The organism is Aliivibrio kagoshimensis (genome assembly GCF_050337105.1).
Lineage (GTDB): Bacteria > Pseudomonadota > Gammaproteobacteria > Enterobacterales > Vibrionaceae > Aliivibrio_A > Aliivibrio_A kagoshimensis.
In genome coordinates this window covers 1-54,809 of the sequence record NZ_JAKJSQ010000023.1, presented here as the reverse complement: position 1 = coordinate 54,809, position 54,809 = coordinate 1, and the positions used below count along the sequence as shown (strand labels likewise).

Annotated in this window: 57 protein-coding genes and 1 tRNA gene; 32 read left to right on the top strand and 26 right to left on the bottom strand. The window is 43.1% G+C overall.

Annotation, left to right across the window (positions count from 1 at the left end):
• Positions 1 to 142 precede the first annotated feature (142 nt).
• The 5 genes from L4C32_RS09835 (at position 143) to L4C32_RS09815 (ending at position 6,514) form a co-directional block, all read left to right on the top strand.
• Positions 143 to 724, top strand: coding sequence for an MptD family putative ECF transporter S component (locus L4C32_RS09835; protein ID WP_428196700.1), 582 nt, complete (start codon positions 143 to 145; stop codon positions 722 to 724).
• 8 nt (positions 725 to 732) lie between these two features.
• Positions 733 to 1,458: an energy-coupling factor transporter transmembrane component T gene (locus tag L4C32_RS09830; RefSeq protein ID WP_428196699.1), complete on the top strand. Its 726-nt coding sequence runs from the start codon at positions 733 to 735 to the stop codon at positions 1,456 to 1,458.
• Positions 1,458 to 2,945, top strand: coding sequence for an ABC transporter ATP-binding protein (locus L4C32_RS09825; RefSeq protein ID WP_428196698.1), 1,488 nt, complete (start codon positions 1,458 to 1,460; stop codon positions 2,943 to 2,945). Before L4C32_RS09830 ends, L4C32_RS09825 begins: the two co-directional genes overlap by 1 nt.
• Before the next feature lies 1 nt (position 2,946).
• Positions 2,947 to 4,785 (top strand): ABC transporter ATP-binding protein, encoded by a 1,839-nt coding sequence (locus L4C32_RS09820; RefSeq protein WP_428196697.1) that lies wholly within the window; start codon positions 2,947 to 2,949, stop codon positions 4,783 to 4,785.
• A 112-nt stretch (positions 4,786 to 4,897) separates the two neighbouring features.
• Positions 4,898 to 6,514 carry an ABC transporter ATP-binding protein gene (locus L4C32_RS09815; RefSeq protein ID WP_428196696.1) on the top strand — a complete coding sequence of 539 codons (1,617 nt, stop codon included), beginning with the start codon at positions 4,898 to 4,900 and terminating at the stop codon, positions 6,512 to 6,514.
• Between the two features lie 38 nt (positions 6,515 to 6,552).
• Here the strand turns inward: L4C32_RS09815 and L4C32_RS09810 are convergent, their stop codons facing one another.
• The 3 genes from L4C32_RS09810 to bepA are packed head-to-tail and all read right to left on the bottom strand — an operon-like array spanning position 6,553 to position 8,841.
• The gene (locus tag L4C32_RS09810; RefSeq protein ID WP_428196695.1) at positions 6,553 to 6,993 is read right to left on the bottom strand and encodes a DUF2069 domain-containing protein; all 441 of its coding nucleotides are present in this window, start codon (positions 6,991 to 6,993) and stop codon (positions 6,553 to 6,555) included.
• An 11-nt stretch (positions 6,994 to 7,004) separates the two neighbouring features.
• Positions 7,005 to 7,355, bottom strand: a complete 351-nt coding sequence (gene arsC / locus L4C32_RS09805; protein WP_428196694.1) for an arsenate reductase (glutaredoxin) — start codon at positions 7,353 to 7,355, stop codon at positions 7,005 to 7,007.
• Positions 7,356 to 7,392: 37 nt separating this feature from the next.
• Positions 7,393 to 8,841: a beta-barrel assembly-enhancing protease gene (gene bepA, locus L4C32_RS09800; RefSeq protein ID WP_428196693.1), complete on the bottom strand. Its 1,449-nt coding sequence runs from the start codon at positions 8,839 to 8,841 to the stop codon at positions 7,393 to 7,395.
• Between the two features lie 162 nt (positions 8,842 to 9,003).
• Here bepA and L4C32_RS09795 point away from each other — a divergent pair, with 162 nt between their 5' ends.
• Entirely contained in the window at positions 9,004 to 9,228 is a 225-nt protein-coding gene (locus L4C32_RS09795) for a sulfurtransferase TusA family protein (RefSeq protein ID WP_428196692.1), read from the top strand.
• 11 nt (positions 9,229 to 9,239) lie between these two features.
• Positions 9,240 to 10,304 carry an AI-2E family transporter gene (locus L4C32_RS09790; protein ID WP_428196691.1) on the top strand — a complete coding sequence of 355 codons (1,065 nt, stop codon included), beginning with the start codon at positions 9,240 to 9,242 and terminating at the stop codon, positions 10,302 to 10,304.
• Between the two features lie 71 nt (positions 10,305 to 10,375).
• Here L4C32_RS09790 and bcp read toward each other — a convergent pair whose 3' ends face one another.
• Both bcp and L4C32_RS09780 read right to left on the bottom strand, forming a co-directional pair.
• Positions 10,376 to 10,846 (bottom strand): thioredoxin-dependent thiol peroxidase, encoded by a 471-nt coding sequence (gene bcp / locus L4C32_RS09785; RefSeq protein WP_428196690.1) that lies wholly within the window; start codon positions 10,844 to 10,846, stop codon positions 10,376 to 10,378.
• Positions 10,847 to 10,867: 21 nt separating this feature from the next.
• A complete protein-coding gene (locus L4C32_RS09780; protein ID WP_428196689.1) occupies positions 10,868 to 11,398 on the bottom strand; it encodes a glycine cleavage system transcriptional repressor in 531 nt (176 codons plus the stop codon).
• Between the two features lie 183 nt (positions 11,399 to 11,581).
• Between L4C32_RS09780 and dapA the strand changes: the two genes are divergently transcribed.
• Positions 11,582 to 12,460 (top strand): 4-hydroxy-tetrahydrodipicolinate synthase, encoded by an 879-nt coding sequence (gene dapA / locus L4C32_RS09775; RefSeq protein WP_428196688.1) that lies wholly within the window; start codon positions 11,582 to 11,584, stop codon positions 12,458 to 12,460.
• Positions 12,461 to 12,473: 13 nt separating this feature from the next.
• On the top strand, positions 12,474 to 13,517 hold the full coding sequence (gene bamC, locus L4C32_RS09770; RefSeq protein ID WP_428196687.1) for an outer membrane protein assembly factor BamC: 1,044 nt from the start codon (positions 12,474 to 12,476) through the stop codon (positions 13,515 to 13,517).
• Positions 13,518 to 13,559: 42 nt separating this feature from the next.
• Here bamC and L4C32_RS09765 read toward each other — a convergent pair whose 3' ends face one another.
• The 7 genes from L4C32_RS09765 to narQ all read right to left on the bottom strand — a co-directional run bounded on the left by L4C32_RS09765 (position 13,560) and on the right by narQ (position 18,755).
• Positions 13,560 to 13,754 carry a DUF2897 family protein gene (locus L4C32_RS09765; protein ID WP_428196686.1) on the bottom strand — a complete coding sequence of 65 codons (195 nt, stop codon included), beginning with the start codon at positions 13,752 to 13,754 and terminating at the stop codon, positions 13,560 to 13,562.
• Positions 13,755 to 13,763: 9 nt separating this feature from the next.
• The gene (locus L4C32_RS09760) at positions 13,764 to 14,453 is read right to left on the bottom strand and encodes a M15 family metallopeptidase (protein ID WP_428196685.1); all 690 of its coding nucleotides are present in this window, start codon (positions 14,451 to 14,453) and stop codon (positions 13,764 to 13,766) included.
• A complete protein-coding gene (gene dapE, locus L4C32_RS09755; RefSeq protein WP_428196684.1) occupies positions 14,450 to 15,583 on the bottom strand; it encodes a succinyl-diaminopimelate desuccinylase in 1,134 nt (377 codons plus the stop codon). Before dapE ends, L4C32_RS09760 begins: the two co-directional genes overlap by 4 nt.
• A gap of 35 nt (positions 15,584 to 15,618) precedes the next feature.
• Positions 15,619 to 15,966: an ArsC family reductase gene (locus tag L4C32_RS09750; RefSeq protein ID WP_428196683.1), complete on the bottom strand. Its 348-nt coding sequence runs from the start codon at positions 15,964 to 15,966 to the stop codon at positions 15,619 to 15,621.
• Positions 15,967 to 16,068: 102 nt separating this feature from the next.
• Positions 16,069 to 16,422 (bottom strand): DUF4156 domain-containing protein, encoded by a 354-nt coding sequence (locus L4C32_RS09745; RefSeq protein ID WP_428196682.1) that lies wholly within the window; start codon positions 16,420 to 16,422, stop codon positions 16,069 to 16,071.
• Positions 16,422 to 17,039 (bottom strand): response regulator, encoded by a 618-nt coding sequence (locus L4C32_RS09740; protein WP_428196681.1) that lies wholly within the window; start codon positions 17,037 to 17,039, stop codon positions 16,422 to 16,424. Before L4C32_RS09740 ends, L4C32_RS09745 begins: the two co-directional genes overlap by 1 nt.
• Before the next feature lie 15 nt (positions 17,040 to 17,054).
• The gene (narQ, locus tag L4C32_RS09735) at positions 17,055 to 18,755 is read right to left on the bottom strand and encodes a nitrate/nitrite two-component system sensor histidine kinase NarQ (protein WP_428196680.1); all 1,701 of its coding nucleotides are present in this window, start codon (positions 18,753 to 18,755) and stop codon (positions 17,055 to 17,057) included.
• Positions 18,756 to 19,001: 246 nt separating this feature from the next.
• On the opposite strand from narQ, the gene napF reads away from it, so the two are divergent.
• From napF to L4C32_RS09705, 6 genes are read left to right on the top strand one after another with little or no spacing between them, the layout of a single operon-like run.
• A complete protein-coding gene (napF, locus tag L4C32_RS09730; RefSeq protein WP_428196679.1) occupies positions 19,002 to 19,484 on the top strand; it encodes a ferredoxin-type protein NapF in 483 nt (160 codons plus the stop codon).
• A gap of 51 nt (positions 19,485 to 19,535) precedes the next feature.
• Entirely contained in the window at positions 19,536 to 19,820 is a 285-nt protein-coding gene (locus L4C32_RS09725) for a chaperone NapD (RefSeq protein ID WP_428196703.1), read from the top strand.
• Positions 19,817 to 22,303 (top strand): periplasmic nitrate reductase subunit alpha, encoded by a 2,487-nt coding sequence (gene napA / locus L4C32_RS09720; RefSeq protein WP_428196678.1) that lies wholly within the window; start codon positions 19,817 to 19,819, stop codon positions 22,301 to 22,303. Before L4C32_RS09725 ends, napA begins: the two co-directional genes overlap by 4 nt.
• Before the next feature lie 38 nt (positions 22,304 to 22,341).
• The gene (locus L4C32_RS09715; protein ID WP_428196677.1) at positions 22,342 to 22,815 is read left to right on the top strand and encodes a nitrate reductase cytochrome c-type subunit; all 474 of its coding nucleotides are present in this window, start codon (positions 22,342 to 22,344) and stop codon (positions 22,813 to 22,815) included.
• A gap of 30 nt (positions 22,816 to 22,845) precedes the next feature.
• Entirely contained in the window at positions 22,846 to 23,430 is a 585-nt protein-coding gene (locus L4C32_RS09710) for a NapC/NirT family cytochrome c (RefSeq protein WP_428196676.1), read from the top strand.
• Between the two features lie 29 nt (positions 23,431 to 23,459).
• Positions 23,460 to 23,594 (top strand): TIGR02808 family protein, encoded by a 135-nt coding sequence (locus L4C32_RS09705; RefSeq protein ID WP_428196675.1) that lies wholly within the window; start codon positions 23,460 to 23,462, stop codon positions 23,592 to 23,594.
• A 74-nt stretch (positions 23,595 to 23,668) separates the two neighbouring features.
• Here the strand turns inward: L4C32_RS09705 and L4C32_RS09700 are convergent, their stop codons facing one another.
• A complete protein-coding gene (locus L4C32_RS09700) occupies positions 23,669 to 24,019 on the bottom strand; it encodes a DUF2956 domain-containing protein (protein ID WP_428196674.1) in 351 nt (116 codons plus the stop codon).
• Positions 24,020 to 24,105: 86 nt separating this feature from the next.
• Here L4C32_RS09700 and L4C32_RS09695 point away from each other — a divergent pair, with 86 nt between their 5' ends.
• Positions 24,106 to 24,567 carry a DUF2919 domain-containing protein gene (locus tag L4C32_RS09695; RefSeq protein WP_428196673.1) on the top strand — a complete coding sequence of 154 codons (462 nt, stop codon included), beginning with the start codon at positions 24,106 to 24,108 and terminating at the stop codon, positions 24,565 to 24,567.
• Positions 24,568 to 24,662: 95 nt separating this feature from the next.
• Entirely contained in the window at positions 24,663 to 25,571 is a 909-nt protein-coding gene (locus tag L4C32_RS09690) for a Dyp-type peroxidase (protein WP_428196672.1), read from the top strand.
• Positions 25,572 to 25,637: 66 nt separating this feature from the next.
• Here L4C32_RS09690 and crr read toward each other — a convergent pair whose 3' ends face one another.
• The 5 genes from crr to cysZ all read right to left on the bottom strand — a co-directional run bounded on the left by crr (position 25,638) and on the right by cysZ (position 30,542).
• Positions 25,638 to 26,147 (bottom strand): PTS glucose transporter subunit IIA, encoded by a 510-nt coding sequence (crr, locus tag L4C32_RS09685; protein WP_428196671.1) that lies wholly within the window; start codon positions 26,145 to 26,147, stop codon positions 25,638 to 25,640.
• Between the two features lie 177 nt (positions 26,148 to 26,324).
• The gene (gene ptsI / locus L4C32_RS09680) at positions 26,325 to 28,049 is read right to left on the bottom strand and encodes a phosphoenolpyruvate-protein phosphotransferase PtsI (protein WP_428196670.1); all 1,725 of its coding nucleotides are present in this window, start codon (positions 28,047 to 28,049) and stop codon (positions 26,325 to 26,327) included.
• 51 nt (positions 28,050 to 28,100) lie between these two features.
• Positions 28,101 to 28,358 (bottom strand): HPr family phosphocarrier protein, encoded by a 258-nt coding sequence (locus L4C32_RS09675; RefSeq protein WP_428196669.1) that lies wholly within the window; start codon positions 28,356 to 28,358, stop codon positions 28,101 to 28,103.
• 312 nt (positions 28,359 to 28,670) lie between these two features.
• Positions 28,671 to 29,639, bottom strand: coding sequence for a cysteine synthase A (gene cysK, locus L4C32_RS09670; RefSeq protein WP_428196668.1), 969 nt, complete (start codon positions 29,637 to 29,639; stop codon positions 28,671 to 28,673).
• Between the two features lie 132 nt (positions 29,640 to 29,771).
• Positions 29,772 to 30,542, bottom strand: coding sequence for a sulfate transporter CysZ (gene cysZ / locus L4C32_RS09665; RefSeq protein ID WP_428196667.1), 771 nt, complete (start codon positions 30,540 to 30,542; stop codon positions 29,772 to 29,774).
• Positions 30,543 to 30,786: 244 nt separating this feature from the next.
• Here cysZ and zipA point away from each other — a divergent pair, with 244 nt between their 5' ends.
• The 3 genes from zipA (at position 30,787) to L4C32_RS09650 (ending at position 35,391) form a co-directional block, all read left to right on the top strand.
• The gene (zipA, locus tag L4C32_RS09660; RefSeq protein ID WP_428196666.1) at positions 30,787 to 31,731 is read left to right on the top strand and encodes a cell division protein ZipA; all 945 of its coding nucleotides are present in this window, start codon (positions 30,787 to 30,789) and stop codon (positions 31,729 to 31,731) included.
• A 68-nt stretch (positions 31,732 to 31,799) separates the two neighbouring features.
• On the top strand, positions 31,800 to 33,818 hold the full coding sequence (ligA, locus tag L4C32_RS09655) for an NAD-dependent DNA ligase LigA (RefSeq protein WP_428196665.1): 2,019 nt from the start codon (positions 31,800 to 31,802) through the stop codon (positions 33,816 to 33,818).
• Positions 33,819 to 34,281: 463 nt separating this feature from the next.
• Positions 34,282 to 35,391, top strand: coding sequence for a porin (locus tag L4C32_RS09650; RefSeq protein ID WP_428196664.1), 1,110 nt, complete (start codon positions 34,282 to 34,284; stop codon positions 35,389 to 35,391).
• 109 nt (positions 35,392 to 35,500) lie between these two features.
• On the opposite strand, the gene L4C32_RS09645 is transcribed toward L4C32_RS09650, so the two are convergent.
• The gene (locus tag L4C32_RS09645; protein ID WP_428196663.1) at positions 35,501 to 36,166 is read right to left on the bottom strand and encodes a YccT family protein; all 666 of its coding nucleotides are present in this window, start codon (positions 36,164 to 36,166) and stop codon (positions 35,501 to 35,503) included.
• Positions 36,167 to 36,459: 293 nt separating this feature from the next.
• Here L4C32_RS09645 and gltX point away from each other — a divergent pair, with 293 nt between their 5' ends.
• From gltX to L4C32_RS09630, 3 genes are all read left to right on the top strand, one after another.
• Positions 36,460 to 37,887 carry a glutamate--tRNA ligase gene (gene gltX / locus L4C32_RS09640; RefSeq protein ID WP_428196662.1) on the top strand — a complete coding sequence of 476 codons (1,428 nt, stop codon included), beginning with the start codon at positions 36,460 to 36,462 and terminating at the stop codon, positions 37,885 to 37,887.
• An 88-nt stretch (positions 37,888 to 37,975) separates the two neighbouring features.
• Positions 37,976 to 38,335, top strand: a complete 360-nt coding sequence (locus L4C32_RS09635; protein ID WP_428196661.1) for a diacylglycerol kinase — start codon at positions 37,976 to 37,978, stop codon at positions 38,333 to 38,335.
• A 314-nt stretch (positions 38,336 to 38,649) separates the two neighbouring features.
• The gene (locus tag L4C32_RS09630) at positions 38,650 to 40,185 is read left to right on the top strand and encodes a YfcC family protein (protein WP_428196660.1); all 1,536 of its coding nucleotides are present in this window, start codon (positions 38,650 to 38,652) and stop codon (positions 40,183 to 40,185) included.
• 72 nt (positions 40,186 to 40,257) lie between these two features.
• On the opposite strand, the gene L4C32_RS09625 is transcribed toward L4C32_RS09630, so the two are convergent.
• Positions 40,258 to 41,463 carry an acetyl-CoA C-acetyltransferase gene (locus L4C32_RS09625; protein WP_428196659.1) on the bottom strand — a complete coding sequence of 402 codons (1,206 nt, stop codon included), beginning with the start codon at positions 41,461 to 41,463 and terminating at the stop codon, positions 40,258 to 40,260.
• Positions 41,464 to 41,473: 10 nt separating this feature from the next.
• Positions 41,474 to 42,208, bottom strand: a complete 735-nt coding sequence (gene fabG, locus L4C32_RS09620) for a 3-oxoacyl-ACP reductase FabG (protein WP_428196658.1) — start codon at positions 42,206 to 42,208, stop codon at positions 41,474 to 41,476.
• Between the two features lie 227 nt (positions 42,209 to 42,435).
• Here fabG and L4C32_RS09615 point away from each other — a divergent pair, with 227 nt between their 5' ends.
• The 3 genes from L4C32_RS09615 (at position 42,436) to fabV (ending at position 46,343) form a co-directional block, all read left to right on the top strand.
• Positions 42,436 to 43,347, top strand: a complete 912-nt coding sequence (locus L4C32_RS09615; protein ID WP_428196657.1) for a LysR family transcriptional regulator — start codon at positions 42,436 to 42,438, stop codon at positions 43,345 to 43,347.
• A gap of 192 nt (positions 43,348 to 43,539) precedes the next feature.
• Positions 43,540 to 45,096, top strand: coding sequence for an acyl CoA:acetate/3-ketoacid CoA transferase (locus L4C32_RS09610; RefSeq protein ID WP_428196702.1), 1,557 nt, complete (start codon positions 43,540 to 43,542; stop codon positions 45,094 to 45,096).
• A gap of 44 nt (positions 45,097 to 45,140) precedes the next feature.
• Positions 45,141 to 46,343 carry an enoyl-ACP reductase FabV gene (gene fabV / locus L4C32_RS09605; RefSeq protein WP_428196656.1) on the top strand — a complete coding sequence of 401 codons (1,203 nt, stop codon included), beginning with the start codon at positions 45,141 to 45,143 and terminating at the stop codon, positions 46,341 to 46,343.
• A 145-nt stretch (positions 46,344 to 46,488) separates the two neighbouring features.
• Here fabV and L4C32_RS09600 read toward each other — a convergent pair.
• Positions 46,489 to 46,565 (bottom strand) — tRNA-Arg (locus L4C32_RS09600).
• A 747-nt stretch (positions 46,566 to 47,312) separates the two neighbouring features.
• On the opposite strand from L4C32_RS09600, the gene L4C32_RS09595 reads away from it, so the two are divergent.
• The 4 genes from L4C32_RS09595 to L4C32_RS09580 all read left to right on the top strand — a co-directional run bounded on the left by L4C32_RS09595 (position 47,313) and on the right by L4C32_RS09580 (position 50,602).
• On the top strand, positions 47,313 to 47,837 hold the full coding sequence (locus tag L4C32_RS09595) for a P-loop NTPase family protein (protein ID WP_428196655.1): 525 nt from the start codon (positions 47,313 to 47,315) through the stop codon (positions 47,835 to 47,837).
• Between the two features lie 43 nt (positions 47,838 to 47,880).
• A complete protein-coding gene (locus tag L4C32_RS09590; protein ID WP_428196654.1) occupies positions 47,881 to 48,723 on the top strand; it encodes an alpha/beta fold hydrolase in 843 nt (280 codons plus the stop codon).
• Positions 48,724 to 48,879: 156 nt separating this feature from the next.
• Positions 48,880 to 49,671 (top strand): type IV toxin-antitoxin system AbiEi family antitoxin, encoded by a 792-nt coding sequence (locus tag L4C32_RS09585; protein WP_428196653.1) that lies wholly within the window; start codon positions 48,880 to 48,882, stop codon positions 49,669 to 49,671.
• The gene (locus L4C32_RS09580; protein WP_428196652.1) at positions 49,664 to 50,602 is read left to right on the top strand and encodes a nucleotidyl transferase AbiEii/AbiGii toxin family protein; all 939 of its coding nucleotides are present in this window, start codon (positions 49,664 to 49,666) and stop codon (positions 50,600 to 50,602) included. Before L4C32_RS09585 ends, L4C32_RS09580 begins: the two co-directional genes overlap by 8 nt.
• 146 nt (positions 50,603 to 50,748) lie before the next feature.
• Here the strand turns inward: L4C32_RS09580 and L4C32_RS09575 are convergent, their stop codons facing one another.
• On the bottom strand, positions 50,749 to 51,882 hold the full coding sequence (locus tag L4C32_RS09575) for a flagellar assembly protein FlgT (RefSeq protein ID WP_428196651.1): 1,134 nt from the start codon (positions 51,880 to 51,882) through the stop codon (positions 50,749 to 50,751).
• A gap of 185 nt (positions 51,883 to 52,067) precedes the next feature.
• Between L4C32_RS09575 and L4C32_RS09570 the strand changes: the two genes are divergently transcribed.
• Both L4C32_RS09570 and L4C32_RS09565 read left to right on the top strand, forming a co-directional pair.
• Complete coding sequence (locus L4C32_RS09570; protein WP_428196650.1) at positions 52,068 to 52,703, top strand: FlgO family outer membrane protein; 636 nt, start codon at positions 52,068 to 52,070, stop codon at positions 52,701 to 52,703.
• A gap of 9 nt (positions 52,704 to 52,712) precedes the next feature.
• Positions 52,713 to 53,144 (top strand): LPP20 family lipoprotein, encoded by a 432-nt coding sequence (locus L4C32_RS09565; protein WP_428196649.1) that lies wholly within the window; start codon positions 52,713 to 52,715, stop codon positions 53,142 to 53,144.
• Positions 53,145 to 53,241: 97 nt separating this feature from the next.
• Here L4C32_RS09565 and L4C32_RS09560 read toward each other — a convergent pair whose 3' ends face one another.
• The 3 genes from L4C32_RS09560 to flgA form a co-directional block, all read right to left on the bottom strand.
• Positions 53,242 to 53,670 (bottom strand): flagella synthesis protein FlgN, encoded by a 429-nt coding sequence (locus tag L4C32_RS09560; RefSeq protein ID WP_428196648.1) that lies wholly within the window; start codon positions 53,668 to 53,670, stop codon positions 53,242 to 53,244.
• A 1-nt stretch (position 53,671) separates the two neighbouring features.
• A complete protein-coding gene (gene flgM / locus L4C32_RS09555) occupies positions 53,672 to 53,986 on the bottom strand; it encodes a flagellar biosynthesis anti-sigma factor FlgM (RefSeq protein ID WP_428196647.1) in 315 nt (104 codons plus the stop codon).
• 95 nt (positions 53,987 to 54,081) lie between these two features.
• The gene (flgA, locus tag L4C32_RS09550) at positions 54,082 to 54,744 is read right to left on the bottom strand and encodes a flagellar basal body P-ring formation chaperone FlgA (RefSeq protein ID WP_428196701.1); all 663 of its coding nucleotides are present in this window, start codon (positions 54,742 to 54,744) and stop codon (positions 54,082 to 54,084) included.
• Positions 54,745 to 54,809 lie beyond the last annotated feature (65 nt).

The following is a 54,809-nucleotide window of genomic DNA, read 5'->3' as shown; positions in this document are numbered from 1 at the left end:
CCATTACCCGTTTCGGATTTAATAATTASTTTGTCAACAAATAGGGTTTTTTTTAATTGGGAAAATGAATAAGCTCATAGGATTGGAAATATAAGAGTGCAAGATGAGTGATTTGTCATCTTGAATTAAATAAGGACACGGCATGATAAACAATTTAAACACGAAAGATCTCAGTACAGTCGCGATTTATTCAGTGCTATTTTTTGTGCTAATGCTAGCTATTGGATGGCTAGGATTTATTCCGATATTTATTCCACTTTTAGCTGCATTAGCTCCTTTATTTGGAGGGCTGATTTTTATGCTATTTCTCACTCGGGTTGATAAGTTCGGTATGGTGTCACTTTTAGGCCTTGTTAATGGCTTATTGATGTTAGTGACGGGCATGGGGTATTGGGTTGTATTGACGGGGGCGATTTTTGGCCTGCTGGCTGATCTGCTATTGAAGAGTGTTCATTATCAGCAAATTAAGCGTGGTATTGCCGCTTACAGTGTTTTTAGCCTTTGGGTTATTGGAAACTTCCTACCTTTTTATCTATCAAGAGAAAGTTATTTTTCAATGATATCTGAAGGTTACGGCGAGGAGTATGCACAAAGCCTTAATGCTTTATTGCCTTATTGGTTATTGCCCGTCTTAGCTGTATTGGCTGTTGTTTCCGGATTTATTGGAGCAAAAATAGCTGCTCAGCTGCTTAGCAAGCAGTTAACGCGCGCTGGGGTTGTGTAGGTCTATCAATGACTGAGATAGCGATAACAAAGGTGGAAAGGTCTCGCGTTGACCCTCGCAGTAAAATTCTACTTCTACTCTGTGTGAGCATTATTTTAGTGGGTGGCGCTGGTGGAGATAGAGTGGCTCAAAGTGCTTACTTTGTGTTAGCCGCATTGCCAATAGTGGTATTAATCGCTGAAGGCTATTGGAAAAGAGGTTTGTTACTGGCATCGCTATTTGTATTTTTTGTCTGGGTAGCAATCAGTGTTGTTCCTACCCTTGAGAAAGAGAGCCAAATAGCAGCAATGGGGATGGTGGCGTTTTGTACCCGTATTCTGCCAGCAGCAGCGAGTTGTTGTTTATTAATGACAATCCCTATATCGGAACTGATTTCTGCTTTATATAGATTAAAGTTGCCATCAGCTCTTGTGACTGTGTTAGTGATTATATTGCGGTTTTTCCCTTGTGTTTTGAGTGAGTTCTCGGCAATTGAGCGCAATGTGCGTATGCGAGGGTTGGCATTTGGTAATGGAAGCTTAAAGACGACTTTGCTTTGTCGTTTGTTGCCATTTCTTAGTAATACTTTACGCATCGGTGATGAGCTATCGGCTGCGGCCATTAGCCGTGGCTTAGGAGCGGAAAGGCGTCGAACCAACTATTACGTGACGTGTTTTTCTTGGCTCGATGTGCCGATACTGGTAGTGATTGCGCTCAATATCGTGCTAGCAGTAGTTTCAGTGTGGGGGAGGTAATGAGCAAGATATGTTTTGAAGGGTTTGGTTTTTGTTATGCAGGTAGTTCAGAGAAAAGAGCCACATTGCAAGATATAAACTTAACCATAGATTCAGGCCAGTGTGTGCTGTTAACTGGTTGTTCTGGCTCAGGTAAAAGCACATTAATTAAGGCGATGAATGGCCTTGTTCCGAATTTTTATGATGGCGAAATTGAAGGCCATTTGTATCTCGACGGTGAAGACATCTCGACCATTCCAGACAAATATCTATATCGACAAATCGCGACGGTTTATCAAAATCCACGCAGCCAGTTTTTTACCAATAAAATCGGCAGTGAGTTGGTATTTAGTGCGGAGAATTTTGCCTTAGATGTCAAAACAATCGACCATTTACTCAGTCAAAACTTAATCCACTTTCAGCTCATAGGGCGTGAAAACGAAAGGCTAGATCACTTATCAAGTGGTGAGAAACAGCGAGTTGCGTGTGCATCAGCCAGTTTGATGCAACCTGCTATTATTTTGCTGGATGAACCGTGCGCCAATTTAGACACTAACGCTACCAATATGCTTGCTAAAGCAATCGCTCACTGGAAACAACAAGGTATGACGGTGATAGTGGCCGAGCATCGTAGCGCTTATCTTAAAGACTTGGTGGATAGACAGTTGCACCTAGAGAATGGCCGCATTGTGGAGATTGAACCTACGCCATTTTGCTCCGGTCAAGTTGTTTCAAATCATGTTGTGAAAGCTATTAAGCCAAACATGGCCTCTCATGGGGTTTCACCAACAGAGCATTGGTTATTTACACCTCGCACTCGCCTATTTTCAACATTCGCTAAAGACGTTGCTACTCACTCTATTGCTAAGTCTTCAATTGTTGCTGTGATTGGTGAGAACGGTACAGGTAAAAGTAGTCTATTTCGCCAATTATGTGGCTTGGATAAAGGACCTCTTCAGTTAGCAGACAAGCAAGAGCTGCTAAAAGGTAGAGATCTTCGTCGTCGCTGTTTTTTTGTTGATCAAGAAGTAAATCGACAGCTGCTATGTGATTCGGTGTTAGAGGAAGTTCTACTCAATATGCCTTGTTCAGATGAACCGTTAGCCATGTCTATTCTTAAAGAGCTAGATCTCGGACATCTGAAAGACTCTCATCCACTTTCAATCTCTGGCGGACAAAAACAGCGTGTAATCCTTGCGGCAGCGGTGGCAGCAAACCGCGAATTTACAGTGTTAGATGAGCCAACCAGTGGCTTGGATAGTTCAAATGTAGCCCGGGTAATTAAGCAGATAGGTAAATTACGTGATGGCGGCAGTACCGTGATCGTGATTAGCCATGACCCTGAGTTTTTGTTGGCGTGTAGTGATGTAGCTATACACATACATAACCGACGCATCGATCAGATTTACAATCTCAATGATATTGGCAAAGAGCGTTTACTACGATTCATGCAGTTCGGTGTAGTTCGAGAGGCGAGTTTTAGACGGATAGGAGAGGTGGATTACTGATATGGGTAGTTGGTTGATAGGAGGAAACTGCTCGAAAGAAAATTCGAACTGGTTTGCCTTGTGGAAAATGGTTCGAAATCAGCGAGTACTCCTTTTGTGTTCTCTGTTTTTGACACTGTGTGCTGCGTTGATGGAACTGCTTCCGTTCTGGTTGATTTTTCATGCGATGGAAGCCGTCTTGAATTATTATCGTGGCCTTGTTGCCTCCTCAGATCTTGCAGAAGTGCTGTATCAGGCCGCGTTGTTGATGGCCGGTACGCTGGTCGTCAAAACTTTGGTCTATGGCGGTGCCTATGCGCTGAGCCACCAAGCTGCATTTAGCATTCTTACTCAAACTCGCCGCTTGCTTGTAACTCGGTTGGCGTGGGCACCGATGCATTGGCTGCAGGGCTATCATTCGGGTCAGTTGAAGCTGGCTGTTCTTCAGGATGTCGAGCGAGTGGAAAATTTTGTGGCTCATCATACGGTGGAGGTATCGGTATCGGTGATAGGCCCTTTGGTCGTGACGGGTTACCTGATGTGGGTTGATTGGCGGTTGGCACTGGCCGCACTGCTCGTTGTCCCTCTGGCGGTACTTAGCTCTATGTTGGTTATGCGAGGCATGGAGCAACTCTATGACGATTATCATCAGGCATCAGTTAACCTCAACAACACGACGGTTGAATACCTGCGAAATATACCAGTCATGAAGTTGTTCCAACAAGACAGTCGCCGTTTCAAAGCGATGGTGCAATCTCTTGAACAGTACTACCGGATGGTGGAAACGTTAACGAAGATCACCATCCCTAAGTGGGCACTGTTTACCAGCCTACTCGGTGCAAATTTGCTGGTGATACTACCTGTTGGTATCACTCTGCATGATATGGGTGAGGTACGCCTGATTGATATTTTGATGGCGGTATTGTTGGGATCAGGGATGCTAAGGCCGCTACTGAAAGTCACTCACTTTTTTACCGAGATCAAAGAGGTGATGGCTGGGATTAGGCGCTTACAGCCAATTATGGAAGTCGAAAATACTTCAGAGCACTCTTCTTTCTGCGATCTCTCCTCTCCATTGACGGTAGCGTTTGATGATGTGTTTTTCCAGTACGGTGAGGTGACAGTGCTTCATGGCGTTTCTTTGAATCTAACTCAAGGGAGCACCACGGTTTTGCTCGGAGCATCTGGCAGCGGGAAATCTACTTTAGCGCAATTATTGGCTGGTTTGCTGCTTCCCGCTAAAGGGCAAGTGTGTATTAACGGGGTTTCTGTTAATACTCTTAATAATCAGCAGCGTGCATCACTGATTGCGGTGGCATCACAAGATGTTTTCTTATTCAAGGGGACGATCCTCGAGAATCTGATGATGGCTAGGAAAGGAATTACTGATCAAGAACTGAAATTGGCGATCCGAGTGGCTCAGGCAGAGACATTGATTACCCAACTTCCCGAGGGCTATGACACCAAGGTGCAGGAACAGGGTGTCCGCCTGTCGGGAGGCGAGAAACAGCGTATAGCATTAGCCCGGGCACTGTTGACGGAAACACCGATTCTTGTGCTTGATGAGGCAACATCATTTGCCGATAGCCTGACCCAGAAAGCCTTTTATCGAGATCTAAAACGCTTTTACCCGCATAAAACGGTATTGGTGATTGCCCATCGGACTTATGGACTTGAAGACGCTGAACAAGTGGCAATTCTTGAGGATGGCAAGATTGAAGCTGTAGGCTCCCACGATAGGCTTCTTGCAGAGAACAGCAACTATCGTCAGATTTGGGAACTTCAAAATGATAGTGATCTCTGGTCTATCGGGAGATACAAAAAACAGCAAGATGTGATGGGGGGGGAGTATGAAAGATGATGGTATCGCTAAGGTTATTTTTCGTGTAATTCGGCAAAGTGGCCGCTCTTCATCGCAGTTTGTATTTGGCCTTGTGTGGCGGTTACTTGAGCGCCTGCTGGATGTTGTGCCTATGATACTGTGTTTTGTATGGGTAGAGTCTGTTCTGTCTGTCGAGGTGGGAGACGAGGTCGAACGTTTTTCGGCGGAGATGATGGCACTTATACTGGGTGGGGTATTTGCGTTGCAGCTGGGTTGTGCCTTGCTGGGTCAGCGAAACAGCTTCTTGGGCAGTTATTATATTATGGGGGGATATCGCAAGAAACTCCTTGATCGAGTTCATCAATTACCGCTGAGGGCTCTGTCCAGTTATCGAACCGGACAGCTGACCGATATGGTGACGGATGATGTTTTGCAGATTGAGAATATTTTCACTCATCTGGTGATAGAGTTGGTTACATCGCTGATTGTTCCCTTGATGTTGGTGGCTGGTTTGATGTGGTTTAACTGGGAGCTAGCAACCAGCTTGATTGTCGGGTTGCCGTTTGCGCTGGTTGTACTGCATGTGTGCCGGAAGTTGTTTGTTCAAATAAGTCAGCGTAAGCAGGAGATCTATAGGGATACCTCTGGTTTGATCATTGAGTTTGTTACCGGAATTCGTACTTTACGTCTGTTCAATCGTGCTGAATTATGGCTTACACGTTTGTACCAACACTTTGATCAAATGATAAGGATGTCGATTGGGGTTGAGACGTGGGGTGCAGGCCCAGTGGTGCTCTATCGCTTATTACTGGAGCTAGGGTTAGTGGCCTTTCTAGTTGCTGCCGCTTGGTCGGTAGAGCAGGGAGAGGCGGAGCCTTTGGTCTTGATTATATTTTTGTTGCTGGCCTACCGAGTTCTGTCACCTCTGTTAGAAATGGGGCTACATTTGACGGTACTGCGGTTTGCCGTTCAAAGTGAACAGAAACTGCAGGGGTTGTATCACGAGCCATTGTTGCCGGAGCCGACGTTACCAGATCATCCTGACGCGTATTCCGTCAGTTTCAGCGACGTCAGCTTCGCCTATGAAACCTCCCCAGTGCTTGATGGACTCAGTTTTCATGTCCCTACCAAAAGTATCACAGCCATTGTTGGCCCATCGGGGTCGGGGAAGAGTACCGTGATGAACTTGTTGGCGCGCTTTTATGATCCTGGTAAGGGGTCTGTCAGTATTGGCGGTAAAGATATTCGGACGTTGGGAACCGACGTGTTGTACCAAAATATCAGTATGGTGTTTCAGCAAGTTCAGCTTTTCGATGGAACGATCGTTGATAACATCAGGATTGGCCGGCCCGAGGCAACAGAAACCGAGATTATAGAAGCTTGCAAAATGGCCAATTGCGATACATTTATCCGCAAATTACCGGATGGGTATCATTCCAGAATTGGGGAAGGTGGTGCATGCTTGTCCGGAGGGGAAAGGCAGCGAGTTTCTATTGCTCGTGCGCTATTGAAAAATGCACCTATTATTTTGTTGGATGAGGCGACAGCCTCGGTTGATTCGGTGACCCAGCATCATATCCAGCAGGCCCTAAATCAATTGGTGGAGGATAAGACCGTAATCATGATTGCACATCGGCTAAGCACCGTGAGAGACGCTTGTCAGATACTAGTGCTGGATAAAGGGCGTATTGTTCAGAGCGGGAAACATGATGACTTGATGACTCATGATGGACTATATCAGCAGCTGTGGTTAGCCCAGAACGAATGAAGCTCTGGGTTTTTTGATGGTCACACTGTTTGATGCCACTACTTAGCAGTGTAACTCTCTTTCTCTTTTTTCTCGACTGAAGAGAGCCTATCAAGTTTCAACCCTAACTCTTTGCCCTTTAAACGCGCATAGAAGCCATTACCGACAAACGTAGCTGAGGTAACGATTAACTCAAAAACGGCTAACCAACGCTCGCCTTCATCGACATAGACTAAGGTTAGTGCGTGTAAGAAATAGAACATTAGAATAAAGTTGGCCCAAGCGTGGGTATAGGGCTTACCCGCTAAAATTCCACGTAGAGGGAAGAGCAGTGGGATGACCCAAGCAATCGTTAGTGCATATGGGTTGATGTGGGGATGAGGTGATAAAAAACTGTGCCACAATACGACCAATGCAATCAGCGATAGGTTTCCCCATAACGCAACTTGTCTTGATGTCTTTACTAACAGGCTTGAAGGAGCCTGAGTTGAACTCTCCATGTCGTTTTTCCTTACAATATCTCTAATACTTGCTCTGGTGGACGACCAATTTTTGCTTGATTATTGGTGATAACAATTGGACGTTCGATGATTTTTGGATGGTTATGCATTGCCGTAAAAAGATCGAGGTCACTTAATGAGTTATCACTTAGGTTCAGCGCTTTATACTGATCTTCTTTGGTTCTCATCATCTCACGTACGGTTGAAAAACCGAGTTGAGCATAGACGTCTTTGAGTTCATCAACAGTTGGGGCTGTCTCTAAATACAGAACAACAGAAGGGGACACGCCATTCTCTTCTAATAGACTCAAGGTTTGTCTGCTTTTTGAGCAGCGAGGATTATGGTAGATAACAACGTCCATGGTAGGTTCCTTTGTTTGGTTAGCTAATAACGTGCCTCTATAGGGCGGTAAATCGTTCTCTATCGGCTCTTAACTCATCAATGCGAGCGTCGTAACGAGCCTGATTCAAACTGCCTAATTCGGCCAGCTGACTTGCTTGTGTATAATTTTGCAATGCTTTATTCCAAGAGGCTCTAAGCGCAAAAATTTCAGCGCGAGCGGCAAGCTCACCATCGAGTATTCCTTGATCGTTGTACGCCTTGGCAAGTAGCTGCCATCCGATAGGGTCCATTTTCTGCTCATGGGTATAACGCTGTAAAATTTTCATCGCTTTCTCGGGTTGCTGATCTTCAAGCAGTGCGTTGGCATAGTTGATAATCAGGACAGCGTTATTAGGGGTTTGCGTTAAGGCTGTTTCGAGTCGTTTAATTGCTTGCTCATTCTTATCACGAGCAAGATCAAGATCCGTCGCCGCATCGATATAAAAAGTGTTATCAGGAGATTGCTGTAACAAACTATCTAGAATCACTTTGGCTTGCTCTAACTTGCCGGTATCAATAAAAACCAGCGCTTTGCCATATTCAAGAGCCACTTTTTGTGTCTTATTGGCTTTTTTTAGTTGTCGGCTGAAAGAGTCTAAAGCCGCTGCCGATTCAATATTGGCGTATCGAGCCACAATACGAGCACGTGCCAGTTGATAACGTAGAGAGGTTTTTACTCTTTTTTCAGGGTACTGCTGCGCTCTCTCTCTGCTGTCGGTAATTCGAGCTTCAGGAAGTGGGTGAGTTAATAACATTTGAGGGGGAGTACTTGCGTAACGATATTGATCAGCAAGACGACCAAAGAATCGCGGCATGGCATTCACTTCAAAGCCCGATTTAGCCAAAGTGGCGATACCAAAGCGATCCGCCTCTTTTTCATTACTTCGGGTGTAGTTGATTGAACTCTGCATCGCCCCTGCTGTAGTGGCTTGAATCGCTGCTATACCCGCTTCAGGGGCAGCAATTGCTAACAGTAGTGAGCCAACTAAAGCCGCCATGGTGACGGGGGATCGTTTTGCTTGTGCTTCCATGCTACGTGCAAGATGGCGTTGGGTAATATGAGCGATTTCGTGTGCAACGACAGAAGCCAATTCACTTTCGGATTTTGCGTGTAGGAAAAGACCCGTATGTAGAGCAACATACCCACCAAAAAAAGCAAAGGCGTTGATCTCTCTATCTTGAATCAAGAAAAAATGGAATGGTGTTTTAACATCGTTGGCATTGGCTACCAGAGAGTGACCCAAACTTTGGACATACTCATTAAGCAGGGGATCACTGACGATGGGTTTGCTAGCCCGTAACATTCTCATATAGGCATCGCCGTACTCTAACTCTTGATTAATCGTTAATGTTGAGGCTGCAGCGGTACCAATATCAGGTAACTGGTTGTTGGAATAGACAGGCACAGAGCTGCCTAAGAGACAAAAAATAAGAAAGTAATTGGCGAGTTTTTTTAAATTATGCATGCAATCCATTGTTCTTATAGTGTTTGTATCAAACTTTTACATCAATACAAATCCAAAACTAAGTATGTTGTATGTATTGACAACAATTGTGTGAATCAGTTTCTTTGTTGTTACAACAATCTGTTTTACAATAACCTTTGATGATAACCTTAGAGTTGAAAAATGGAAACCCAACATCTTGATTTAACGTTAGAGCGCTGCCCTATGTCTCTGCTCTTAACCAAAAGAGAAGTTGCTAAATTGCTACCAAATCAAGGGCTGATTGTCTCCTTGACTGAAGAAAGTGCACTCGATGATATTGTACGTTATCTTGAACAAAATATGTTTTCAGTTGTGTCTAAGCAGAGCGATGAGAATCATTTTGAATTAATTATTACCCATAAGTAGAAGTAAATTATATGTATGAAATGATCACTCGTTGGTATAAACGCCGTTTCTCTGACCCTCATGCTGTCAGTTTAGTGGCAATACTACTCATTGGCTTTGTTACCATCTATTTCCTTGGTCATCTTATCGCACCACTCTTGGTTGCGATTGTTCTTGCTTACCTGCTCGAGTGGCCCGTTGCCCAACTCTCTCGAGTGGGTTTGCCGCGCTCCTTAGCAGTAGTGATTGTGTTACTTGCGTTTGTCAGTATTACCATTTTGGCCGTGTTTGGGTTAATTCCAACCATCTGGACTCAAATCGGCAACTTGATGAATGATATCCCTTCTATGTTTAATGGTTTTAATGCCTTTATATCGGCACTACCAGAGAAGTACCCAGACCTCATTCAACCTCAGTTAATAGAGAATATTACCGGTACCATGAGAGAAAAAGTACTCGGACTTGGTGAGACCGTCGTAAAAGGTTCAGTCGCCTCGTTGGTGTCTTTAGCTGCCTTAGGTGTCTACTTAATCCTAGTTCCGCTCCTCATTTTCTTCTTATTGAAGGATAAATTGGAGATGCTTAACACGTTAGGCTCACTATTGCCCCAAAACCGCCGTTTAGCCACCAAAGTGTGGGTTGAAATGAACCAACAGATTTCCAACTACATTCGTGGCAAAGTGATTGAAATTTTGATTGTTGGTGTAGCCAGTTATGTGACGTTTACGGTGATGGATTTACGCTACGCGCTATTACTGGGTGTTGTGGTGGGACTCTCTGTACTGATCCCATATATTGGTGCTGCGGCCGTAACGATTCCGGTCGCTATTGTTGCTCTATTTCAGTGGGGCGTATCCCCAGATTTTTACTGGTTACTGTTAGCGTATGGCATTATTCAAGCTTTGGATGGCAACGTATTGGTTCCAGTGCTGTTTTCAGAAGCGGTAAACTTACACCCTGTTGCGATTATAGTGTCAGTGCTGGTTTTTGGCGGGCTATGGGGTTTTTGGGGTGTTTTCTTTGCTATCCCATTGGCTACACTAGTTAAAGCGGTGTGGAGCGCATTACCAGCAACCGATGATGAAAGAACTGCCTAGGCGAACGTAGATAATAAAAAACGCGATAGCAGTGATGCTATCGCGTTTTTTTAGGTTCTGTATATTTGAAACTAGGCGTTTTGATTTAAATAATCCAATACCACTTCATGGTGAGTTTTGGTTTTAAACTTATTAAACACATGTTCAATCACCCCTTGTTCATTGATCAAGAAGCTAAGTCTATGCAGGCCATCATAAATTTTCCCCATAAATTTCTTCTCACCCCATACGCCAAATTGTTCAGCTACGGCATGGTCTTCATCAGACAATAGAGAGAAATTTAAGCTGTCACGTTCGATGAATTTACCCAAACGTTTTACCGGGTCAATACTCACACCGAGAACCACAACGTTATGTGCATCTAACTCGGCTTTAGTGTCACGCAGCCCTTGAGCTTGAACAGTACATCCAGGAGTCATCGCTTTTGGGTAGAAGTAGAACAGAACTTTTTTCCCCGCAAAGTCATTGAGAGAAACGGATTTCCCATCTTGATCAAGTAGCGTGAAGTTAGGTGCTGGACTACCGGCCGTTAGTGTATTCATGATTATCCCTAAAAGTGAGGTTTAGTGTTTGATAAAGTTAATGGAGGATTTTACTTTTAGCTTTAAACAGTGCGCTTCAAACTCTTCTTGGAGTTGCATCAAGTTGCAGCTGTCATCAAGGCGAACCGCAAGCTGCATATGAAATTTATCAAGATTAGACTCTTCATCAAGCATTGTTTTGGCACTGAGTGACGAGATATCAATATTTTTTGTGGCGAAGAAGTGGGTGATCTGTTCTGTAATCCCCGGCCTGTCATCGGACTCGATGATCGCTTCGGCACTGTATTCATAATTAAGCTCGGTGTGAGGGGAGGTTCGTTTCATCATGGTGATGGTATCACTGTCTTGCCCCATGATAGGTAAGGTCGACTCGACTTTACTGATGGCATTTGCCGTCCCAGAAAGCAGCATAATAATGGTGAATTCGTTACCGAACATGGCAATACGGCTATCAATGACGTTACACCCCATTTGGGTAACAAGATGTATAAATTCGTTTGAGATTCCAGGTCGATCAGTACCAATTGCTGTAATTACTAGATGATGAGACATGCTTTCCGTTTCATGGTTGACAAAGACCGCTCTATATTAACACAGCTTTGGAAATACTGATAAGGCAGCAAGTTGCGATCGGTATGAAAAATTTAATAATTAACTGCTTTGATGCGTTTATGTGATCTTGTTTTTAGTGAGAGTGAAACGTAACATGGAGCTAATTGAATTTAGGAGAAAGACATGTTTTCTGGAAGCCTAGTTGCAGTAGTTACCCCGCTTGATAAATATGGCGAAGTTGATCTTTCTGGAATAAAAAAACTGGTTGAATATCATGTTGATGCAGGTACTGATGGCATCATCGCGGTTGGAACAACTGGTGAGTCAGCGACATTAAGTGTTGAAGAGCACGTAAAAGTGGTAATGAAAACATTAGAGTATGCAGATGGTCGAATCCCTGTATTGGCAGGAACTGGAGCGAATGCCACTCATGAAGCGGTGACTCTGAGTAAGTTATTTAGAGATACCGGTGTTGCTGGCTGCTTGAGTGTGACACCTTATTATAATAAACCGACTCAAGAAGGGCTATTTCAGCACTATAAAGCCATATCAGAATCTACGGACGTCCCTCAGATTCTCTATAATGTTCCAGGTCGTACTGCCGTTGACTTGTTGCCTGAGACTGTGGCTCGTTTGGCTGAGTTTAAAAATGTGGTAGCGATCAAAGATGCAACTGCCGATCTCTCGAGAGTGGCAATTACTCGTGAACTTTGTGGCGAATCGTTTATCCAACTTACCGGGGATGACGCGACTGCCCTCGATTTCATCAAGGCTGGAGGGAAAGGTGTTATTTCTGTGACTGCAAATATTGCGGCTGCTGACATGGCAAAAATGATGAAATTAGCTCTGGCGGGCCAATTTGCGGAAGCGAGTGTGATTAATGAGAGGTTGATGACTCTACACACCAACCTGTTTGCTGAGTCTAACCCTATTCCCGTGAAATGGGCTGCGCATAAATTAGGATTAATTGAAACGGGCGTGATTCGCTTACCCATGACTGAGTTGAGCAGTGAAGCTCAACCTATTGTTGCACAAGCTCTTGTTGATGCTGGTGTGCTGTAATTTAGGATTTTAAATGAATTTGAACAATCGTTGTGTGGTTACTGTTCTTGTCACTGCAGTATTAGCAGGGTGCGCAGGAAGTGCTGAAGAGCGCAGACAACCAAAGCAAGACTTTAATTATTTGGAGACAGAGCCTCTTAAAGAGTGGAATCAGCCTGAGGGCACTCGAAAAGAGCAGTACCCTCAGTATGTTATTCCAGCAGGTGACTTTAGAGGTGGCATTGGCAGAGATGTTGATATTCGACCACCTCAACAAATTTTACAGCTCATCCCTGGTGCTCGAGCAGAGACCCACGAAGGGGATGTAACACTTTGGTTGGCGCGTGAAGAGGATTTAGATCGTGTATGGAAAACCATTTTAACGATGGTTGAAACAAGTAATGTACCGATCCGAACTCAAACCGATGACCGCATTGATACCGATTGGTTTACTTGGGTATCAGCGGATGAAGAGAAAATACTTCGTAGCCGCTCAAGCATTGTGAAGGTAAATCAGAGTTCTCGTCATGGTTTCAGCGTCTCTCAAATTGATTGGGAAGAGGATGGAAAAAATGTCGCTCCGTCCGATGCGAATAAAGAGCGCTACAACACGTTGATGGTTAATTTAATCACCTCTTCATACGATCAAGAGTTACGTGAAGAGGCAAGAGTACGTGCTGAAGAACTGGTGAAGAAGATACCAATCAGTATGGGGCAAGATCGTAGTGGATTACCGATTATTATTGCTCGTGCGCCGTACAACGTAGTGTGGCAGCGTCTACCTGAACTCCTTCCTATTCTCGGTCTGACCCTTGAAGAGAGAAATCGTTCTCAAGGGACGATGAAGGTGAAGTATAAAGCGCCTGACGACGAGTTTTGGGAGAGTATTGGCACAAAACCCATCTCGTTTGAAAGAAGCAGTTATAACCTTCAATTAGGTGATTTGGGTAACCGAACCTCGATCAATATTACTGATGGCACAGGTAAACCGGTGAATGAAGCGGTTCTTGAAAGTATTGTTCCGGTATTAGCGGCAGTGATTGAAAGGGCGAATAACGCGTCTTCTACTACAGAGTAGCAATAATCGTTATTATTGAATGGCGCCTTTGTGGCGCCATTTTTATTGGTCGCTGTCAGCCGGTGATGACGACTCTTTCTTCTCTATGTCGCTCTCTTGTGGGACATATTTTTTTTTGTAGCCTTTGATATGTCGACCGACATTGAGTTTATCGGCATAGCGAAATGCAGCAATATTGCCAAATAAAAAAGCGAACACAATGATTAATACAACCCAGAAATTGGTAAGAAAATCCATACCGTTCTCCTATCGATGGCAAATATTGAGGACGTATTGAGTATAGATCCTTTCTAAATTAGATAACACAGATTCTTTGCCCGCGATCTGACTACTTATTATTGTCGACTCTAGTCGCTCAATAGTGAGCAGGTTGAGAAAGGGGGCACTTAACGGGTAGTAGCTTACGTGCCACGGCTCTTGAGCAACACCTTGTTGATGGTGGTGGTAAGGAAGAAAGAAGCCAAACGAGTCAATATTCTCAGAGAGCCACTGACTGAATTCTGCCTGATGTCCGGTTTGATACTCCCACGGCTCTAACTGTAGTGAGGTACCCTTTGGTAAGGTATTGCCAGCGTAGAGGTCAAGATCGGTTCCCCAATGATGTCGACTGGCGCCGGGTAAAGCAGACCAACGTAGGATCGCATCAATCTTTTCAATGTCAGAAAGGGTGTCGATTGCAATAGGCTGGCTTTGCGCATCTAAAATGGGTGAATGGCCTAAGTACTTATTGTTCCAAATCTGTTGTTGGCGTTCAAAATCTCTAAAACTACTGGCAATCATCAGATCAAAGCCCGCTTGTTTAGCTGCTGCCTTTAGTTCGATAAAAGGGGGATGCACGTGAGTGTGCAGTAGTCGAGATGGCGTACAACGAAGTGGGGTTAAGTGGCCACGGTTATGGCCACTTAGTTGTGCTGAAGTTATTAGGTTAGTGGTCATGCAAAGAGGTTATCAAGCACTTTCTGATACATATCAGTGAGCTTTTCAAGATCATCAATTTTCACGCACTCATTCACCTTATGAATGGTGGCGTTAACCGGTCCGAGTTCAATCACTTGGGCACCCATTTGAGCGATAAACCGGCCATCAGACGTTCCTCCTGTCGTTAGAAGTTCAGGTCGATGACCGTTCACTTTATCGACGGCACTTACCACCGCATTGAGTAGATCACCAGTGTCTGTTAAAAATGGTAAACCATTAAGTGTCCAATCAATCTTATATTTTAACTGGTGAGAATCTAAAATGGCGTAGATACGTTTTTTGATCTCAGCAGGTGTCACTTCTGTTGAGAATCGCAAATTGAATTGAACATGAAACTCACCAGGAATGACGTTAGAAGCCCCTGTACCTGCCGCGACATTTGGGATCTGGAAGCTGGTGGGTGGGAAGTACTCATTGCCATTATCCCAAATGGTCTCAGTCAGCTCCGCGATGGCATGTAATGATTGATGGATAGGGTTGTTCGCTAGTTGAGGGTAAGCGACATGTCCCTGTATTCCTTCAATAATCAAGTCACCTGTCATTGAGCCTCTTCGACCATTTTTTACCACGTCACCCACAGCGTATGTGCTGGACGGCTCACCGACAATACACATATCGATAAGCTCATTTCGCTCTGTTAATGTATCGACGACGCGAGTTGTACCATTAATGAATGGCCCCTCTTCATCTGAGGTGATCAAAAAAGCGATGGACCCTTTATGGTCTGGATGTTCTGCAATAAACCGTTCAACCGCAACGACCATACAGGCAAGAGAACCTTTCATATCAGCAGCACCACGGGCATAAAGGTAGTCGCCAATAATAGTGGGTTCAAACGGGGGGGTTTTCCACTGTTTGATATCACCACTCGGTACCACATCCGTGTGGCCTGCAAAAGTGAATAGTGGGGCTTGAGTGCCACGTCGGGCCCAGAAATTAGTGGTATCTTCAAAAACCATCTCTTCAATGGTAAAACCGAGTGCTTCTAAACGTTGAATCATAAGTTCTTGGCAACCAGCATCAATCGGGGTTACTGATTGGCGTTGTAGAAGGTCGATGGCAAGATCAAGTACAGGGCTATCTGACATAGAGCGAAAAATCCTTTTCTAAATGTGATTACTGATTAACTGAAAATTTCTTGATATTGGGCAGGCTTAAACCCGAGAAAGTAGTGGTCGTTATGAATTAATAGTGGACGTTTAATCATCGCGGGGCTTTCAAGCAGTAGGGGGATGGCGGTATCACTATTAAGGTTAGCTTTCTGCTCATCACTTAACTGACGATAGGTCGTTCCGCGTTTATTAACCACGGCCTCTACACCCAACTCAGAGATAAACGTCCGTACCATCTCTTCATTGATGCCATCAACTCGGTAGTCATGAAATGAAAAATCGATATTTTCAGCTTCTAACCATTTACGGGCTTTTTTGATGGTGTCGCAGTTTTTGATTCCAAACATCGTTGTTGACATGAATCTGACCTATATAGAAATGCGATGGAGATATACCAGTATCGGTAATGTAAACACTATTTATAGCGAGATTTGATCAGTGATACCAGCATAAAATGAATATTATCTATTATTGCAGGCGTAGGCATTGCCAAGAAGGGTGACGGAAGTACTGAAATAGAAAGGTTCAAAAATCACAACGGTATCGGCGCCAGCCTCATAAGCTTGGTTTTTTAACTGTGTAATACTGGATTGAACCAATTGGTTATTGGAGATGAAAAGGTAAGTATACCAATGCCCTTCGCTACCGATGAGTTCCTTGACCCACTCGCATCGATTGATAATCCCATTTCGATCAAAATGGATTTGAACTGAGTTAGAGCCATCAACTGGTGGGGCCAAGTTGGATGCTTCAAAGGTGGAGCACCCAACCAGCAACAGTGAGACAGTCAGTAAAACGAAGTACTTTTTAAACATTATTCTTGTGATTCAATATAGAGGAGTGTCGCGGCAACTCGGGATTGAACTTTTAATTTTTTAAGTAAACTTTTCATGTGAACTTTGACGGTTGCTTCAGAGATAAACAGTCGATCAGCAATTTGCTTGTTTCGGAAACCTTTTGATACCTCTTGAAGAATCTCGGTTTCACGCTTGGTGAGAGAAGCAAGTAGTTCATCCATTTCAGTGGTTTGATGCAAGTACTCTTTTAACTGTTTTGAAAATACCGCACTGCCCTGCATCGCATCTTTTAATAGAGTGATGAGATCATCAGGGTCAGTATCTTTTAACAGGTAACCATCCGCACCAGCTTCAATTAAGGTTTTAACATCTTGTCGGCTATCTGAAACCGTGAGAATGATAATGGTTGAGGTGATATCTAACTCTCGTAAAGCATTGAGGGTATCTAAACCTGACATCCCTTTCATATTGAGATCTAGGAGAATTAAATCTGGTTCCTCTTGCTGAATAAGAGCGACCGCATCTGCGCCATTGCTTGCCTCCCCAATAAGGGTAAACTCGGGCTCGTAGGATAGCAGTTGACCAATCCCTCTTCTCATTAACGGGTGATCATCAACAATGACTACATTCCACATTGTTACTTCTCCTAATTATTGAATATGTAATGGGAACACTAAGCGTATTTGGCAACCTAAGTTCGGCTCAGACTTAATGGATATTTCGCCATTAATTCGGTTGGCTCTCTCTTGCATAATGGATAGACCATAGTGATTTGTTTTATTAATGCTAGAGTCAAAACCTGTTCCGTTATCGGTGATGGTGATATGACCATGATCATCGATTTGCTCACTTATGATGGATATCTTAGTGGCTGTCGAATGTTTAATCGCATTTAAAACGCCTTCCCTGATTAACTGTAACAGATGTACGTGATGGTGTGCATCTAATGGTATTGAAGATAGGCTGTTATTTACCGAAATTGTGGCATCACTCTGTTTTGTTAGTGGCTTTAATATCTCTTCTAAGGCGTCATTAAAATTGGTCTCCTTAATGGTTAATCGGAAGGTACTGAGCAGTTCCCTTAACTCTTGGTAGGCACTTTTTAGTCCTTCATCCAACTCGTTTAAGGTTGCATTGGTCTCTTCGGTATTGGCACAGTCACAATGACCAATTTGACGTTTCAACACGGTAGTTTGAATCTTGAGATAGGAGAGCGCTTGGGCAAGGGAATCATGCAATTCTCGAGCAATCGCAGCGCGCTCATCCATTAGTAGCAACTGTTGCGACTGTTTTTGTGATTGATTGTAATAGAGGCCTCGGCTCAGAATATTCACCACATTGAGGATGAGATCTTGGTCGGGACAAGGGAGCTCATATTGCCAAGAGAGATAACCTAATGTTTCGCCATCCAGAATAAGTGGCTCTTTGTGCCACTCTTGTGGGAGAGGCTCGCCGGCATGAATTTCCCAAACCGCCCCATTGTCCTCTTCGACGGTCAGTTTTACGGCGATTAATCCTTCAGTTTTTACTAGGGTGTTTAACATGATTTGAAAGTTTTCTTGGCTTAGTTCAGATTCTGATAGCTGCTGTGAACATTGATAAAGCACCTGAAGAGAGCTGTTTGCTTGGCTGACTTTTCGAGTCTTATTTTCAACGGTCTGCTCTAGGTGGTGATAACTGTCTCCTAGCTCTTTCGCCATCCGATTAAATGTGTGGCCGAGCCGCGCAATTTCGTTATCTCCCGGAATATTGACCATTAAGTTAAAGTTTCCCTGTTTCATCTCTTTGCTTGCAGCGACAAGCTGGTTAAGAGGGTAAACAATTTTTTTCTGGGTGAAACGAATGATGAAAAGAGTGGCAATGAAAATCAGACCTAAACCAGCCCCTCCGATTAAAGAGAGTATTTTTAACTTATTCTCCGATAACTGCTGCAGCTGGAAAACAAAGAGATCAATCTCTTCGACAAATTGAGACACTTCCTGCAAATAGGCCTGTTTATTCTGATGTTGGAGCATAGGCTCTAGTAGGGTCCAGCGGTACAAAATATGGTGGTACTGCTGTTCAATATGCGCTGGGATCAACATGTTTTCTACTGAGGTCAGAGAGGGGGATTCCAGTGACTGGACAAAACTGGCTAAGTGTTGTTCCAGAAGAGGAGATTGCGTTTCAATATCAAGCGCCAACCGATAACTTTGCATTCTTAATGAGCCAGAGACGTTCACCGCAGCCGCATCTTTTAAACTAGAAGAAAGGGTGAGAAGGGCTACACTTGTAGTCGTTAAGGAGAGAATTAGAATTAGAATCATCACTCTTGCAACTGTACTGGTAACCGTGGTGTTGGTGTTAGGCAATGTTTACTCTCTGGTTAGTAAAATATGTAAATTGAAATATATCAAACAGAAGAGAGCAATTGTTAAATTTGTGAGTAGGGATGGTTAGTAAAATTGATCTAAAACAACTTTAAACTGGAATAACACTAATTGGTTATATCGTCGTTGATACGATCTTTTAAAATTACGTCATACTCTTAATTGTTGTATTCTAAAGGTTAATGCATTGTTAATTGGGTGTTGCGTTAAGCTGTTGTTGGAGAAATAGTGGTCGATTTATCAAAGAGGCGCCTGTTTAGACGTCCATCAGAAAAAAGTATTGATACTCAACAACGAATGCCTTGGGTCCACGACCAGAATACATTTACTAATGATTGTACTCGATGTGGGCAATGTGTAGAGGTTTGTGAAACCAACATCATTATTAAGGGCGACGGTGGGTTTCCTAGCGTTGATTTTACCAAAGGTGAATGTACTTTTTGTGAAAAATGCAGTGATGTGTGTCCCGAGAATCTGTTTGATCTCGATGTAGCCCCAGCATGGCGACATAAAGTGACCATGAATGATGACTGTTTAGCAACAAAATCGGTGGAGTGTCGTAGTTGTGCAGAGCTTTGCGAGCCGATGGCCATTACCTTTCAATTAACAATTGGAAACGTGGCTCAACCGAAACTGGATAGAGATAAGTGCACAGGATGTGGAGCTTGCGTTGCAATTTGCCCAACTTCTGCAATATCAATGAAAGTATAAATATTAAGCACAAAAGAGAGTGAAGTCGTGTCGGAAACCAAAAACGAGCAGATATTTGATAATTTACCGGACAATGAAGTGCATATTTCTAGCTTAATTGTTCACGTGAAACCAGAAGCATTAGAAAGCACGAAAGAAAGAATTTTAGCACTTCCAAATACAGAGATTCATGGTGAGAGTGAAGAGGGCAAAATTATTGTGGTCCTTGAAACTGAGAACCAAGGTTTCATTACAGATTCAATCGATAAAATTAATAATTTTGACAGTGTATTAAGCACTGCATTGGTATTTCACCAAATTGAACACTTTGATTCGCAATGTGAGGATGAATCATGAAAATGACAAGACGTGCGTTTGTTAAAGCAAACGCAGCTGCTTCGGCAGCAGCAGTAGCAGGGATAACACTGCCTGCGTCAGCAACAAACTTAATTGTAAGTTCTGACCAGACAAAAATTAAATGGGATAAAGCGCCTTGTCGTTTTTGTGGTACAGGTTGTTCGGTATTAGTCGGTACCCAAAATGGTCGTGTTGTGGCGACTCAAGGGGATCCTGAAGCACCGGTAAACCGTGGTCTTAACTGTGTGAAAGGGTATTTCCTTTCAAAAATCATGTACGGTAAAGATCGTGTTGAAACCCCGATGCTTCGCATGAAAGATGGCGAATTCCACAAAGAGGGTGATTTTGCACCTGTCTCTTGGGATAAAGCGTTTGATGTAATGGCAGACAAATGGAAAGCAGCACTTAAAGCCAAAGGCCCAACCAGTGTTGGTATGTTTGGTTCTGGTCAGTGGACCATTTATGAAGGTTACGCGGCTTCTAAGTTAATGAAAGCAGGTTTCCGTTCAAATAATATTGATCCAAATGCCCGTCACTGTATGGCATCTGCGGTAGGTGCGTTCATGCGTACTTTCGGTATTGATGAGCCAATGGGTTGTTACGATGATTTTGAAAATGCCGATGTGTTTGTTCTTTGGGGATCAAACATGGCTGAGATGCATCCAGTACTATGGACGCGTATTGCTGACCATCGTTTAAGTAACCCACATGTTAAAGTGAACGTATTATCCACGTACTATCATCGCTCATTTGAGCTTGCTGATAGAGGCATGATTTTCGAACCACAAACCGATCTGGTTATCGCAAACTTCATTGCTAACTACATCATTCAAAGCGACTCAGTGAACTGGGATTTTGTTAACAAACATACCCACTTTAAACGTGCTACTACGGATATCGGTTACGGCCTTCGTGACGAGCACCCTCTTCAGAAGAAAGCAAAAAATCCAAACGTGGGTAAATTAAACCCAATGAACTTTGAAGAGTACAAAAAATCTGTTGCTGAATATACAGTTGAAATGGCTTCAAAGCAGTCAGGTGTATCAGAGAAAGATCTGATTGCCATGGCCAAGCAGTATGCCGATCCTAACGTGAAAGTGATGTCACTGTGGACTATGGGCATGAACCAGCACACTCGTGGTGTGTGGATGAATAGCTTGGTTTACAACATTCACCTGTTGACCGGTAAGATCTCTCAGCCAGGTAACGGACCATTCTCACTAACAGGTCAGCCATCTGCATGTGGTACCGCACGTGAAGTGGGTACATTCTCACACCGTTTACCGGCAGATTTAGTGGTTGCTAACCCTAAACACCGTAAAATTGCTGAAAAGATTTGGAAACTTCCTGAAGGTACCATTCCACCAAAACCTGGTTTCCATGCCGTAGTACAAGATCGTAAATTGAAAGATGGCGTTCTTAATGCTTATTGGGTGATGTGTAACAACAACATGCAAGCAGGTCCAAATATCAATGAAGAGCGTCTACCTGGTTACCGTAACCCGGACAACTTCATTGTGACTTCTGACCCTTACCCAACCGTAACGGCTCAAGCCTCTGATCTGATTCTTCCTACCGCAATGTGGGTCGAAAAATCAGGTGGTTACGGAAATGCTGAGCGTCGTACGCAGCTATGGCATCAGCAAGTGAAACCTTATGGTGATGCTCGTTCAGATCTATGGCAGATCATGGAGTTCAGTAAGCGCTTTAAGATGGAAGAAGTGTGGGGCGAAGAGTTACTGGCGAAAGCACCGCAATACCGTGGCAAAACCATGTTTGATATCTTGTTCCAAAATGGACAAGTTGATGCATTCCCACTTTCAGAGTCTCCAGAGCTGAACGACGAATCAAATGACTTTGGCTTCTATGCACAAAAAGGTCTGTTTGAGGAGTACGCAGAATTTGGGCGCGGACATGGACATGATTTAGCACCATTTGATGTCTACCATAAAGTTCGTGGTCTACGCTGGCCTGTGGTTGATGGTAAAGAGACCAAGTGGCGTTTTGCGGAAGGGTCTGATCCATACGTTAAAAAAGGCGCAGGTTTTGAGTTTTACGGTAAGCCAGATGGCAAAGCAAACATCATTTTTGCACCGTATGAAGCACCACCTGAGTCTCCAGATGCAGAGTTCGACATGTGGTTATGTACTGGCCGTGTTCTCGAGCACTGGCATACTGGTACCATGACTCGTCGTGTACCTGAGCTGTATAAAGCCGTTCCTGATGCGCTTTGCTACATTCACCCTGATGATGCTCAAGCGAAAGGCTTACGTCGTGGTGATGAAGTGTTATTAGCATCACGTCGTGGTGAAGTTCGTTGCCGAGTAGAGACGCGTGGCCGTAACCGTCCACCTGTTGGCTTGGTGTTTGTTCCTTTCTTTGATGCAAGAATTCTTGTGAATAAGTTGATTTTGGATGCCACGGATCCGCTGTCTAAGCAGACGGATTTTAAAAAGTGCCCAATTAAAATCACAAAAATTTAATCAGTTGAATGAATGTAGCCATAAGGCGGAGATTTACAATGAAACGAATATTGATAGCGATAATGACTGCAGGCTTACTGTTAGCTGGCGCAGTACAAGCTGAAGAAACTGTACTTAATAACCCTGGTGGTATTGGCGGAGTAGAATCATTACGTGGGGCAGCGGAACTAGAAACCACTCGCGCAGCGGATGATTTCAAACGCTTTCCAAGAGACCATGCAGCAGGTCTTGAGAGTGACTATGTGTATCAGCCACCGCTTATACCTCACTCAATTCGTAACTATGAAGTGTCACTTAATGCCAACAAGTGTTTAGCATGTCATAGTTGGAAAAATGCGAAAGAGATGGGCGCAACTAAGATCAGTGTTACGCACTACCAAACTCGTGATGAGCAGGTATTATCAGATGTATCGCCTCGTCGATACTTCTGTCTACAGTGCCACGTGCCTCAAGCAGATGCGAAAGCTCTTATTGGGAATGATTTTGAACGTGTCGATTCTTTGCGCTACTAATTATAGCCATAGTTGATAGAGAGGCTATATATGAAATTACCAAGCATAATCACCACGTTTTGGAGACGGTTGAAGACGCCAAGTAAAGTCGCTGCGGGTGTTGTTTTGTTCATGGGCTTTGCGGGTGGCTTACTTTTCTGGGGTGCATTTAACACTGGAATGGAGTACACCAATACCGAAGAGTTCTGTTCAGGCTGTCACGCACCAATCGTGAAAGAGATACGTGAAACCGTTCACTTCTCGAACCGTTCGGGCGTTAGAGCCATCTGTTCAGATTGTCACGTTCCTCATAACTGGACGGATAAAATTATTCGTAAAGTTCAGGCTTCAAAAGAGTTGGTTGCTTTTGCAATGGGCACGATTGATACCGATGAGAAGTTTAAAGCGCGTCGTGCTCATTTAGCAGACCGTGAATGGAAACGAATGAAAGGCAATAACTCGCAAGAGTGTCGAAATTGTCATGAATTTGATTACATGGATTTCTCAGAGCAAGGTCCACGTAGCGCTAAGCAGCATTCAACGGCTTTGGCCAGTGGCGAAAAAACCTGTGTGGATTGTCACAAAGGGATTGCGCACAAATTGCCTGATATGCAAAACATTGAAGGCTGGCAATAACGCTGCAGTGAATATAGGATGAAAAAATAATGAGTACATTAGAGTCGATTATTTGGCACGTACTAGGTTACGCTGCAATGCCTACCATCATATTGGCCGGGTTTGCGGGTGTTGCCGCCGTTTCGTTATGGTTATTATCACTAGGTAAAGATAAAAACATTTAGTGATTAACCAATCAGAAACTAAAAAGTCATGCTTAACCGCATGACTTTTTTTATGCATTGAACATGATAGTCAGCTATTTTGTTAGGTAGAAAGCGGCAAAAATTGCCCAGCTGACCAGCAATAATCCCCAAGGAAGCAGTGATTGCTTAGTTTGGGTTGGATTGATGAGCGTTTCTGGCTGTTCAGTACTCTCTTCAGCAGTGGGTTGCGTTGATTGCCTAGATCGCTTTTTCAGCTTATCCGCTTGTCGTGCTTTCTCTTTCTGCTGCTGTTTATAAAGGGCAATTCCTTTTTGAATCCCTTGTGCGATCAGTTTAGTTTGCTCTTTGGTTTGTCCCTGTTTTTGCGTTGCTTTAGCCATCGCTGCCGCTTCTTGCTGTGTCTCAGGGGAAATACTGCTTTGTGAGGAGTGTTTTTTGGCCATATAAAAGAGTACCTGATCCGTAACGTGGTTGAATTATGGCAATATCGTACCAATCTTTTACTATATATAAACCGCATTAAGGATAAATGTTGTCATTTTCTTTTGATTCGTATGATGAACACGGGTCGGTTAAACCTCCGATATGGCTTTGGGCTGGTTGGTTTCTTCTAAGTCGCGCCTGGGTTGTTTTTATTATGGCTGGTGCAAGCAGAGATAAAGGAGCAGAACTGTTAGCTCTGTTTTACCCCAATCATGATGTCTTTTATGTCGGTTTAGCATTAGGCTTTCCTGCTGTACTCTTAATGTGGTTACAGGGGGTGAAAAACAAACAATATGCATTTATTGATCGCATTTGGCGTTTTGGCCGGGGCATCACGTTAATAATATTGCTGATTGATATCGTCATGGTTATCAATCCTCTTCTGCTTAATCACGGACGTTTTCATTGGGCGACAGCGGTAACGTTATTATTACAAGGTTGGTTCTTACTCTTTTTGTATCGAAGCAAACGAGTAAAGGCGACATTCAAGGAAAATAATACTGTGTAACCAATTCCTGATTATGATCATATCTTCGCGCTTTCAAACGCTTAGACTAGACTGAACACACTCCATTAGTAACAAATACGTATAAGGAATCTTCAATGTCGTTCTCATCACAATCTGCAATACTTCCCAATGCAGGCCCCTTTGCACTGTATGTTACCTTCAACGTAAAAAGTGCCGAGCAGCAAGTGTTACAACAGTTACAACAGCTGCCAAAATTGGTCGATGATTTAAACAGTCAACAGGCTGATGCCAACGTGAATGTGGCGATTTCGTTTAGTCACGGCATGTGGCAGAAGATGAACCAAGCAATGCCTGATGAGTTGGTTCCTTTTCAGCCTCTAGGTAGTGGGGAGATCACAGCGCCTGCAACAGGTGGCGATATACTGCTTCATATCCACTCAAATCGCCATGATTTGCATTTTTATCTGCTACGTAAACTGCTCTTACTGTGCGACGGGCACCTTGAGATATTAGATGAAACCTATGGTTACCGTTATTTAGATTCTCGTGATATGACTGACTTTGTTGATGGTACTGAAAACCCAAAAGATGAGGGTCGTAAAGAGGTCGCTATCATTGATGATGGTGAATTTACCGGGGGCAGTTATGTCATGGTTCAGCGCTTTATTCACAACTTGCCTGCTTGGAATCGACTCTCGGTAGCGGCACAAGAGAAGGTTATTGGCAGAACCAAACCAGATTCGATTGAACTGGAAGATGTGCCAAAAGCATCACACGTTGGTCGAGTGGATATTAAAGAAGAGGGTAAAGGGGTTAAAATAGTCAGACATAGTCTTCCATATGGCTCTGTATCTGGCGACCATGGCTTGTTGTTTATTGCTTACTGTAAGAGGGTGCATAACTTTACAGTCATGTTAGAGAGCATGTACGGGGCGACTGATGGGCATAGTGATCAAATGTTAAAGTTTACTAAAGCAGTAACCGGTGCATACTTTTTCACGCCATCACAAGAGATGCTAAGTCTTTTGAGTGTGAAAGGGTAGATATTACCGTGCAGATACAAAAAACGCTGTCCATAGGACAGCGTTTTTTTTACATCGCAGAACAATTTACTTGTTGATGCGAAGTACTGCTGATTCACCCACAGTGATAGAACCAGACAGCTTATGAAGCTCTTTGATCTCATCCATGTTTGAAATAACAACGGGTGTTAATGTTGATTTCGCTTTCTCTTCGAGAAGGGCAAGATCAAACTCAATGATTGTGTCACCAATTTTAACGTCTTGGCCTTCTTCAGCGATACGAGTAAAGCCTTCACCTTTAAGCTCAACCGTGTCGATACCAAAGTGAACGAAAAGCTCAATACCGTCAGTAGATTCGATAGAAAAAGCGTGGTTTGTTTCGAAAATTTTACCGATAGTGCCGTTAACAGGTGCAACCATCTTGTTACCAGAAGGTTTAATTGCAATACCATCGCCAACAATTTTTTCAGCGAAAACAACATCAGGCACATCTTCAATGTTAACTATTTCGCCAGACAGCGGAGCGATGATTTCAATCGCATCTGCATTTGTATTGTCATCAGATACTAGTTTTTTAATTTTGTCGAACAGACCCATTGTATTTGCTCCTAGGCATATATATTTGTCACTTTTCAAGTTAGGATAACTTTACTTTATTTTAAGAACAAATGCGCTGTAAAATCGAACAAAACAGCGCTTATTGATTGATCTTGAGCAAAAAAATCCTAACTAAAATGTTCCAGATTATTCCAGATAATTTGAATAACTATACTCTTACTTCGAATGTTTCGCGATAAATTTTTCAACGTGCGCTTCAATTTCAGCAGCGGTCGGCATCAGTAGCGCTTCTTCCGCCATTGCCTTAACATCGGCAAAATTTGAATTTCGGATCACTTTCTTAACGGATGGAATTGAGATACCACTCATGCTGAATTCATCTAAGCCCATACCGAGAAGAAGTAGCGTTGCACGATCATCCCCAGCTAGCTCGCCACACATGCCGGTCCATTTCCCCTCTTTATGAGAAGCATCAATGACTTGCTTGATCACCAATAGTACGGCTGGTGATAGAGGGTTATAGAGGTGAGAAATCATTTCGTTACCACGGTCTACTGCTAGCGTGTATTGGGTCAAATCGTTGGTACCGATTGAGAAGAAGCTCACTTCTTTAGCTAAATGATGCGCAATAGCAGCAGCGGCTGGTGTTTCGACCATGATACCGATTTCGATGTTCTCATCAAAAGCGTGGCCTTCGCTACGAAGTTCAATTTTATACTCTTCAATGGCTTTTTTAAGCTCACGAATCTCTTCAACAGAGATGATCATTGGGAACATGATACGAAGCTTGCCGTGAGCAGACGCGCGTAGAATTCCACGAACTTGATCACGAAGAATTTCACGACGATCTAAACTGATACGAACCGCACGCCAGCCAAGAAATGGATTCATCTCTTCAGGTAGGTCCATATAAGGAAGATCTTTATCACCACCGATATCCATAGTACGGATAATCACTGGCTCACCATGCATCGCTTCAGCCACTTCTTTGTAGGCGACGTACTGCTCTTCTTCAGTAGGAAGGGCGTCACGATCCATGAATAAAAACTCAGTACGATAAAGGCCAACGCCTTCACCGCCATTTCGGATGATACCGTTACAATCTTTTACCGTACCAATGTTGCCACAGACTTCAACTTGCTTACCATCAAGTGTAGTTGCAGGAAGATCTTTTAGTTTGGCAAGTTCTTCTTTATCGGCTTTAAATGCATCACCAATAGCCGTTGCGTTAGCGATCTCTTCCTCTGATGGATTTAATACAATCGTATTATTGATCGCATCGAGAATCATCATGTCGCCATTTTTTGCTTGCATCGTAATGTTATTGGTTCCGACAATAGCAGGCAGTTCTAATGAGCGAGCCATGATTGAGGTGTGAGAAGTACGCCCACCGATATCACAAGCAAACCCTAGCACGTAATCAAGGTTGATTTGAGCGGTTTCAGATGGGGTTAGATCGTTAGCGACCAAGATTACTTTTTCATTAATGTTGCTTAATGAAACAATATTGATACCGAGTGCGTTTTTAATAAAGCGGCTGCCAATATCGCGGATATCGGTAGCACGCTCTTTTAAGTAGTCATCATCTAAAGATTCAAGGGCACATGCTTGCTCTTCAATAACAGCATGAATTGCTGCATCAGTAGACATATGATCTTTTTTAATAAGGGCTAAAATCTCATCTTCTAACTCTTCATCTTCGAGTAGCATGATATGCCCTTCGAAAATTGCCTCTTTCTCTTCACCAAACGTGATTCGTGCTTTCTCTTTAACAACTTCAAGCTGCTGAGAAGACTTATTGCGTGCATCGAAAAAACGTTGAACTTCTGATTCGACCTCTGAGTCAGAAATTGGGTTTGTATTTAGGACAATAGTATCCTCTTGAAGTAAAAGTACTTTACCAAAAGCGATACCTGGAGATGCTAGAATACCTGAAATCATAGCCTTACCTTTGAACAATAAATAATTGAGGGTTATTACGAATAGTCGTAATTAGTGCAGATCAGCCATTAGAGCAACCAGTGTGTCTACTGCTGCTTCAGCTTGTTCGCCTTCAGCAGAGATAGTCACAACCGTTCCTTTAACTAAACCTAAAGTTTGTAGTTTGAACAGGCTTTTTGCACTCGCTGTTTTACCATTCGATGTTACTGAGATATCAGCATCAAATGATTTAGCTTCTTTTACGAACTGCGCTGCAGGACGAGTGTGTAGGCCATTTTCTGCTGTGATTTCAACTTGCTTAGAATACATGTGTTATCCCTCAAAAATATAGAAATATGTGATTGATGTCTAAGTTTGAGTCTACCTTGGAACAAGCGTAGTCGCCAGTTCCTAGTTTAGCTTAGGCTACTCAACACTATTATTGACACTAATAGATTAAGTTGGTCATACATTTGCAACACTGTTCTCAAAGTTACAAAGGTATGACCGACAATCGCCTTTATTTTTAGCCGCAAAATAAAGTAAATAGATAGTACCAATCCAGTGAACGAAATCAACAAAAAAACCCCTTACGGGGCTTTATTAATCAAAAAATTGATTTCAACACATAATTTTTAAGAACTATTGTTGGTTCTCTTTATCGCTGAAGATACCAGCAAATAGCGCCGTACTTAGGTAACGTTCGCCGGAACTTGGAAGAATAGTGACAATGGTTTTTCCAGCAAATTCAGGAAGTTCAGCTAAACGATTAGCAGCAACAACGGCAGCACCAGAAGAGATACCGGCAAGAATGCCTTCCTCTTCCATTAGGCGACGGGTCATTTCAATTGCCTCTTCAGAGGTTACCGCTTCGACACGATCAATAAGTTCAAGATCTAGGTTTCCTGGGATAAAGCCAGCGCCAATACCCTGAATTTTATGTGGAGCAGGTTGCACATCATCACCTGCAAGTGTTTGCGCAATGACTGGAGATTCAGCAGGCTCTACAGCAACAGTGGTAATCGCTTTACCTTGTGTACCTTTAATATAGCGGCTCACACCGGTTAATGTTCCGCCGGTACCAACACCTGCAACGAAGACATCAACATTACCCTCGGTAGCGTCCCAGATTTCAGGACCTGTTGTTTTTTCATGGATAGCCGGGTTCGCTGGGTTATTAAACTGTTGCAGTAAAAGATATTTGCTTGGATCTTGCGCAACGATCTCTTCCGCTTTAGCTATGGCGCCATTCATTCCTTTTGGTGCTTCGGTTAACACTAAGTTTGCGCCCAAGGCTTTTAATAGTTTACGACGCTCTAAGCTCATTGACTCAGGCATAGTTAGAGTCAGTTTGTAACCACGAGCAGCAGCAACATAAGCCAGTGCAATACCCGTATTGCCACTTGTTGGTTCAACAAGCTCAATATCTTTGGTTAGGGTTCCTGCTTTTTCAGCTTCCCAGATCATGTTGGCACCGATACGGCACTTTACACTAAAGCTTGGGTTACGAGCTTCGATTTTGACTAATACGTTACCGTTACTGACGCGGTTTAAACGGACTAGAGGTGTATTACCGATGGTTTGGCTGTTGTCTTCAAATATCTTGCTCATGTTTAAGTTCCTTCAATACACGATAGGGTGTTAAGTTGTTCACTATGTTGCTTAGAATATGACGATAAGCAGCAATCGAAAAAGAATAAAACGTTATAACTTATGGATATATCTATATTAGAAACCGTTTTACTACTTTACGTACCTCTCTCTATATATATCAACCCACATTGCTGTTGCACCACATACCGCTACCGGCATCACAAACAGGTTCAAAATTGGGGTCATGGTAAACAGGGTAACTAATGCACCGAAGCTGATAGACTTTCCCCTGCGCGCTTTCAGATCGTCTCGCATCGATTCAAAAGAGACTTTGTGGTTATCAAAAGGATAATCACAATACTGAATGGACATCATCCACGCCGTAAAAACAAACCATAGTACCGGTCCAACCGTTTGGCCAATGCCTGGAATAAATAGAAATAGAAACAGCCCTATTGCTTTTGGTAAGTAATATCTTAATTTGCGCCACTCACGCCCTAAGATGCGTGGCAGATCCTTAACTGCAGACATCACTCCGCCAGATGGTGCGGGTTGCCCCGTTAGTTTTGCTTCTAAATGTTCAGCGAGTAAGCCATTAAACGGTGCGGCTATCCAGTTGGCGATGGTACTGAAAAAGTAGGAGAAGGTCGCCAATATTGCCACGACAATGAGGGGCCACAGTAGATAAGATAACCAATCAAGCCAAGATGGCACGTAGCTTAATAGTGTGTCAATCCAGCCGCCAATTTGGGCATATATCAGTGCAAATGCACCACCTAATAAGAGAAAGTTAATCAGTAAAGGGATCAAAACAAACCGACGTATGCCGGGCATTTTACAGAGGGTGATTCCTTGGAAAAAGTAACTTGCGCCACTTTTGCTATCATTAAGTGTTCTTTTTGTTAGTGAAGATTGGGTCATTTTGCCTCCAGTAAGTTATCGTCATGGTAAAACGAGAGCTGTTAAGATTCAATGAACTCCTCATAATCGACTAAAAAAATCGATAAGCGCGATTTAACCGCTATGAAAAGAGCCATAAGCTTGATAAATTGATAAAAAAACCGTGATAAAGCGATACTCATGCGATAGGATCGCTCGATAGAAGTTATATATTGCACATTTATTATTTGTTCCAATTTGGGAATGAAAACATTGAGATTTTGAGATGCAGGAATTGCGACTTGTTCTGATTATTGTAGGGGCGCTGGCTATCAGTGCCTTACTGTTTCACGGCCTTTGGACTAGCCGAAAAGAAAATGCGGCAAAATTTGGCAATAAACCGCTAAATAAAGTGGATTTTGACAATAAGGTTGATTCGACCTTAGAAGACGTTAAATCTGAGCCCGTTAAATCTGAGCCCGTGACTAAAACAAGGAAAGAGCCAGGCTTTAACTTCAGTCATGATGAAATTAAAGGTGATCCATTACTGGATGGAAGTGATGATACTGACGATCTAGAAGAAGAGATCGTTCATCATGATGATTCAATGATTGTCGATGACTCTGTTGAGACAACTGACGACCTTATGATATCGACTGATGAACCTAATGATATTGCTTTCTCTGCTTACTCGATGGAAGAGAGTATCGACAATGAGCCCGTGCCAACCGTCGTGTTTGAGGCTGATGACGTTGAAGAGGTGAGCACAGACCAACCAGCGGATAATTCCGCGACCAAAGAGAAAGCTTCCGAAGAAGATATGCTGGTCATGCATGTTCATATTTCTGGAGAGGAGCGCTTTAGTGGCCCTAACCTTTTTGATAGTTTAGAGCAAAATGGTCTGTTATTTGGTGATATGGATATTTATCACCGTCACTCAGATCTTTCAGGCGTCGGTGAAGTGCTGTTTAGTGTTGCCAATATGGTGGCTCCAGGTCACTTTAGAATGGATAGCATTGAAGATTTCACCACTCCAGGTGTCTCTTTCTTTATGGCGTTACCTTGCTTTGGCGAACCAGAGCATAACTTTAAACTCATGTTAAGAACGGCGCAGCAAATTGCTGATGACCTTGGTGGCCATGTCCTCGATGATAATCGAAACTTGATGAGCCCCAATAAATTGGATGAGTACCGGACTCGAGTTCGACAATTTACCAACACAACACACTAACCATTTTGTTATGAAGTAAGGCTCCTAAATGGGAGCCTTTTTTCTATTTAAGTACAACGAGAGATACCATGAAACTTGACATCATAGAACAATTGAATGAGTTAAAAAGCACCATTAACTATCATGGCTATCGCTATTATGTTGAAGACAGTCCAGAAGTTCCTGATGCGGAATACGATCGACTAATGCAGCAATTGCTAGCGATTGAGAGTGAACACCCTGAATTAGTCACGGTAGATTCACCGAGTCGCAGAGTGGGAGGTGCACCACTTGATGCCTTTACTCAAGTTAACCACATTATTCCAATGCTCTCTTTAGATAACGCTTTTAATGATGACGAGTTAGACGCATTCGAAAAACGCATTCAAGAACGTCTACTTGGTGAGCGTATTTCAACCTATTGTTGTGAACCTAAATTAGATGGATTAGCAGTCAGTTTGATGTATGAGCAGGGTGTTTTAGTACAGGCAGCAACACGTGGCGATGGATCGACTGGAGAGAACATCACCGACAATGTCCGCACAATCAAATCTATCCCATTAAAGCTTCAAGGCGAAGGCTGGCCGAATCGATTAGAGGTTCGAGGTGAGGTGTTTATGCCTAAGTCTAGCTTTGATGCGCTGAATGCTCGAGCTCTAAAACGCGGTGATAAAGCATTCGCCAATCCAAGAAATGCGGCAGCGGGCAGTTTGCGTCAACTTGACTCAAAAGTGACAGCAACCCGTGCGTTGAGTTTTTATGCCTATAGTGTGGGTGTGGTAGAAGGCGCTGATTTAAAAAATAGTCACTATGATAGGTTTGTACAGCTAAAAGGTTGGGGACTGCCGATGTGTGGTGAAACCAAACAGTGTTCGACCTTAGAGCAAGTGAAAGCCTATTATCAAGATATCATGACCCGTCGCGAACAGCTTAGTTATGAGATTGATGGGGTGGTCATCAAAGTAGACAGCATTGAACTGCAACAGCAGCTAGGTTTTGTCGCCCGTGCGCCGCGTTGGGCTATTGCCTATAAATTCCCAGCGCAAGAGGAGCTGACGGTACTTAATGATGTGGAGTTTCAAGTGGGTCGAACAGGAGCGATAACTCCAGTCGCAAAGCTGGAGCCTGTTTTTGTTGGTGGAGTTACCGTGAGTAATGCCACACTGCACAACGCCGATGAGATTGCTCGTTTGCAAGTGCGTATTGGCGATACCGTTATCATTAGACGAGCAGGAGATGTTATTCCTCAGATCGTCAGTGTGGTAGAGAGCCGACGACCTACAGACAGTAAAGCGATTGTCTACCCAACAACGTGTCCCGTGTGTGACTCTCTGGTCGAACGTATCGAAGGCGAAGCGACCACGCGATGCAGTGCCGGGCTAGTCTGTAAGGCTCAACGTAGTGAAGCGGTGAAACACTTTGTTTCGCGAAAAGCGATGGATGTTGATGGCTTAGGGGTGAAAGTGATCGAGCAGTTAGTTGAACGCGAGATGATTGATACCCCAGCCGATCTGTTTACCCTTTCTGCTGGAGTGATTACCGTGCTGGATCGCATGGGACCTAAATCGGCGCAGAATGTGGTGGACTCGTTAGAAAAATCCAAACAGACCACTCTCGCTCGTTTTCTCTACTCATTAGGTATTCGTGAAGTCGGAGAGGCGACGGCATCAAATTTGGCGACCCATTTCTTAACGCTTGAGGCTATTCAAGCCGCCACTCATGAACAATTGCTCGACGTCTCTGATGTGGGAGATATTGTTGCTAAACACATCATTAACTTCTTTAAAGAGCCACATAATCAACAGGTGGTGAGCCGTCTTATTGATGTGGGCATTACTTGGCCTGCAATTGCAGCATTAGATGAGAGTGTTGAGCGTGCACTCGAAGGAAAAGTCGTGGTGCTTACGGGCACCTTGTCACAGCTGTCACGCAGTGATGCCAAAGCGGTGTTGCAAAATTTAGGGGCTAAAGTCTCTGGAAGTGTCTCTAAAAAGACCGATATCGTCTTTGCTGGTGCTTCTGCTGGGTCCAAATTAACCAAAGCACAAGAGTTAGGTATTGAGATAAAAGATGAACAGGATCTCGTCGATATCATTGCGTTAGGTTAAAGTTTTCTGCGTTCTAAATGTATAACAAAAGCACTAAGTGTGACCTTGCTCTTGGTGCCTTTATCTCTCTCCTCTCTCATGTTTATAAATTATAAATGATCGAGCTTAATCAATGACTTAACGATAATATATATTTATTTATATTATTGAGATGTTAGTAAGAGATTGATTATATGGTATTTATATATTTATTGTGAAAAGTTTTCCTAAAGTGGTTTGATCTCTCATTCATGCCTAAAGTTTGCACTCTGTCATATATTTTTTAATGAAAATTAAGTTCTTATTGATATTTTTCTACGCGAAGTTAGTCTAAGTAGCAATGAATGTTTCTAGCATTCATGACCAAATGTGATGACGTTCAGTGGAACTGTTTGTCAATCACAAGGAATTTTTCTTACTGCTCTTCGGCGGCCACTTAAGGCAGTAAGCAAAAATACAGCTATATATTTTTAGGAGTTTTTCCATGGAAAAGATGTTTAAACGCACGCTTTTAGGCGCTGCTGTAGCTACTGCTGCATTCGCAACTTCAGTTAACGCATATGAAATCGGTCAAAACAACGATTTCTCTGTCGAAGTTTATGGTGTTGCTGCAATCTCTGCAGTGAACTATGACCAAGAAACTGATGGTGCTGATAAAAGCACAGGCGTACAGTTTGAAAATGAATCTCGTATTGGCTTCCGTGCTGGTAAAGAGATGTTTGAGAATATTGAAGTCTTCATGCAAATCGAATCTGGCTATGTGGATAGCTGGCAGAAAGGCGAGCTAGGTGCTCGTGATACTTTCATCGGTCTGCGTGGCGATTGGGGTAAAGTACGTTTCGGTCGTATGTTAACGCCGATGTACGAAGTGATTGATTGGCCATACGCCAACCCAGGTTTGGGTGCGTCATGGGACTGGGGCGGCGATGTGAAATACAATCGTGATCGCCACAGTAATACCGTTCGTTATGACTCAGCTGCAATTGGTAACCTTACCTATAATGTAGCCGCTGGTCGTGGTGATACGTCGGTTGACGGTAACTACTGGGTGGGTGGTGGTGCACACTACCGCGTAGCGGATGCGGTTACTTTCCACGCGGCATTTGAGTCAGAGTCAGATCGTCAAGTATCAGCGTCGTCTGCTGCAGGTTATGACTGGGTTGATGCCGATGATGATCCAAGTACAGTACCTACTTGGGGAGCTGTTGCAGCTAAAGATGCTGTAATGACTGATACCTTCGGTTACTTAGTTGGTTTTGAAGCGTCACTGCCAGCAGGTTTTGGCATTTCAGGTGCGTTTAAATCAGGCGAAAGTGACGTTCAAGGTGGCGAGAAGTCAACGCAAGACTCTTTCTCTTTGATTGGTCAATACTGGAACGGTCCAGTTGGCGTGAAACTGGGTTACACGGCAAACCAGGACTCTAAAACGGGCAGCGTAACTAACGATGATGATGATAGCATCACATCAGCACAAGTTATGTATGTTAAGAATGGCTTTGTCCCTTATGTACGTGTTGCAAAACGTGATATCAAAGACAAAGATGGCGAGCACGATATCTTCGTAGTACGCGTTGGTCTTGAGTACGGCTTCTAAGTTAACACTATGTAGAACAACAATTTATTAACACCTATAAAAGCGAGCTGATGCTCGCTTTTTTTCGTCTGTAGGTTTTTAGTATAGGTTATAGGTTATAGGTTATAGGTTATAGGTTACTAACTGCCCAGCTTAAGAACTCTTTTTTGGTTTTTTCATCAGCTTGTAAGAACCAGTGTTTAAGTTGTTCACTGGCTTGGTCTGACACCGGCTGGTTACTCTCTGTTGGATTGACCGTTGACGATGTTGTTTTTTCTTTTGTTACCATAGCAGCGGCAGTTGAAGTGGTAAGTGCCGCTGCACCATGTTGTGCGTTATATCTTTTCGCGTAATCGTGATAATCGTGGCTGACTGAAAAACCGTCGAGTTTCAGCTGATCATGCTTGAAAACGACCAGCTGTTCATTGCTGTCTTGTAAGCTGAGATCATCACTTTTAAAAGCTCGCGCATGGGTTTCATCAGAAAAACTAGGCAAAGTGAGGTTAAGAGTTTTATCTGATGCAGTGAATGTTACGATATAAGGGTTAGAGCGATAACGAACACTTTGAGTATCGCCACGGTAGAAATATTTATCTATCTGATAAATGATCTGATTTTCACCATTCTTTAAGGTAATCGCGTCATCAGAGGATTTGAATAAATTATCCCATCCTTTTGCCGCATCTTGTTCATTGACTGCCAATAATCTGAAATTATCGGGTAAATTAAGAGTAACGTCAGCGTGTGAATTAAGAGACAACAGTAAGCTGGATATTGCAATAGCTTTGAGTTTCATTGAACTGTCCTTGTAAATAAGATACTTATTATTTTACGGATAAAAAGACTCGTCAGTAAGGAAAATTGAGATTCAAAGCAAATTTATAAGGGCTACTTCACACAACGCAATCCTCTTATTTTGCCTCGTTAAAAAAGAGAGGAAATCAATGCTGTGCAGGTTGATCATTGCAGCAGATTGAAATAAGCATTAATACGGCAATTGTAGAATTACACCACAGTGTTAAAATAGCCCGCATATTTGCAACAGGCAGTAAATGTACTGCAACAATATCTGATTAAAGGGTACTTTAAATGACGGTTAAAACTCGTTTCGCGCCTAGTCCAACAGGCTATCTTCACATTGGTGGTGCACGTACTGCACTCTACTCTTGGTTATATGCTAAAAGCCAAGGCGGCGAATTTGTGCTGCGTATCGAGGACACAGATCTAGAGCGCTCAACTCAAGAAGCGGTTGATGCCATTCTAGAAGGTATGGAGTGGTTAGGTCTGGATTGGGATGAAGGTCCATACTATCAGACTAAACGTTTTGACCGTTACAATGAGTTTGTTGACAAGCTGCTTGCAGAAGATAAAGCGTACAAGTGTTATGCATCAAAAGAGCTGCTTGATGAGATCCGTGAAGAGCAAACTGCCAATGGTGATATTGCACGCTATGATGCCAATCATCCAAAAGTGATTGCCGTTAATGCTGCCGCAACCGATGGCGAGCCTTGTGTCATTCGTTTCCGTAACCCTAAAGAGGGCTCGGTAGTATTTGATGACCAAATTCGCGGAAAGATTGAAATTGCTAATAGCCAACTGGACGATCTGATTATTCGTCGTACTGACGGCGCACCAACTTATAACTTCTGTGTGGTTATTGATGATTGGGATATGGGCATTACTCATGTCGTTCGTGGTGAAGATCATATTAACAATACTCCACGTCAAATTAATATCTATGAAGCATTAGGCGCACCAGTACCTACCTTTGCGCACTGTGCAATGATCTTAGGTGATGATGGTGCAAAACTGTCTAAACGTCATGGCGCGGTCGGTGTGATGCAGTTCCGTGATGAAGGTTACCTGCCTCAAGCGATTAATAACTACCTAGTACGTTTAGGTTGGTCACATGGTGATCAAGAGATCTTCTCTCAACAAGAGATGATTAATCTATTTAAACTGGAAGGGGTCAGTAAATCTGCTTCTGCGTTTAATACCGAGAAACTGCTTTGGTTGAACAACCACTACATTAAAACGGCTGAACCTGAATATGTAGCCAAATATCTGCAGTGGCACTTAGACCAAAAAGAGATCATAATTGATAATGGTCCTGCTATCGCTGAAGTGATTGGTTTGGTTGGTGAGCGCTGTAATACCTTGATTGAAGTGGCTGAGCAGTCTCGTTATTTCTATCAAGATTTTGAAACGTTCGATGCTAATGCAGCGAAAAAGCATCTTCGCGGTGTAGCAAAAGGGCCGCTACAATTAGCACTGACCAAAATTGAAGCTCTGGCTGATTGGAACACTGAAGCTCTGCATAATGTGATTCAAGAAGTCGTTGCTGAACTGGAAATCGGCATGGGCAAAATTGGCATGCCGCTGCGCGTTGCAGTTACAGGCCAAGGCCAATCTCCGTCTGTTGATGCGGTCATGCAGTTAATTGGTAAAGAGCGCGTTGTTGCTCGTATTAACTTAGCATTAGCCTTTATTGCTGAGCGTGAAGCTAACGCACAGTAAAACCAATCCCAGTTTGGTACCCTTGTTAAAGCCGCTGTTTGTTAGCGGCTTTTTTCTATTAGCACTGAATGTGTAAGGCAACATCATCATGAAACCAGGTCATACCGGTATAAAGCGACTTATCAAAGCCACAGGGTTTTCGATTCAAGGGCTAAAAGCAGCGTTTAAGCATGAGTCGGCCATCCGCCAAGAGCTATTTATGATACTCATTCTTGGCCCTGTCGCTCTGTTATCAAACACAACGCCAGTAGAGAAATCTCTGTTGTTGATCACGTTGTTTCTGATACTTATTATTGAGCTTATCAATTCAGCACTTGAAGCCGTGGTGGATCGTATTGGACCTGAACTGCATGAACTGAGTGGCCGCGCGAAAGATATTGGCTCTGCTGCAGTGCTGATTGCACTTATTCTAGCCGTGTTGGTGTGGGGTGTTATTTTCTTGTTGTAACTCAATACGTTGTTAATATGGCTTTCTGTCTATTGTCATATTAAATGAGAAACAAGCCGCATTTAGTGCGGCTTTTTTGTTGCTTGTAATTTGAACAGCTGAATAAACGTTGCCCATTGTCCCAAATTTAATAGGTAACCCGCACTCAATTAGTTAAGTGTGATATTTAACCGTTTTTTAATTCATTGTTACAATAAAATGCCAAATATGTACTAGCAATCCAGTTTATAAGCTCGACTTTTATTCATTAATCGGGTTTTAAAACTAGGTCTATATGTTTTAATCCAATAGATTGATTAACAGAGAGGTTAATTATGAGTAATGATGGAACAACTGCAGTTGCACCGAATAAAAAGAAGCTTTCATTTCCTTCCGCGTATACCGTGTTATTTTGTGTTGCAGCGCTCGTTGCAGTATTAACATGGGTAGTTGATGCAGGTGTCTATAACAAGCTGTCCTATGAAGGCGACAGTTTTATGATCACCTACGCCGATGGCAGCACCAAAACCATGCCGCCGACACAAGAGACGCTAGACCAAGTGGGTATTAAAGCGGACTTAGATAAATTTGTTAACGGCGACATCTACAAACCAGTAGGGATCCCTAACTCATTTACCTCTGTTGAATCGAACCCACAAGGCGTAATGGATCTTTTCCAAGCACCGATTAAAGGGATGTATGACTCCATTGATGTGGTGTTCTTCGTGCTCGTGATTGGTGGCTTTATTGGCATCGTTAACTATTCAGGAGCATTTGGGGCGGGTATTAATCGCTTGTCTGTCATTATGACAGGTCGTGAACAGTGGCTGATCGTTATTGTTACCGCTTTAATCGCACTCGGCGGTACCAGTTTTGGTATGGCTGAAGAGACCATCGCATTTTACCCTATATTGATACCTATTTTTATTGCGGCCGGTTATGACGCCATGGTTGGTTTGGCGGCGATTTACTTAGGTTCTTCTGTCGGCACCATGTGTTCGACGGTAAACCCATTTAGTACGATTATTGCTTCAAATGCGGCGGGTATTAACTGGACATTAGGCCTTGAGCCACGTCTGGCTCTGCTTATTGTCGGTACTATTGTCTGCATGGTATACATCATGCGTTATGCAAAACGCGTTAAAGATGATCCAACCACTTCGTTGATTTATAGTCAGAAAAAAGAGATTGAAGAACGTTTCCTAAAAAATATCGACAAAAGTGCAGCCAACGAAAAATTGGATGGCAAACATGTGATTATCTTATCGCTATTCGCTGCAACCTTCTTCGTGATGGTTTACGGTGTATCAAGCTTAGGCTGGTGGTTTGAAGAGATGACGACGTTATTCTTTGTCTCGGCGATTATTATCGGTTTGGTTGATAGAGTTCCAGAGAAAGCATTTGTACGTGAGTTCATTCAAGGCGCCAATGACCTACTCGGTGTTGCGTTGATCATTGCCATTGCACGTGGTGTTACTGTGCTGATGGATGGCGGTATGATCAGTGACTCGATTTTACATATGAGTGCAACACTGGTTGAAGGCATGGACAAAGGGGTATTCATCGTTGTTATGATGTTCCTTTTTGCCGGCGTATCATTCTTTGTACCTTCATCATCAGGTTTAGCCGTGCTATCGATGCCAATCATGGCACCATTAGCAGACGTTGTTGGTATCCCACGTGAAAACATCGTAAGTTCTTATCAATATGGTATGGGTTTGATGGCGTTCATCACTCCAACCGGCTTAGTACTGGCGTCATTAGCGATGGTTAATGTCACCTTTGATAAGTGGCTTAGATTTGTATTGCCTCTACTGGCAATTCTGGCTTCGCTAGCTGCAACAACATTGTTAGTGACCGTTTACTTCTAATCTAGTTACTGTCACTTCTGATAAAAAGCCGTTCAATGCAAATTGAACGGCTTTTTTATTTGAGGTATTTAGTTAGACCCGTTTAATGATCATAGCTGTGCCCATGCCACCACCAATACACAGTGATGCTAACCCATACTCACTCTGTTGTTTTTGCATCTCATACAACAGAGTTGCCAAGACTCGACCACCAGATGCACCTAAAGGGTGTCCAAGGGCGATGGCACCACCGTTAAGGTTAGTTTTATCATCAAACCAATCCAGTGACACATTATGCTGTTCAGAAAGGCCATGCATAACACCAATAGCCTGAGCAGCAAAGGCTTCATTCAACTCAAGAAGATCAATCTGTTCAAGAGACATATCAGCACGCTGCAACGCTTGCTTGATGGCAGAAACAGGACCTAACCCCATGAAAGCGGGATCAAGACCACCTTGACCACAGCTGATAATCTCAGCCAGAGGTTGCAGCTGGTATTTATCAACTGCTTGTTGTGACGCGACAATAAACGCAACCCCACCATCGTTAATGCCCGAGGCGTTACCTGCAGTGACAGAACCATTACGATCAAACGCTGGACGCAATTTTGCTAAGCTTTCCATCGATGCATCGACGCGAGGGTACTCATCACGTGCAAAGGAGAGTGATTTTCGGCGAATGGTGACCTCAACAGGGGTAATTTCATCATCAAAACGACCCGATTCAACCGCAGAGCATGCGCGCTGTTGGCTACGAAGAGCAAAGGTGTCTTGTGCTTCACGGCTAATGTTATATTGATTGGCAATGTTTTCAGCCGTGATCCCCATGTGATACTGATTAAACACATCGGTAAGTCCATCATTGATAATGGAGTCCAAGATTTTCTGATCGCCCATCTTGGCACCAAAACGGTTATTAGCACTCATCAAGTAGGGGGCTGCTGACATGTTTTCCATACCAGCCGCCACCACTAAATTGGCCTCACCGGCTTTGATTTTAGTTGCCGCTTCGATGACCGTTTTCATGCCACTGCCGCAAATCATATTGAGGGTGTAAGCAGGGACGCTATCTGGCACCCCAGCAAAGCGTGATGCTTGGCGACCCGGTCCCATTCCTTGGCCTGCACTAAGGACATTACCGACAACGACTTCATCGATATTCTCTGTGTTGATGTTTGCCTGTGCAATGGCTGCTTTTATTGCTTGACCACCAAGCTGATAAGCAGGAACGGTTGCTAAAGTGCCACCAAAACTTCCTAGCGCTGTGCGTTTCGCACCCACAATATATACTTTGCTCATCTCGTCTCCGTTAAATGACTAAACCGCCATCAATTTTTAAAGTTTGTCCCGTAATGAATGATGCGTTGTCACTGGCTAAAAATAGCACACCTTCAGCAATATCTTGAGGTTTCCCCATACGCCCTAAGGGCGTTTTGGTTTTCATATAAGTCAATACTTTTTCTGGTAAATCAACGGTCATCGGTGTTTCAATAAAACCAGGTGCTACGCAGTTAGCGCGAACTTGAGCCCCTTTACGAGAGAACTCTTTCGCCCAGCCCTTGGTCATTGCTATCACACCACCTTTCGTTGCTGCGTAATTACTTTGTCCAATATTTCCATCCGTACCCACAACGGAAGACATAGTAATAATTGAACCAACCCCTTGCTCAATCATCACCGATGAGATGGCTTGAGTCATATTGAACACACCTTTAAGGTTCACATTCATTACCATGTCCCAATCGTCTTCACTCATTCTATCGAGTAGATTGTCACGAGTGATACCGGCATTGTTAACCAATACGTCAATGTTGCCATGTTGTGCTTTAAGATCAGCAACAAAATCAGCAATGGCATCGCGATCGCAGACATTCAGTTGTGTAGCACAAACATTACTGTATTTGCACTCTAGATCAACCATCACCTCGTGGTTCATATCACACGCATAGACTTTTAAGGCACCTTGCATAGCAAATGTTTCTACGATACAGCGCCCAATGCCTTGAGCTCCTCCGGTTACGACACATATTTTATTTGCCAGCATAGTTCTCCCTTCCTTATCTGTTTTGATGCGTTGACAGCTATATTAGGGGGTGTTGCTAAGAATGATTAGGCTTAAAGAGTCAAAACACTATTTCATATATGGGGCAATTAACGTAATAAATGTGAGGATAAGGGATAATGTGACGGAGCAAACGCAATTCCGCTCTGCGGCTTTTAAACGTAACGTATTCAACATAGAGTGATCTTTTGACTCAATGTGATGTATTTATGCTCGATAAAATAGTCTACTTTATGCATGTGGTTCGTACTGGTTCGTTTAGTGCTGCGGCGACAAAATATGGTATATCCGCCTCAGCGGGTAGTCGCTGGATCATTGAGTTAGAAGAAAACATGGGAGTCAGCCTATTAAAACGATCGACTCGAAAGGTTGTCACTACGCAAGCTGGGGAGCGTTTGTTTGCACGTTTTGACCATGTAAACAACGAGATTGATGACATCTTAACGGAAATACAGAACCTAGGTAACGATGATAGGGGGGTGATTCGAATTGCATGCACTCCCTTGTTTGCGAAAAACTTTTTAAGCCGTATTGTTGGTGAGTATTTAAATCAATACCCTTATGTTTCATTCCGCATTGTCGAAACGGCTTATGATGTTGACCATATTGAGGAGTTTGATTTTTCAATTAGAGCAAATGCGACCTATCAGGGCTATCAGGAAAAAGACAGTTTGCTTGTTAAACGATCACTGCTTAAGACCCCATTAAAAGCGTGTTGCTCTCCGCTCTACATCGAACGCTTTTCTGCGCCAGAAACACCGGAAGATCTGAAAAAGCATAACTGTTTGTATGCCTCAACCTTAGTGGGGGGCAATAAGTGGGTATTTGAACGTGATGGTGAGTTTACTACGGTAGACATTGCGCAAACCGTAGAAGTCGAGGACAGTGAATTTTTGAAGACAGTGGCTCTCACCGGAGCGGGGATTGCGAATCTGCCTATTCACCTTATTGAACAAGAGTTGGAAAATGGCCAACTTATTCCAGTTCTTGATGACTACAGTAATAGCCTGTTTGAATTTAACCTCTACTTTAGACCCAGAAAACAGATGCCGATACGATGTGTAAACTTCAAAGAGTTTCTGATCAAACGTGTTGACGAGATCAGCCAAGAGTCAACGTAATGGTCAATAGACTGAAACATTTATCCCTACTACGCACGTTACTCTCATTATTATCCCAATAATGAAATTATATTTCCGCTAAACACCTATTTTCTCACCAATATCAAGATTGTAAGCTTTAATTCTACACTAGGTGGCATTTGCTGAACGGCAGTTGGTGACTGGAATAAATCAAGATTAAAGGATGATATGATGAGAGTGAATGAACTCACCGCACAGCAAGCAGCCAACTTAATCAAAGATGAAGATAGGGTCATTCTAGGCGGATTCATTGGTGCCGTCGTTCCTGAAGCTATCGAACAAGCCATTGGTGAACGCTTTCTAGCAACGGGTCATCCCAAAAATTTGGAGATCTACTTTACCGCTGGTCAAGGTGATGGAAAAGACAGAGCGATTAACCACCTCTCCCATTTAGGTATGGTCAGCATGGCGTTGGGTGGGCACTGGGGCTTGATTCCACACTTACAAAAATTGGCTAATGATAATCAAATTCAAGGTTATAACTTTCCTCAAGGGGTGATTGCCCAGCTGCTACGTGATTCTGCTGCGGGCAAACCAGGAACCCTCTCTCATGTCGGATTGGGCACGTTTGTTGATCCTCGAGTTGAAGGGGGGAAAATCAATCGTGTCACTACAGAGGATCGAGTGTCACTGATCAACATACACGATCGTGAATACCTCTTTTACAACCGGCTTGATGCCAATGTTGCTCTGTTACGTGGAACCACTGCCGATGAAAATGGCAACATTACCATGGAAGATGAGTGTCTTTTTTTAGAAAATTTAGCGGCAGCTCAGCTGGTCACCAATATGGGTGGTACGGTGATTGTTCAAGTAAAAAGAGTCGTAAAAGCAGGAGAACTGCCGCCACAACAGGTACGTATTCCAGGGATATTTGTTAACGCTGTGGTGGTGGCTGAAGGGGAAGATCATATGCAGACTTTCGCTGAACAGATGAACCCCGCCTACTGCATGGCTGGAAATGGCCAGTCAGAGAAGTCGTTGCCACGTGAGTTAGATGCTAAGAAGATCATCGCTCGTCGTGCAGCCATGGAGCTCAAACAAGGGGCTATTTTAAATTACGGTATTGGTGCTCCTGAAGTGATTGCCAGTATTACCGATGAAGAGGGGATCACCGATCAAGTGATTGCAACTGTTGAACCCGGTGCGATTGGTGGAACGCCAGCGGGTGGATTGAGTTTTGGAGCCGCTGCTTATCCCGAGGCAGTGATCACACAAGATCAGATGTTTGATTTCTATGATGGTGGTGGCATCGACCAAGCCTTTCTCGGCTTAGCTGAGTGCAATCAAAATGGTGACCTTAATGTATCAAAGTTTGGCGATAAAATCGCAGGCTGCGGTGGTTTTATTAATATCACGCAAAATGCCAAACAGGTGTTCTTTTGTGGCACTTTTACCGCAGGAAACTTGCAGATAGAAACAGGCAATGGCGAGCTACGTATCATCAATGAAGGAAAGGTAAAAAAGCTCATCCAAGAGGTTGGACAGATAACCTTCTCAGCGAATATTGCCAGAATGAACAACAAACCTGTTCTGTATATCACTGAGCGTGCCGTCTTTCGGTTGGCGGACGAAGGGCTTGAGTTAATCGAGATAGCGCCAGGCATCGATCTGCACAAAGATATCCTTGAGCAGATGAACTTCTCCCCCCTCATTAGTTCAGAGCTGACGTTGATGGATGAGCGTATCTTTATTGATAAGCTTATGGGATTATCGATAACACGCTAGCGTCATGTGGCGTAGTTGCAATCCGTTCAGTTTTTGGAGTAGTCATGGTCATTGAACCTATTATCAAAGGGGTAGTTGCTCGTAATGCACATCCTATTGGTTGCCAGCAAGCGATATTAAATCAGATTGAATATGTGGAAAAAGGAGTCCCAATTACTGAAGGACCTAAAAAAGTCCTCATTTTGGGAGCCTCTTCCGGCTTCGGATTAGCGTCACGTATCTCGTTGGCTTTTGGTGGCGCTGCTGCCGATACCATTGGCGTCTCTTTTGAACGTGGACCCAGTGAAAAGGGAGTAGGAACCGCGGGCTGGTATAACAACATCTTTTTCCGTGAAGAGGCTGAAAAGCAGGGCTTAATTGCAAAGAACTTTGTTGGCGATGCTTTTTCAGAAACGACACGTGCACAGGTGATTGATTACATTAAATCGGAGTTTGGTGGCTCGGTGGATCTGGTGGTATACAGTTTGGCAACTGGGGCTCGGCCGAATCCAGAAACGGGTGAACTGTGGCGATCGGCAATTAAAACACTGGGTAACCCAGTGACTGGCCCAACAATCAATATTGAAACCGATACCATGGAGCAGATGACCGTTGGCAGCGCCACTGAAGAGGAGGCTGTTGCCACTGAAAAGGTGATGGGCGGAGAAGACTGGGCCAGCTGGATCGCGATTCTTTCAGATGCAGGTGTACTTGGAAAAGGGTGTAAAACGCTCGCCTACTCCTACATTGGCGCGAAAAGCACCTATCCAATCTATCATCAAGGGACACTTGGAAAAGCCAAAATGCATCTGCATGCCACTGCAGATGAGCTCAATCACCAAATGGCTAAGAGTGGTGGAAGTGCTCATGTCGCGGTTTGCAAGGCCTTGGTCACCAAAGCGAGCGTCTATATCCCCGCATTCTCTCCTTACATTTTGGCACTCTATAAAGTGATGAAAGCGAACGGTACACATGAAGGGTGTATTGAGCAGATGCAAAGGCTCTTCTCGCAACGTGTGTACGGAAATTTGTCGACACCAAGTGTTGACGAACAACGTTTAATTCGAATTGATGACTGGGAACTTGAAGACGATACTCAACGGCAAGTGGACCAGCTGATCGAGCAGATCACACCGGATAATTTTATGACCGTAGGGGATTATCAAGGTTACAAAAATGATTTCATGCAACTCAATGGCTTTGATTTACCCAATGTCGATTACCAAGCCGATGTCGATTTTGATGCGCTTTGTCAGTTGAAACCGTAACACTTAACTCGATATAAAAACGCCCTAACACACTGAGTGTGTTAGGGCGTTGTTTTATATGGCGCTCCCGACAGGATTCGAACCTGTGACCTGCCCCTTAGGAGGGGAGTGATATAAGCAATTGTGAATATTGAGCTAAAAAAGGTGGTGTCCCTGGGGCGATTCGAACGCCCGACCCTTCGCTTAGGAGGCAAATGCTCTATCCAGCTGAGCTACAAGGACACGAATTTCATATTCTATCATTTTTATTTTAAAACCAACAACAAAGCTGAATTGATTTGAACTTAGTTGCGAGTTTTTTAAGCAAGTAAAGTGCAGTTAGATTAGAAAGTAATCTGTGTTTTGTTTTTTGAAAGGGTAAACTACCCGAATTCAGTCACACGTAGATTCTTTATCATTAAATCACGAGGAATGTATAAGCAATGTTCAAGCGCTTTGTAGTTGRRCACATYAATAAACAGTCAGGCGTTAATCAGGGCGTTTTAGGTGTTGCGTACCGCCTTAGTCGAGAGGAYCAGCTTAAAGATGCTGACAAAATCGATCTTGATAGTCACCTAGTATGGTTAATGGATTCTTTTACTATCCCAGATRTTTTTGACRAGCCAGAAAGYTTGAAAGGTGTCTGYTGGTTTAAGGATWCTGCGGTTGACATCATTGATCATGTAATCGCTATCATTCCTTACGTGGAAGCGTGTGGCTTCGTAGTTACAGAGTTATCATCTAATCTTCCTGGTCTCATCATTTATGAAGACGATTCTCAGATTGTGGCTATTCCAAATAATGACCAAGATTGAAAGCTATCTAAGCACAAAATAGCCGCAGGGACTTATATCATTGTGTCACTCGTTCCAGTCCACCTTACAGTCAGCTGCCCCGTGCTGACTATTTGCATACATTTTGCCCTAGCTAACTAATAGTATAAGTAAAAAGTGATATTCTGAATTGTATAAATGGCTATTTAGTGAAAGCATGAGATTACATATCACCGGGAATGCAGGTTCGGGTAAGACGACGCTGGCTAAGCAACTCGGTCTCATTCTGAATATGCCAGTAGCTAGCTTAGATAGTGTAGTTTGGAAAGAGGGGTGGGCTGCGGCTTCAAAAGAAGAGCGAGCGCTTGGTGAGCAACAATTGCTAACTAAAGAGAGTTGGTTAATTGAGGGGGTATCAAAAACAGTTCGAGAGAAGGCGGATTTTGTAATCTTTCTTGATGTACCAAGACAGATTTGTTTGCTTCGCTGTTTCAGGCGTAACTTGCCATATTTATTCAAATCTCGACCAGAGCTTCCTGCTAACTGTCCGGAAATCCTAATCATACCTAAGTTAATTAAGCTGATTTGGATGTTTCCCACACTGGCTAAGCCATCCATATTGAAATCTATGTCGCTACAAAGAGGCATTGTATTCAGCAAAGCTGCAAAATTAGATGACCTTGTTGCTCATATAAAAGCCGAGTTGGATGGGGCTGGAACGACCACCAAGCGTGAAACTTAATATTGTTAGGTGTGCCAACATACTAATTAAAGGAAACCTCAGTATGGATGTCTTTGTTCCAGGTGGAAAAATTCATACAGTTAATCTGGGCACGTCGAAAAAATCGTTACTTGTTATCCACGGAGGTCCAGACTGGGATCACTCATACCTCAGAAGTGCAGGTGAATTACTTTCCTTGAATCGTAAAGTGATTTTATTCGATATTCGAGGATGCGGTAAATCTTCTAAGTTTGAAGACATTTCGCAATATACCATTGATAACATAGTGGCTGATATAAAGTGCATCCTTAATGCTTATGGTATTGCCTGCTGTGATGTTCTCGGATTTTCTTTTGGTGGCGTTGTTGCAACACATTTACTCGACCAACACCCTGAACTTGTGGATAAATTGATACTTGCATCTACAACATGCTTTGAAGACTACCAAGATGATCTAAATGGATTGCCTGAGTATCTTGATAGAAATACACCTGAGATCCAAAACTTAGTAAGATACTCTTTTACAAAGGCTCCTGCTATAGACGATGAACCCAGTCGAACCATGGCATTAAAAACGATTTCTCTTGATGTTTATGATCTTGATAAGTTAGATAGTATCAAATTAACAATAGAACGAGTTACATTTTCAAGCGAGTGGATTAAGGCATTTAGAAAAGGTTTAATTAAAACTAAGACGTTAGATGGAGTTGAGATAGTTGGAAGAAAAAACACAAATGTACTTATCATACATGGTGAAAAAGATTTTCGTTTTCCAGTTTCAGCTGCGATTAAACTCCATGGATTATTGCCGAAGACAAAATTGGTGATTTTGGCTGATGTAGGCCATTTAGCACACCTTGAAAAACAAGATAAATGGGTTGATGAGATAAACAAATTTCTGAATTAATCAGCAATGTAACGAAATGCTTTGCAGGTAACTTTGTCTTAAGAAAAACAATTGAGTTTATAGCTTGGTGTTTTTTAGTACCTAGGGTGTTATAATATCAATTCCCGTAAACCATCGGTTTGCTTTATACGTAATATTCACACCTTAGGTGCTAATATGTCATCCAAAATAAACTGGTTGGTTACCCATACATCTCCAGGAGACCTTGTGCTACAGCAGTGGCTGACTGAGAACGGAGTTAGCTACTCCTTAGCGAAAAAGTATGCGCAGAGTGGCTGGCTTAAGAAGCTAGGTTCGGGTGTTTATTATCGCCCAAGCGCAAGAGATGATATAAAGCTAGGGTGGGTCGATGCCTTGCAAGCGACGGACATACAGTTACACCTTCCTATTCATCTTGCCGGATTAGGTAGCTTAACTCACCAAGGCTTGAGCCACTACCTACAACTAGGCAAAGAGCAAGTTTGGATTGGGGTGAAGAACAAACAATCGTTGCCTAAGTGGTTTCGCGAATTTTCTAACCAACACTGGTTTTATTGTGGGAACCATAAGCTTCAGATGATTCCCGAAAAGGACTTGAAGATCATTACAGTTAAAGGGAAAGAGCTAAAAGCTAGTTGTCCCGAACTTGCTGCTTACGAAGTTGTTGATGCAATTGGTAAGAAAATTTCGTTTGAGCATACAGCAGAACTTTTCCAAGGGTTGGTCTACCTTAGCCCTAGAAAAGTGCAATCCCTTCTTGAGCGCAGTCGCTCAGTTCAAACCAACAGGGTGTTCTTGTTTCTGAGCCATTATCACGGCCATCAGTGGGCCCAGCGTCTTAATGAAACAAAGATCGAACTGGGCACAGGGAAGCGTCAGGTTGTAGAGAAAGGACGATTTGATGAGCGCTACCAAATCACAGTGCCAGAAACACTGAGTGTAAAACAAGAAGAACAAAATAATGGATAGAGATAGCCCTTACTACAAGCAGGTTTCATTGCTTATTAGAATGTTGCCAGTAGTCGCAACAGAGCCTGTATTTGCACTAAAAGGTGGTACGGCTATCAACCTGTTTGTGAGAGATTTCCCACGTTTATCTGTGGACATCGATCTTGCTTATCTCCCTCTTGATCCCAGAGCTGAAGCTCTAGAAAATGTAAAAGCAGCACTACAACGGATTACAGATTTAATCAATGCTCAACCAGATACTCGAGCTGTGTTACAGGATCAAAAAGTAGATGAGCTTCGTATTGTTGTTACGAGTCTAAATGCAACAATTAAAATTGAAGTCTCTCCGGTAGCAAGAGGTACGCTGCATAAACCGGATAATTTGTCTGTACAAGAATCAGTCGAAGAAGAGTTTGGTTACGCTGAGATTTTGGTAGTTAGTTTGCCAGATTTATATGGGGGAAAGCTATGTGCAGCAATGGATCGTCAGCATCCTCGTGACTTGTTTGATGTCCGTATGTTGCATATAGAGGAAGGTATTTCTCGAGATATTTTTGTTGGATTCATAACGTACGTATTAAGCCATCCAAGACCTATTAATGAGGTAATGGCTCCTAATTGGAAGCCGCTTGATGAGAAGTTTCAAGCAGAGTTTGATGGAATGACTTTTGAACCGGTTAAGCTAAAAGACTTAATTGCTGTAAGGCCAGCAATGGTAGCTGCACTACAAACCCATTTCACCGAAACAGATCGCACATTTTTGTTGTCCTTCAAGCAAGGGAACCCTGATTGGGCATTGTTTGAGTACCCTGATGCAGCAGAACTACCAGCTATACGCTGGAAGTTGCAAAACATAGCTAAATTGGCTAAGAATCAAGAAAAACATACAGAGCAGTTAGCTAAATTAAAGGTAGTGCTTGATGAGTGGCTTAGTCAAGCCAATGCTACTTAACCTGTATTAAAGGATTAAAAGACCCCTAGGCCCAAGCTAAAGCCCCGATAATAGGTGCTGATTTAAAGTGAGAGTTTAGGGTCTCCCCTGTGCCACGAGAGCTTAGAGGGGGTAAGCTCTCGATAATGGTTAAGCCTTAGAGTGACTTATTCAATCTGTATGTGCATTACATCGCCAATTTGAACGCTGCTAGCAAGTTGTGGTTGATTGATCTCCAGCTCTGCACCCTGTTCGTATATTCGGGTGACTGTCAAAGTAATGGCGGTTTTTGATACCTTGTTTCTTGGCAGTCCACGTTGGTCGATAAACGAACTGGTGTGCCAAAGATCTAACGTGTCGCCTTGTTGTACCCCATGGATACGCCCAAGATCGATGCTGACTTTATTACCTCTGACAGCAACCACTTGCGGCAGTGTCATCTTACACGCGAATTCCCCTTCTAAATCGAGCATTATATTTCGGCTGACTCTCAGGATCATCTGACCGTAACTAGAAGTCCAAAAACGGGCACTTTTAGTGTCTACATGACTGGTTTTTGCAAAGGGCCACTCAGCGATTTCACGGTAGTTATTTTGGTAGATCGTCTGTCCAGTTTTGCCATCAATAACAAACATACTGAGGGCGAATTGACGATTGGTTTGATCGCTTTGCAGGAGTTTTTGGTCAATAGTGGCACTTAAATCGGTAATAGAGCCGCCAATAATATAGTGCGCGCCAGTGTCTTCGGCGATCATCTTCATGGTGGATGGTCGATCTTGGCGTATCTCTAAGTCCGTCACACCCACAGAGATGAATGACTGAGATTCTGTGTTTATTTGTCGAGTGAAAAGGGCACTTAGGTCATCCCCAATTTGATAAATTTTTCCCATTACCGCTTGCTGCGGAGAGACAAGATCAATATTGCCGACCAAGAAGGTCTTTTTATATTGTGTTGTGTGGCAACTGTTTGCCGACGGGTAGATGTCCATCCTCGCCGTTAGGTAATATTTGCCGTCTTTTGTGCGTTCGTTAACTATTTGAATTTGGCGAACTTCACTGTTGCTAAATTGATAGTCATCTTCACCCTTTTCTAAGAAAGGACGTAGGTGCTTAAGGCTACTCATGTCGCCGCCAGAGAAGACCATTGCTTGATAGGTTGCGTCTTCAAGTGCTAATAACCTTGCCTCGCTCTCATTCGATAAAATGGTTGAGCTGCCAGTCACTTCATACCAAGCCGCTTGTGCTGATATTGTGTAACTAGCTGTAAATATGAAGATTATGTATAAAAATATTCTTTTCATCTGATTTATTACCAAGTGGGTATGAATTTTGCAAAGTATCAAACAGTGAACGAATTATGATGTACTTTAGATAGATTGCCTAGTTACAAAAGCAATTTTTGTTCCAAATTATTAAGACTCGTAATGGTTAGTCAGTGTAACGGTTACGTAGCAATAGAACTTACAGAGTTTTCTGGAGAAATAGAATGAGAGTATTCACAATATTGATATTAGCGTTAATGGTTACCTCGTGTGCCTATTCGCCAATATATAATGGTAAAGAACCCTATTCAGGCAGCCGCTTTATGTTATTAGATAATCCGACCCATACCATGGATTATTTTGTTGATAGCCTTACTGATCAATTAGTGACCTCGAATACTGGCATGTCTTCACGAACGCCAATAGCGATTACCTCATTTGTTGATTTACAGCAGGTGGATCAAACCAACTGGTTAGGTAACTCTGTGACTGAAGGTTTTATGTTTCAGCTTCAGCGTCGCGGGTTCAAGGTTATTGATTATAAAACCACAGGGAATATCCGAGTGACTGATAAGGGAGATTTCGCCTTTAGTCGAGATTGGAAAGACCTAGTGCAAGAGCAAGAGGTGGATTACGTTCTTACCGGCACGATGTTGCGACAAGATGGTGGTGTGTGGATCAATGCTCGTGTTATCGGAATGCAGACAAGGGTTGTGGTTGCATCGGCACAGGGCTTCTTGCCTTCCGATCGAATTGGTCGAGATTTGGATACATTGAACTCGATGAGAATGGAAGATGGAGTGTTGATTCGTAACGATGCGAAATTGACCACTCGTGAAACGACCATTTTAAAGCCTTAGGAGAGCGTTATGCGTAATTGGTTTATTATTATTACTTTGCTGTTAACGGGTTGTGTTCCATTCTCTGAAATGCGTGAACAGAACGTTATTCATGCCGTTGGTTATGCCAGCATCAATGATCAGATGGGGCGCAGTAAAGAAGAGAAGAGTATTAAGGCCATGCGAGCCTCTAAGATTGATGCTTATCGAGAGTTAACAGAGCAAGTGTACGGCATGCGCATCAGCGGTCAGATCCAGACTCGTAATCAGAAGCTGGGTGTTGAGAATACGAGTGGTGCGGTAGACGGGATTATTCGTGCTGCCAAAGTGGTGAAGAGTTACCCTATAGGTGATAGCTACGTGACTGAGATGTCACTGGATCTCGACAAGATGGAAGAGATGAAACAACACGGTGAGGTGCACTCAGTACCATCGACTCAAAAGAGAACGACACTCTTCTAGCAGTAATATTTTGAGTTTGAATATCAAAAACAGTCAGAAATGGCTGTTTTTTTTGTTTGAGAATATACAAACAGTGGGGTGGAAAAAAGAAGGTGAGTTAGGCTTTAATGTTGGTCCCTAGGGAAGTGATATTTTTTGTTTGACCACTGCTGGTGTAGGTCATCCCTGATTTTCCTCGGCTTTGTTGGAGCATGTTATTCAATTTGTTGTTACTAAGTTGGGCCCGCTGTAAGGCTTCGCCGTTGGTGAGGTTCTCTTGTTGGCAGTCGTGCATCATGGATTGCACTTCTTTTACTTGCTGGTTTAGGACTTCATCATCTAAAAGCAATTGTCTATCAGGATGGCTGCCTAATAGGTTGTCTTGTTGTTGGATCTGATTAAGTAGTTCTAGTTTTTCTTGTGCAACTTGTTCAATTTGTTGCGGTTTCCTTTCAGCTATCGCTTGCCTCTCTCTTACAAGCAATGTCGAAAAGGAGAGAACGATTCTCTTCTGCTGTTCTAACAACTCAGAAAGAGATAGTCCCATGTTACAAACCTGTTAGTTCTTCTTCAAATTTCATCATATTGACCGCCAGCTTTTCAGGATCGATCGTGTATGAGCCACTTTTTATTGCATCTTTAATTGAGTCAACTTTAGCACTATCAAATTGTGGCTCAGCGGCAAGCTGTTGGTGATATTGACCAATTGCTTTACCTTGGTTGCTTAAAGAGACGGCGTCACTGTTATTCGTAACGGATTCATTGGAAGAAGCAGATTGCTTCTTTACGTTTTGCTCAGATGAAGCCTGAGTTCTGCTGCTAGTCATAGGCTGACTTGCGCGAAGGTGATCAATACTTGCCATGATTAAAGCCTTTTTCTGCCATTATTGTCGTTGCTGTCTAATTGTATCGACGATGTTAACGCTTTCTTTAGTGCTTTTTGTAAAAAGAGTGTCAATTAAAAGCGTACACTAATTTCACCAACATTTGTGACTACTCCTTCGATTATACGCTTTGATTTGTCATTTTTCACTTTTACTTGCTCACCAAGAGATCCATCGTTTAAAGCTGTGCCCTTCGTCACGATACTTAGATCTCCTTTCACTGCTTTTATGATAACTTTATCATTGCGGCACACTAAGCAAATATCGCCCTTTTCAATAGCCTCACCCATGCGTACACTACGCTTTACTCTAGAACCAATTAATTTACTCTTTTCAGTAAATCCGCCTTTTCGATATGTGTTAGAGTTCACCATTGTTGAGGTCAGATCTGACGATGAGATTACCGTTCCTCTCGAGAGAGGAATCACAGCTGTAATCAGTGGAATCATTAACTTAGTTCTTACCGGGACATAGACACGCCACTGATCAGGCAGGCATTGAACTAAAATGGATGAATTGTCCGATGCTTTTTTGTTTCCTGGTAGGGAGGTAATCAGTGTTTCTGGGCAATCAGTGGCTTTTATTCTTGAGTCTAAATATCCGGCTTCAATAGATAAAATACCGTTTTCAGGTTGAACCACTATTGAACGCACATGAGCTATTGCAGCCGTTTTTATTGCATCAAGTTGCGTATTGGTTGCCGCTTTCAGAAAAGAACTAAAGAAAAATATTGTAATGCCGATACAAAAAAGTCTACTAAAATGAATTGTAGATGATACATTTAGAAAGGAATGTACTTTAT

What these genes read in the sequence shown, in the direction of transcription:
- L4C32_RS09835 (WP_428196700.1), top strand. Translation starts at nt 143, where the DNA reads ATGATAAACAATTTAAACACGAAAGATCTCAGTACAGTCGCGATTTAT.
- L4C32_RS09830 (WP_428196699.1), top strand. Translation starts at nt 733, where the DNA reads ATGACTGAGATAGCGATAACAAAGGTGGAAAGGTCTCGCGTTGACCCT.
- L4C32_RS09825 (WP_428196698.1), top strand. Translation starts at nt 1,458, where the DNA reads ATGAGCAAGATATGTTTTGAAGGGTTTGGTTTTTGTTATGCAGGTAGT.
- L4C32_RS09820 (WP_428196697.1), top strand. Translation starts at nt 2,947, where the DNA reads ATGGGTAGTTGGTTGATAGGAGGAAACTGCTCGAAAGAAAATTCGAAC.
- L4C32_RS09815 (WP_428196696.1), top strand. Translation starts at nt 4,898, where the DNA reads ATGATACTGTGTTTTGTATGGGTAGAGTCTGTTCTGTCTGTCGAGGTG.
- L4C32_RS09810 (WP_428196695.1), bottom strand. Translation starts at nt 6,993, where the DNA reads ATGGAGAGTTCAACTCAGGCTCCTTCAAGCCTGTTAGTAAAGACATCA.
- arsC (WP_428196694.1), bottom strand. Translation starts at nt 7,355, where the DNA reads ATGGACGTTGTTATCTACCATAATCCTCGCTGCTCAAAAAGCAGACAA.
- bepA (WP_428196693.1), bottom strand. Translation starts at nt 8,841, where the DNA reads ATGCATAATTTAAAAAAACTCGCCAATTACTTTCTTATTTTTTGTCTC.
- L4C32_RS09795 (WP_428196692.1), top strand. Translation starts at nt 9,004, where the DNA reads ATGGAAACCCAACATCTTGATTTAACGTTAGAGCGCTGCCCTATGTCT.
- L4C32_RS09790 (WP_428196691.1), top strand. Translation starts at nt 9,240, where the DNA reads ATGTATGAAATGATCACTCGTTGGTATAAACGCCGTTTCTCTGACCCT.
- bcp (WP_428196690.1), bottom strand. Translation starts at nt 10,846, where the DNA reads ATGAATACACTAACGGCCGGTAGTCCAGCACCTAACTTCACGCTACTT.
- L4C32_RS09780 (WP_428196689.1), bottom strand. Translation starts at nt 11,398, where the DNA reads ATGTCTCATCATCTAGTAATTACAGCAATTGGTACTGATCGACCTGGA.
- dapA (WP_428196688.1), top strand. Translation starts at nt 11,582, where the DNA reads ATGTTTTCTGGAAGCCTAGTTGCAGTAGTTACCCCGCTTGATAAATAT.
- bamC (WP_428196687.1), top strand. Translation starts at nt 12,474, where the DNA reads ATGAATTTGAACAATCGTTGTGTGGTTACTGTTCTTGTCACTGCAGTA.
- L4C32_RS09765 (WP_428196686.1), bottom strand. Translation starts at nt 13,754, where the DNA reads ATGGATTTTCTTACCAATTTCTGGGTTGTATTAATCATTGTGTTCGCT.
- L4C32_RS09760 (WP_428196685.1), bottom strand. Translation starts at nt 14,453, where the DNA reads ATGACCACTAACCTAATAACTTCAGCACAACTAAGTGGCCATAACCGT.
- dapE (WP_428196684.1), bottom strand. Translation starts at nt 15,583, where the DNA reads ATGTCAGATAGCCCTGTACTTGATCTTGCCATCGACCTTCTACAACGC.
- L4C32_RS09750 (WP_428196683.1), bottom strand. Translation starts at nt 15,966, where the DNA reads ATGTCAACAACGATGTTTGGAATCAAAAACTGCGACACCATCAAAAAA.
- L4C32_RS09745 (WP_428196682.1), bottom strand. Translation starts at nt 16,422, where the DNA reads ATGTTTAAAAAGTACTTCGTTTTACTGACTGTCTCACTGTTGCTGGTT.
- L4C32_RS09740 (WP_428196681.1), bottom strand. Translation starts at nt 17,039, where the DNA reads ATGTGGAATGTAGTCATTGTTGATGATCACCCGTTAATGAGAAGAGGG.
- napA (WP_428196678.1), top strand. Translation starts at nt 19,817, where the DNA reads ATGAAAATGACAAGACGTGCGTTTGTTAAAGCAAACGCAGCTGCTTCG.
- L4C32_RS09715 (WP_428196677.1), top strand. Translation starts at nt 22,342, where the DNA reads ATGAAACGAATATTGATAGCGATAATGACTGCAGGCTTACTGTTAGCT.
- L4C32_RS09710 (WP_428196676.1), top strand. Translation starts at nt 22,846, where the DNA reads ATGAAATTACCAAGCATAATCACCACGTTTTGGAGACGGTTGAAGACG.
- L4C32_RS09705 (WP_428196675.1), top strand. Translation starts at nt 23,460, where the DNA reads ATGAGTACATTAGAGTCGATTATTTGGCACGTACTAGGTTACGCTGCA.
- L4C32_RS09700 (WP_428196674.1), bottom strand. Translation starts at nt 24,019, where the DNA reads ATGGCCAAAAAACACTCCTCACAAAGCAGTATTTCCCCTGAGACACAG.
- L4C32_RS09695 (WP_428196673.1), top strand. Translation starts at nt 24,106, where the DNA reads ATGTTGTCATTTTCTTTTGATTCGTATGATGAACACGGGTCGGTTAAA.
- L4C32_RS09690 (WP_428196672.1), top strand. Translation starts at nt 24,663, where the DNA reads ATGTCGTTCTCATCACAATCTGCAATACTTCCCAATGCAGGCCCCTTT.
- crr (WP_428196671.1), bottom strand. Translation starts at nt 26,147, where the DNA reads ATGGGTCTGTTCGACAAAATTAAAAAACTAGTATCTGATGACAATACA.
- ptsI (WP_428196670.1), bottom strand. Translation starts at nt 28,049, where the DNA reads ATGATTTCAGGTATTCTAGCATCTCCAGGTATCGCTTTTGGTAAAGTA.
- L4C32_RS09675 (WP_428196669.1), bottom strand. Translation starts at nt 28,358, where the DNA reads ATGTATTCTAAGCAAGTTGAAATCACAGCAGAAAATGGCCTACACACT.
- cysK (WP_428196668.1), bottom strand. Translation starts at nt 29,639, where the DNA reads ATGAGCAAGATATTTGAAGACAACAGCCAAACCATCGGTAATACACCT.
- cysZ (WP_428196667.1), bottom strand. Translation starts at nt 30,542, where the DNA reads ATGACCCAATCTTCACTAACAAAAAGAACACTTAATGATAGCAAAAGT.
- zipA (WP_428196666.1), top strand. Translation starts at nt 30,787, where the DNA reads ATGCAGGAATTGCGACTTGTTCTGATTATTGTAGGGGCGCTGGCTATC.
- ligA (WP_428196665.1), top strand. Translation starts at nt 31,800, where the DNA reads ATGAAACTTGACATCATAGAACAATTGAATGAGTTAAAAAGCACCATT.
- L4C32_RS09650 (WP_428196664.1), top strand. Translation starts at nt 34,282, where the DNA reads ATGGAAAAGATGTTTAAACGCACGCTTTTAGGCGCTGCTGTAGCTACT.
- L4C32_RS09645 (WP_428196663.1), bottom strand. Translation starts at nt 36,166, where the DNA reads ATGAAACTCAAAGCTATTGCAATATCCAGCTTACTGTTGTCTCTTAAT.
- gltX (WP_428196662.1), top strand. Translation starts at nt 36,460, where the DNA reads ATGACGGTTAAAACTCGTTTCGCGCCTAGTCCAACAGGCTATCTTCAC.
- L4C32_RS09635 (WP_428196661.1), top strand. Translation starts at nt 37,976, where the DNA reads ATGAAACCAGGTCATACCGGTATAAAGCGACTTATCAAAGCCACAGGG.
- L4C32_RS09630 (WP_428196660.1), top strand. Translation starts at nt 38,650, where the DNA reads ATGAGTAATGATGGAACAACTGCAGTTGCACCGAATAAAAAGAAGCTT.
- L4C32_RS09625 (WP_428196659.1), bottom strand. Translation starts at nt 41,463, where the DNA reads ATGAGCAAAGTATATATTGTGGGTGCGAAACGCACAGCGCTAGGAAGT.
- fabG (WP_428196658.1), bottom strand. Translation starts at nt 42,208, where the DNA reads ATGCTGGCAAATAAAATATGTGTCGTAACCGGAGGAGCTCAAGGCATT.
- L4C32_RS09615 (WP_428196657.1), top strand. Translation starts at nt 42,436, where the DNA reads ATGCTCGATAAAATAGTCTACTTTATGCATGTGGTTCGTACTGGTTCG.
- L4C32_RS09610 (WP_428196702.1), top strand. Translation starts at nt 43,540, where the DNA reads ATGAGAGTGAATGAACTCACCGCACAGCAAGCAGCCAACTTAATCAAA.
- fabV (WP_428196656.1), top strand. Translation starts at nt 45,141, where the DNA reads ATGGTCATTGAACCTATTATCAAAGGGGTAGTTGCTCGTAATGCACAT.
- L4C32_RS09595 (WP_428196655.1), top strand. Translation starts at nt 47,313, where the DNA reads ATGAGATTACATATCACCGGGAATGCAGGTTCGGGTAAGACGACGCTG.
- L4C32_RS09590 (WP_428196654.1), top strand. Translation starts at nt 47,881, where the DNA reads ATGGATGTCTTTGTTCCAGGTGGAAAAATTCATACAGTTAATCTGGGC.
- L4C32_RS09585 (WP_428196653.1), top strand. Translation starts at nt 48,880, where the DNA reads ATGTCATCCAAAATAAACTGGTTGGTTACCCATACATCTCCAGGAGAC.
- L4C32_RS09580 (WP_428196652.1), top strand. Translation starts at nt 49,664, where the DNA reads ATGGATAGAGATAGCCCTTACTACAAGCAGGTTTCATTGCTTATTAGA.
- L4C32_RS09575 (WP_428196651.1), bottom strand. Translation starts at nt 51,882, where the DNA reads ATGAAAAGAATATTTTTATACATAATCTTCATATTTACAGCTAGTTAC.
- L4C32_RS09570 (WP_428196650.1), top strand. Translation starts at nt 52,068, where the DNA reads ATGAGAGTATTCACAATATTGATATTAGCGTTAATGGTTACCTCGTGT.
- L4C32_RS09565 (WP_428196649.1), top strand. Translation starts at nt 52,713, where the DNA reads ATGCGTAATTGGTTTATTATTATTACTTTGCTGTTAACGGGTTGTGTT.
- L4C32_RS09560 (WP_428196648.1), bottom strand. Translation starts at nt 53,670, where the DNA reads ATGGGACTATCTCTTTCTGAGTTGTTAGAACAGCAGAAGAGAATCGTT.
- flgM (WP_428196647.1), bottom strand. Translation starts at nt 53,986, where the DNA reads ATGGCAAGTATTGATCACCTTCGCGCAAGTCAGCCTATGACTAGCAGC.